Genomic DNA, 57,671 nt, shown 5'->3' with positions numbered 1-57,671 from the left:
CTCCCCGGGTCACGATCGCTACCACACGCTCCGGCGAATGGACATGGTACCGATGCTCTACGGCGCCCGATACCGCCTCTGTGACCCGCTCGTACAGGTCGCCGAAGTAGAGCGTCTCCTTTTCCGGGGTGGTCTTGCGGATCCGCTGCTGGTCGCCGTCGTAGCCGAACGTGATGGTGCTCGCGCCCTGCGTGATGCGCTCCGGCAGATCGAACGGCGTATAGCGCACCGTCGTGCCACCGGGCCGCGCGGTCTGATTGCCGACAGCGTCATGCGCGAAGGTGTCCGTACCCGCGCCGGTGACCGCGTGCGGGTGCAGCGGGTCGTCATACAAGAGGTCACCGACGTCCGACTTGAAGGTGAGATTGCCGTTCGGGCGGTAGTCGTAGCGGAGCGCGCAGGGCGCCGCCGAGCTCTCGATATCGCTGAAGTACGCGCACGTCAGCCGATGGAGCGAATCGTACCGGAAGCGCTCCGTCGTGTTCTCGGGCTGGAGCGCATCGGTGCGGCGCGTGAGATCCAGGAGATCGTCGAACCCGTAGTCCAGGTCCTGCACCTCCCCAGCGCCGCTCTGCGTCGCCATGTGCCTCAGGCGCTGCTTGTCGGCGAAGTAGGTCCGCTCCGTGACGGCTCCGTTGCCGAACACCTCCTCCCGGAAGCGCCCCGCGTTGTCCACGTCGGCCAAGCGCCAGTAGACGAGGTTCGTTCCGCTGTCGCGCACAGCAAGCACATGGCCGTGCGCGTCGCGATCGTGGGCCACGACGAACGGCGCCGCGCCGGCCGGCGCCGGGTACGTGACCGTCTCGACGCGGCCGAGCTCGTCGTAACCCAGCCTGGCCTCCAGGGGAGAGCGCTCGCCGTCAATGCGGAGCGCGATCGTGTCGAGCTGGCCACGGCCCGTGTACCCGTACGTCTTCTCCCCGTCCGGGCTCGCGAGCGTATGGAGCTTGCCGACGCCATGCGCCGCGGTGTCCCAGGTCCACGTGGTCGTCAGGCTCTCGGCACCGTCCTGGTCCACGCGCGAGCGGGGTCGACCGAGCGCGTCGTACGTCCAGGTGGCCTTTCGCTCGAGCGCATCGGTCGACCAAATCAGCTCGCCGAAGCCGTCATGGATCGAGACCGTCGTGCCCCGATCGGGATCGTCGAGCTGACGGACGCGGCCGAATGCGTCGCGCGTCGCGCGCGTCACTGCCTCGCCCGGATCGGTGACCGTATGCAGCAGTCCGAAGGGGCCGTACGCGTAACGGGTGATCCCGTCGGCCGCGTCGGTGATGGTCTTGATGCGCCCCAGCGGGTCCTGCTCGGTCACCGTCACATGATCGAGCGGGTCGGTGACGCGCACCTGCAGGCCATCGTATGCCGTCGTCGTGGTCGCGTTCCAAGGCGTCGTATGCCGCACTTCGCGGCCTACGGCATCGTACTCATAGCGATCGTACAGGATCCCGCTCTCGGGCGTGTCCTCCCTGACCGGCACCGAGCGCCGCGCGATGTGCTCGCCCAGCGCGTCGTACACGACTTCCTGCATGATGCGCTTCGCATCGCCCGAGCCCTCCGACGGCTCCGGTTCGGGCCCATACCCTAGCCATCGGATCGGGCGGCCGAGGCTGTCGAACTCCACCGTATCGTCGGCACCGCCGGTCGTGATCCTCCGCTGCCTCACCCGCCACGCATCCTGCGCCGGGCCGCCGTCATTGATGCGGGAGAGCGCGACCGTCGTCGTCGTGCCATCCGGGCGCGTCTCGCGGCCGGGCCGTCCGAAACCGTCATGCGCCCACGTCGTCACGAGCTGATTCGGATCGACCCGCTTGAGGAGCACGCCGAGCGCGTCGTCGAACTCCACGAGGGTGGTGTGCCCGGCCGCGTTCACGTACTTCTCGGGGAGCATGCCCTCCTCGTCGAAGTCCGTGCTGGATGTGCGCTTGTGCCCGAAGGCGTCCTCCGCCGTGACGCCGGTGATGTTCCCGAAGTCGTCGCGCGCATAGCTGAGGGTCAGCTTCGTGTCCGGAAGGCCGTCGTCGCTCTCGGTGGACTCGGTCTCCACCTCGCCGTAGATCGTGGTCGTTCGCGAGAGGGTCCGGCACTGCGACATCCCGGCCGCCGCGCTGCACTCCTTCTGCGTTTCGAGCTGGCCGAGGACCCAGCGCTCGGTGTCGTTCTTGAACGTCCGCGTGACCTTGAGCGTCAGGTCGACGCCATCCGTCGAGACCTCCTCGGCGCGCACGTTGCCGAACCTGTCGAAGTCCGTCACCTTCGATACCGAGTCGCGCAGCAGGGTCGCGCCGTCGCCGCCTCGCCCGATCTCCCGCACGTACGCCTCGACGGAGGGCACCGCGCCGCCCGGGGGCGGATAGACCCCTTGCGCTCGCCTCACCCGGCGCTCGGTGGGCAGCGTGAAGTACGTCGCGCCGTCGTTCGTCGGTACGAGCGTCCGCGTCACGTCGCTGAACGAGAGCTCGATCTGCTCCGGTCTGGGCTGGCTGGGCAGCCCCGGAGCGCCGTGCCACGTCCGCTGGACGCTCCCCGCGAAGGGAAAGACCTGCAGCTCGTCGTCGAAGGTGACGTGGTCGTAGACGTCGATCGTCACGGCACCCGTATCCAGGTCGGTGACGATCCGCTCGCCGAACCCGAGAAATCCGCGGCCCAGCCGGTGGTAGCGCCCGTCGCGGTAGCCGACCTCGAAGCGCCTTGCTCGATCCCCGCCGTTGTTGAGCGCGTACGCGCTGACCACCCGGCGGGGGCCCACGACGCAGCGCCGCGGATAGCCGCAGTCGTCCGCCGCGCCGGAACGCGCGACGTAGAGCGCGCTCCTCCGGTCCGGATCCTCCTCCGCGCCTCCGCTCGTGACCGGCGCATCGGTCAGGTGGCCGTACGAGATGCTCACGTTGGGCACGAAGCCCGGCTCGGTCGGCTCGTGCGCGTTCATCCCGTCAGAGACCGCGACCAGGAGATCCTGGTCGGCCGAGAGGTTCTGGAAGACGTTGAACACACCGCCGAGCGGCAGGATCACATCCTGGGCCCCGTCCCCGTTGAGATCGCCGGTGCGCGGCCCGCGCGGATCGGCGAGCGTGATCGCGTCACCGAGTTTGGCCTCGAAAGGAACCCCTGCGTCGACGAGCTTGAACGGCGGCCCCGCCAGGTCGCCCGTCGCTTGCAGGACGGCCCAGGAGGGGAGGACATTGGAGCCACTCAGCAGCATGCCTGGCGGGACGGGCATGAGGAGATCCTGCCGTCCATCGCCGTTGAAGTCGAGCGGCACCGCGAGGCGGAAAAGCGCGTCCTGGTCCGGGACCCCCAGCAGATCGCCGAAGCTGAACGCGTCGACGGTCCGGAACGGCGATATCACGAACGTCGACCCCGTGTTGACGTAGGTGTAGAGCTGGCCGCTAAAGCCGGATTCGACGGCATCGGGCAGGCCGTCGCCGTTGACGTCGAGAAAGACAACGCGGCCCCCCCGCGGCACGACAGGGAGCTTGGTGTCGATGACCCCCCAGCGTCCCTCGCCCCGGCGCATGATCGCCTCGTAGCTTTCTCCGATGAGGGCCGTCCCGTCACCAAACAACCTCACGGAGGGCACGATGAGATCGATCGTGCTGTCGGCGTCGATGTCGAGCGTGTGGAGCTCCATCGGGCAGGGATAGCCGGTGAGCAGCTCGATCGACTCGCCCGTGCGGTCGAATCCCGCGGGCGTCGCACCACGCGCGGGCCTCCAGAGGTGGACGGACCACACCGCGGAGAGCGGGTTCGGTACCAGCTCCTCGGCGTGGTCCTGGCACTGGATCAGATCCGGCACCGAGTCGCCGTCGAGATCGGCGAGGTGCACCGAGGCGCCGGGGCTGATCAGGCTCGGGGGCGTAGGCGTGACCCCGAGCGGGAACGGCCGGCGGATGCCCGTGTCATGGAGCGCGAAGGTCCGGTCCGGCTGGGACAGGAGCACGTGCCATGTGGTCTTGGTGTCGAAGACGTCGTGGAGCAAGACGTCCATCTGCCCATCGTCGTTGTAATCGAGCACCGTCCCGAGCTCGGGCTGAAGAAGGGCCGGGTCGGACGGTCCATCCGGATCGGCGACGAACAGCCAATCCTGGAGGAAGGCGAGCTCCGGCGCCGCGAGAAAGGATGGCGAGGCGCGGGGCCCGAGGTTGCGCGCCACCCCCCACGCGGTGATCGGATGCGACGGCGTGCTAGACCCCGCGACGATGTCCGGAATCACGAGATCGTCGAGGCCGTCGGCGTCGATGTCGAACACCATCGGGCTCGCCTTCTCGGAGACCGGCTTGTCGATGTCCGTCGTGAGCCGCTCGAATCCGGGTTTTCCGCGGCTGTACTGAAACCGTGTCGGGGGCTTGCAGACCCCGTCGCTCGCGCACTCCTCGACCTGGGTGAGGAGCGTCCGGCTCGTCGTCGGGCTCAGCTCGTAGCGGAAACCGTAGCTCCGGACCAGCGCGTCGCCCGGACCGAGCATCTGGATCTCCTCCAGGCGAAGCGAGCGCTGGAGCGCCATGCCGCCCGAGTAGCCCGTGCGAACCGCGGCCGAGTCCTTGTTCCCGTAGACGAACCGCACCGCCCGGGAAGGCTCCAGCGACGGCGCGCCCTCGAAGCTCGTGTAGCGGATCTCGTCCACCGCATATTCGGCCGCATGGCCGTCCTCGGCCTCTGCGAGGCAGTACGCGTACGTCATGGCGTTGCCGCGGCCGTCACGGGCCTCGTTCGCGAGCCACGCGCGCGGGACGCTGCCACGCGCGAGCGGCTTGCTGCCCTCGGTGCGCCCGTACTCGACGACGCGGCCGGTGGGCAGATAGGCCTCGAAGAAGAGCGCCTCGGCGGGCGCACCGCCTTCCGGAGGGTAGTGACCGACCACCTTGACGAAGGTATCCGGGAACGTGCGGTACTCGATGGTTCCCGGGGCCTGTCCCACGGGGACGAGGCGCTGGCCGTCGAGGCAGAGCCCGTCGTCTCCGTCGTAGCGCACGCCGCGGATCTCACCGTCTTGCGCGAGGCTCTTCGGACATCGTGTGATCGCGGACAGCCCGGTGAGGGAGAAACCGTTGCCGAGCACGCCGTCGCCGCCGTCGCTGCGGTAGACGATCTGGAGCCCGGGCCCCATGCCCGCACGCGCGGGCGGGGTGGCCAGGTCCATGGTGTACACGGACTCGCCGGTGCTCGTGATGGAGAACGTCCCCGGGATGGTGCCGGCGGCGACGGTCTCGACCTCCGGCGCGGGGCGGGACGTGGCAGGGCTGTGCGCGCGCTGCGTCCGGCAGGCGACGAGGCCAGGCGGCTCCGGAGGCGGCTCACCGAAGACGCACTGGCACCCGCCCGACGCGAGCACGCAAGCGAGAAACATCCAGAGCGGCACCAACGCCCGGAGCGACCAACGCGGAACTGGCGACATCGCAGCCTCCCCGGCGAACAGCAGTGCCACGGCGCTGCATGGCGCGTCAAGCGCTGCGCTCATGCCGAACCGCGGCAACCATGCCGAGGTCGAGGCATTCGTGACTGCATCTATGCCTGTTCGACGTGCACGCGGCGGGCACCACAGCTGCCCTCGTCGAGGCGCGATTGGCCGTCCATGACGAAGCCGCAGCGAGGAGAGCGTAGTCCGAGCGTGAAAGCGTGCGTGACGGTGCGCACACTTCCTCCACGGCCAAGCACGCTGTTATCAGCGGCGCCTCGTACAGCCCGAGATTGAGTGGATTGACCCAGTAGGGGAGATCAGCGCGCACGACAGCGATCGCGACGCCCGACAGTAGCCCAGGCGCGCGGTGGGGGGACGAGGAGCTCGAGGACATCGTGCAGCGCGTCCGAGAGCGCACGCTCCGCTGGCTCCGAAAGCGCGGCCTGCTCGACGAGCGCCCGAACGAAGAGCGCTCGAACGAAGCGCCGGAACGGAGTGCGCTTGACGCTTGCGCTGAGGTCGCGCTCCGCAGGGGCGAGTTCGTGAGGATTGAGGACGAGACCGTCGTGCCGCCGGACGATGGAGGTGAAGCGCGGTTCGAGCCGAAGCGCCATGGGCCGCTCACGGTGGAGCTCGATGGTTTCAACGTCGAGGCGGCGGTGCGCATCGAGGGCTACGACGACCAGGGGCGCGAGCGGCTCGTCCTGTATCGCGCGCGTCCCTGCTTCGCTTTGGGGCAGCTCAGTATCCTCCGCAACGGTCGGGTGGCCTATCAGGTGAAGTACCCGCGGCGAAAAGGAACGCATCGGGTGATGATGCCGATTGTGTTTCTCGCGAGGCTCGCCGCGCTGGTGCCGCCGCCGCGCCATCCGCTGGTGCGCTACCACGGTGTGCTCGCGCCGCATGCGAAGCAACGCAGCGTCGTGGTACCGAAGGCGACGGGGAAGGCGTGTAAGGGCGACCAGCGCGCCGGAGCTGATAGCGCGGGCAGCGATGACAAGAAGACGACGATCACGCCCATGCCGACGAGTTAGGCGTCGAAGGGGCGGGCGAGAGGCATGGCGAAGCCGTTGCGCAAAGGAGACGAGCGAAGCGACGCGGCGCCGTCGGCAGTGTCGGAGCGAGGCGCTCGGGACGTGGTGGTTGGGGCGCTGCTGACGATGGTGCATGGCGAGGTCGAGCGCGAGCGGGTGTCGACTGCGCTGGGCGCTGTGCTGCCGTCGGCCGATGTTGGGTTCGTGTCGGAGGGGATCTCGGTCCGGCACCTTGATCGGCTGCTGCATGGCTCCTTCTGGCGACGTCGCCTCGCGTCGAATGGTCGAAGCTTTCGCGGCGGACTTACGCCGTAGATGTTCTCGCGTGCCCGCGATGCAGCGGACGGATGCGACTCATGGCCGCGATCACGGATAAGGCGACGGCGAGGAAGATTTTGAGCCACCTCGGTCTGCTCGCCGAGCCGCTGGAGTGCCGCGCGCGGTACCCGGCGGACCCCGCGTGACGAAACCGACAGGGCGGGACGCTGTGTTGCCGCCCAGGCTAGCTGATGGGTTTCCGTACGGACTGGATAATGGCCATCAGTTGTGCCAGGCCTCGGCAATCCGTTGCCGGACGCGGGCAGGCAGGATCGCGTTTTCGACGAGGAAGCCCAGCAGATCGTCGACGCGCCTCCAGAACGCAGCGTCGTCCCCTATCCGGGCCATCTGTCTCCGGGCGCGCCCCCGCGCGATACGGTCGACGTCCCTCTCGTGCCACGTCCTCTGGACGCGTTCCCCCCTGCTTTGCCGGTAGGAGACACCGAGGTTCGCGGCGTCGTCGCGTTTGAAGGACATCGAGCTGAAGCCGCCGTCGGGGGGCCCGAGCCCGAAGAGCACGTCCATGATCGTTTTGTCGCGAAGCCTGGTCTTGACCGTGTAGTCGTGGGTGTCCCCTTCAAGCGCCCGGATCCGCTCGGCTACCGCTTCGCAAAGAGGTACGTGGCGCGCCTCGTCGCCGATCCAGTCCACCGGATCGCAGCCGGTGATGGCCATCGCGTGCAGGTACGCGGCGTCCCGCGTGAGGAGCACGTCGAGGGCGGCAGAGAGCCGCGGCGCGAGCCGCGCGCGCACGTCCGGCAGCTCGACCAGCGCGGAGAGCGGCCTGCGGACCCCAAAGCGCACCAGGGTGACCACCGTGCGCAACACCCCCTCGGGGTCCGGCAACCCGCCGGCGAACGCCCTGAGGAAATCGTGTCCTGCGCTCATCCGCCCGTTCTCGACGTAAGTCGGCGTTCCCTCCTTGAAGATGCCGGTCGAGCGGTAGAGATCCGAGAGCGCGCCGGCCACGGCGTCGACGGCGGGATCGACCAGCTTGCCACGCGTGCCGAGCGGCGGCGCCGGGCGACCGAGAAAGCGCCGCGCGGGGTCCGAAAAGAACGTCACCTCCGCGGGAGAGCCGTCTCCGAAAGGGGCGAAGTGGGCGTCCGCTCGTTCGCTCTTGCCGAGCGAGGGGAAGAGGCTGGCGTCCAGGTAATCCCAGGCCAGGGAGGCTAAGGGGTCCACCTCCTTGGCCAGCGCGTAGTCGCCCAGCGCGAAGCGTGCCTGACCGAGCTTCTGGAAGGCCCGCGAGCGCGCAAGGAGCACATCCGCCGAGGTCATCAGGCCGAGCGCCGCAGTGTAGTCCTCGACGGCCTCGCGGAAGCGCCCGAGCTCGTAGCGGGCGTGCCCGCGCCCGACCAGCGAGGGGTAGTGCGCGCCGCCGGTGTCCATCACGGTCGTGTACGCCCGGATCGCGCCCTCGTGGTCGCCCAAGTTGTAGAGCGCGTCTCCCAGGTTGTACGCCGCGACGTAGGCCGCCGGCCTCAGCTCCAGTGCCCGCCGGAAGCACGCGGCTGCCGCCGCGACGTCGCCCCGCTGGGTGCCCGCGACCACCCCCTTGTAGAAGAGCCCGCGCGCGACCCGAGCCTGGAGCTCCGCATCGGGTTCGTCCGGACGCGCGTCCCAGTCGGCGAGCGCCAGGTCGATCGCCGTCATGGCGTCGTCGAAGCGCCGGCCCCAGTAGAGCAGCTCGCCGATCACGAGCAGGGCCCAGGTCCGGAGGTCGTCTCCCAGCCCTCTCAGGATGTACCGGCGGAAGCTCGCGTCGGCGTCGTCCCGGAGGACCTCGTCGAAGACCGGTACCGCCGACTCCAGGACCGCAGCGGGGTCGACGAGGAGCCGCGGCGCGAAGCCGATGGCGTCGTAGTGGCCCCAGATCAGGAGCCTGGCGTTGCACCTCGCGAGGATCCGCGCCGCGCCGGCCTCGTCGCCGTCGCCGATGGTGACGTCGCGCAGGCGCTCGATCCGGAATGGGACGCCCGGCAGGCGCTCCTTCGCGCGGGACAGCGCCCGGGAGATTCGCTCCTCGACGTGGATGCGGTCCGGCGTCGCGCTGGCAAACTGCGCGACGAGGACCAGGATCTCGTTGTCTGCGGCGCGCGGGAGCGCCGCGTCGCGCCCCGTCGCCAGCACGTCATCGAGAGGGCCGGGCGAGGACAGGGCGCCGGAGCACCGCGCGACCTCGGCGGCGATCCCCATCAGCGCCCGATCGCGGTCGTCTTCCTGGAGCGAGGCGATGGCGCGATCGCCGCCCGGCAGGGGCGAGAGGCCGCCGAGCCAGGGGTGCGCGTGCCAGAGGCAGCTCCGCAGGAGCACCGGGATCACCTTCAGCCCGCCCTCCTCTCTCCTCCGGAGCAGCTTCGGCATCTCGACGTCCTGCACCAAGTCCGACGCCAGGAAGTCGGCGCTCATCAGCAGGAGCGCGACGTCTGCGCGTTCTAGGGCCGCGTCGAACGCCTCGCGCCAGTCCTCGCCGGCGCCCACGCGGTCGGCTGTCCAGAGATCGATCCCGGCGAAGCGGACGAGGACGTGGAGGTGGCGGACGAGCTGCTCTTCGAGCGCGCGATCCGCGGGGCTAAAGCTGATCAGCACCCGGACGGGCCGGCCATCGGAGCGGGTCACGGCGTGAGAGCATCAACGGAGGCGCTCTCCGCGTCAACGACACCGCCCCCGCCCGCGCGGCGGCGCGACCAGGGCCCCACGCGGCTTGCGGTCGTAGTCGCTCCGGTGCAGCGGCTCGTCGCACACGGGGCAGCCCTCGGCCGCGCCCCGGCGCGTCACTGCCTCGTCCACCTTCACCAGCCCCCTGAAGAACTCGCGCCCAAGATGGGGGTCGTGCAGCATGGTCTACCTCCGGTCCTGACATCCGGAGGGGAGCCCCCTCGGGCGAACTTCACCAAGTTCTCTGAGGGGGCTTCTTTGTGCGCCCTCAAACAAGTTGATCAGGATGGGCCCCAGCCCCCTACATCTCCCTGACGGTGCTTATTCGCGCGCGGGCGGCTCGTCGGAGCGCGCCGTGGGGAAGGTCGCGGTCACGGCGCGCTGACGGCTGAACGCCTGGGGCTTCACACGATGCCGCCCGTGCAGCAGCGTCGCCCGCCAGCGGGCCCGCCGACCGCGCGTCTGGAGCCGCCGACCGCGCGAGGGTAGCTACTCCTGCCACATCCGAACCTCCGTTGTGTTGGCGTTTCGGGTTCGGGACAGAGCCTGAACGAGCGCGCGTGAGGAGGCACGAAATGGTAATTCTGACGACCCGGTATCTCGTCGCGAGTTACCGGGATCTAGTCAGGCGGGGAACCCGCTCTGATGACGCGCAGTTAGGCCGTTTCGAGGGAGCGCCCGAGGGGCCGATTCTGGGGGGCGCGAAGGGGTCGATTTGGTAATTTTGCGCGGGGTCGGCTGATGGGCTCCGACGAGCCGCCGACCTCCGTCTTGTCGCATACGTATGCACGGGCGGCGCGCGGCGGGCACGACCGCGGGGCGGCCCGAAGGGCGCGGCGTGAGCTCTTCCCGGCGGACGCCGGGCCGGCCTGGGCCTGGAGCCGAGCACGCAGCAGGGCGCGAACTCGCCGCACGGGGCCGCGGAGCTCGTCCAGGCGGGAGCCTGGCGCAGGGCGGAGCTCGCCCAGGTGGACGCCAGCGCGGCTCGCGGCCGCGCCGCCGGAGCTGGCCCCGCTCGACGGCCGGGCGGTGGGATCGCCGGAGGGGTCACCCCGCACACCGAGGTCACGTGATCGGGCCCCAGCGAATGCCAGTCAGGTCACGGTGCCACGTGAGAACCGGCGTCCTCTTGGTCGCACGTTACATCAGACTTTAATGCCGTCGCCCTCGCCAGGAGCCGACTCTTGTACTGTGCTTTAACGCTCTTTAAAGTTGAACGGAAAATGAAGGCTTCGCTCTGGCAGGTTTGTGGTTCGGTGCTTTTGTAGACGCATGAGCTCGCGGCGCTGGTACGAGCTCGCGTGCGGAGTTGTCCGCGCGCCGAGCCACGTCCTGGAAGAGTGTTTCCAGATGAACAAGCAGACCCGGTGCCACCTGCGCGCGATCGCACGGCTGCACCCCGAGATCGGCAACCTGTGTGATCAGCTTGAAGCGCCCTGGAACGCCGTGCGAAGGATCGCGCACGCGCCGGGGGCGGCGGAGCAGTGGGAGCGCGCGGCGCAGGTGCTCGGTGAGCTCGTGGAGAAGCGCCGGGCGACGGCGCCGCGCCGGTCGAAACTGGAGGCTGTGCGCCTGGAGGCGCTGAAGCGAATGGGACCGCCGATGGAGGGGGGAGGAAAACTTGCAAGCAGCATGCGAGCCGCGTGGGAGGCGGCGGAGCGCGGGACGCCCGCGGTCTCAAGCCCACATCCGAGCGATCGGCATGCTGGTCTGCGGTGCAGCGCTACCCGGCGGGAAGCGCGCGAGTCGAGCACATGAAGCGGCATCGCGTTGGACTTTCGCCGCGCACTTCTCCCGTGCGTGCCTATCGCGCCCGCTCGCCGATCCCAATTCAGGGAGCAGACGACGCTGGCGCATGCGCGACGTCGTGCAGCTCCAGGCGCGTCAAGGTGCAGCCGCGGTGCGGGTACGGCGCCGCGCTCGGCCCGATGGACGAGGCCGACGGCGCAACGTTCGCCGACGTCCGCCTCGATCTCTGCGACGGCGTCGCGCTCGCCCGGGGTGGACAAGGCCCGATGGGTGGCTCTACGTCGCCTCCACGCGCGGCGTCGCTGGAGCGCGCGAAATTACCAAATCGAGCCCTTCGCACCTCCCATTTCGGCCCCTCGGCAGGGCTTTCCAGAACACCCAACCCCGCGATGCGACAGGGTGTTTTCCCCAGGCAGGTCTCAGGGAAAGTCGTGTCGAATTACCGGCGACACAGAATTACCGCTTCGGGCTCCTTCCAGAAGCGGCGGTCACGGTTGCGCACGAACCCAACACGGATGGAGGTATGGCATGACACGAGCGGCTCTCGCGCGTGTATCGGCACCGCTTGCTCGTCGTCAGGCTGACGGCGGCGTGCGCGCCACCGACAGAGAGAACCCGGAGACTTCCGCGGGCGGATGGTCCAGCCCGAAGGTGATCGACCAGCCAGCGGCGGCGACGGCAACTGCAACGCTCGCGATCCCCTTGGATGGGCTGACGATCACGGCGCCGCCGCCGGAAATGCTCTCGCAGAAGAACGTCGAGTCGGTCACCGGCATCCCGGCGCGTGTCTTCCTCGACACGATCCGCGCGCCGGGCTTTCCCCTGCTGATCACGAAACTCGGCAAGCTTCGCCTCGTCCAGCGCGAGGCGTTCGTTGCCTACCTGCGGGCGCTGGCCAGTGAGCCGGCCTCGCGTCGTGCCTCGGACGCGGACGAGCGCACGCGGGTTGCCGCCGTGCTGGCTTCTGCTGGCCTCGAATCTGTCCCATGTCCGCGCACCGGCCGGGCGAGCGCTCCTCCTGCAGGAACACGCCGTGCTAAGCTGCCGCCGAAGTAGAGCGGGCTCGCTCGGCGGTGGAGCGCCGGACGAGCCCTTGATCGACCCCCGCATCACCGGAGACCGATCCATGACCGACATACCCCAGCGGCGGGCGCGTGCCAAGCGCTCGCCGGTCCTCCCTTCATCATCCCTTCCCGCATCCACATCGCCCGACCGGCGTCCGCGTTCGGGCCGCTCCGGCGGGCGCCCCTCGTTGCCGGGGAAGGCCGGTGCGCCCGACGCGGCCCCGCCTGGTACGGCCAGTTCGACGGAGAACCCGAAGCCGACCACCTGCACCACCGGCAGGTCCGCAGGAGAGAAGCGCGCCAATGGCTCCGGCTCCGTCCGGCTGCGCGGGAAGGCGTGGAGCGCACGACTCAGCCTCGGCGAGGCCGGTCGACCCACGTTCACCCTGCCGACGTGCCGTACGGAGCAAGAAGCCAATGCGCGGCTGCAGGTGCTGTCGGGACTTGCGGGGCGACTGCTCGCCGCCGGGCAAATCGTGCTCGGCGTGCCGCTGCTGGAGCAGGCTGCCGCACGCGAGGGAAGCGCTCTTCGGGATGTCCGGCTTGCCATCGACCAGCTGTGCAAGGGAGAAGCGCGCGCCCGCGCAACCGGAGAAACCACCTTTGCCGAGTTTGCTGAGCGGGTGCTTTCCGGAAAGCTGGCCGAGCAGTACCCGGATCATGTGAAGGCGATTCGCAGTGCGGATGATTACAGATCGAGGTTGGCGCACGTACTCGACGTGCTCGGTCCCGTTCCTCTCGTGCGCCTCACGATCGATCATGCCGATCGCGCGATGTCCTTGTTGCCGGGGCACCTGGAGCCTAGCACGCGCCGAAATGTTGCGATGGTCGTTCACCGCATATTGTCGTTGGCTGTGTATCCAGCGCGCCTCATAGGCGGCAATCCGTTGCCGCGCGGATGGGTTCCCAAGGCAGACCACGACAAGGCAAAAGGGTACCTGTACCCGGACGAGGATCAGCTCCTCATGGGGAGCAAGGTGATTCCCTTATGCTTCCGGATCTACTACGGCTTCCTCATTCGCGAGGGAATGCGAGCCGACGAGGCCGGACAGCTGGAGTGGTCGGATGTGGATCTCGACCGGGGAGCCGTTGTTCTCGATGAGAACAAGACGGACGAGCCCCGGGCATGGGCGCTTTCGTCCGACGTCGTGCGCGCGCTCCGGAAGTGGCGCGAGATCTGCCCGGACCAGGTACGCGTCTTCGTAGGAAAGTGGGGCTGCAACTCTTTACCGGGTCGCAACGGGGCGGAGCGCTTCAGAGACCACCTCCGACGCGCGGGCATAACTCGGCCTGAGCTGTTCGAGACCACGGATTCAAGGCTGAACATCCGCTTGCACGACACGCGCGCGACCTTCATCACGATCAAGCTCTCGAACGGCCGCACGGAGACGTGGATCTCCGATCGGACCGGGCACAAGTCGAGCGGCCAGATCCATCACTACAAGCGCGCCGCGCGCAAGGTCGCGGAACTCGGCCTAGGCGACTTCGCCCCCCTTGATGAGGCGATCCCCGAGTTGACGGGCAAGGAGCGTTCCGAGGGCACTCCCGCGCCGGCTGGCCCAGCTACGCGAGCGGCGAGCGCGGAGGCCGCCATCGCCCCCGCACAGACCGTCCAGGCGCCGGCGCGGGCCGACCTCTCCGCCCCCGTCGCGGCGGAGGCCGAGGCCCCCGAAGGGGCCCGGTTGGGCCCACGTTGGGCCAAGCCGACCGCGAGGGTGTCCGAGCCCCAAGCTGAACTCATTGAAATCATTGATCTTATCCCTGATCGCTCCTCCGTACCAGGGAAGTCCTTGGGCAACGAATTTGCGGTGGCGAACCGTTGCGATCCGTCGCGTTTGCCGCCGTTTTGTGGGGCGCCCACCGATCGCACCCCTTTTGAGGGCATAGCCCCCACCCGCGCCCATCCGCGAAACCCGAGCCCGGCGAGCTCGTGATGAGCGAGCCGTCGCCTCAGGCCGCCGTGGTCGCACCAGCGCCCGCGCTGGCCAGGCCCGACGCGCCGATTCGGCGCGTCTACTCGCCGACCCCGGCTGAATAGAGGCCAGCCGTCGTACCCGGGAGGTCCGTCGTGAAGGCGAGGCGGCGGCCGCCGTGGCTGCTGAAGTAGGTCAGGTTCGCCCCCGGCGCGATGACCCGAGGCTTCAGGGGCTTGCGCGACAGGTCGACGACCTTCAGGTCGGCCGTCGATCTCGCGAAGTCTTCCGCGTCGAAGTGGGTGTTGTCGTTGAACGACACGAGGCCACGAACGGCCGGCAGGTAGCTCCAGCCCCCGTCGTCGCTGAACTGCCGCACGCCGCCCTCGGCCGAGGCGAAGAGGGGGGCGGTGCCGGCCGTCAGGTCGACGATGCGGGCGAACAGAAAGTGCTTCGAGTCGGCGCTGAAGGGCGGGCCGCCGAGCACGTTCCGCGCCTGCGGGTCGACCGACAGGGGCGGGGTACCGTCGCGCGCGTCGGCGAGCGCCACGTCGGAGAGGCCGGTCGCCGGGTCGCGCTGGGTGAAGAAGGGCACCTTGCTCCCGTCCGGCGACGCCCACGCGTCGGTGATGACCTTCGACCCGGCCAGGACGGTGAGAATGCCCCCGACCTCGTCGGCGATGGTCTCGGTCGACGGACAGTCGCCCGGCTTGGCGCGGCGCAGCTCGAGGCCGGCCTCCGTTTGCGCGGTGTACACGACGAAGCTGCCTTTGGTGAAGAAGCCTATTCTCGAGCGCACCTCGTCGAGCGCGCTCACCTCGCCGTCGTCGGAGACGACGACGGGGTGCCCCGAGCCCGCCAGCGTCGTGAAGAACGACCCGCCGTCGGCGTCGGCGCTGAAGAAGGGGGGCGTCGCGACGCCGCTGAGCAGGTCGACCCTCTCGCCCCGCTCCCAGCTCGACAAGGTGGCAGAGCTCGTGGCGCCCTCGCAGTGCAGCGCGACCGGGTGCGAGCGGCCGTAGCGGCCCACGAACGCGGCGAAGGGCCGACAATACCCCAGGGGGAAGCCCATCGGCACGGCGCCGAGCAGCGTCGTGCGCTCGCTCATGTCGATCGAGGCGAGCTCGACGTCGCCGACGCTGCCGTCGGCATTGCCATGGGTGGGGAAGAGCACCGAGCGGCCGTCGGCGCTCGCCGAGGTCGCGAAGGTCCCGATGGGCGAGGCGGCGGACGCCTCGTGCGGGCCGGATGCCGCGCTCCACACGACAAGGGGGCTGACCCCGAAGCCGGGCAAGGTCCGGTCGGGGTTGGTCCAGCAGAACGCGACCTTGCCGACGGTGTAGACGAACGCCGTGTTCCCGAAGGGCACCTGGGCGACTCGCTGCCTCGTCGCGCCCGGCTTGAGCGCGGTCGCGTACACGAGCTCTCCCTCCTGGTAGAGAGCGTGATTGTCGCTGGTGACGCCGAGCAAGACCAGGCGCGCGCCCGGCTGCACCAGCCATTTCGTGGACGTCGTGAGCGATGCCTGGCTCTCCGATTCTTCCTCCGCGGGGGGCGGGTTCGGCGCCTCGGTCTGGGCGCAGCCGAGCAATGCCGCGCTGAATGTCATGCTGGCGAAGAAAGCTTTGACCATGTTCGGGTCTCCTATTCGGTCAGACCCTAGCCCACGCAGGCACCCTACGTTGGGGCCAGATCGTCGATGTCGAGTAGTCCAGTCGCCCGCGCGCCGCGGGGAGCGAGGCGCGCGTCAGGGGCGATCCCCCGCAGGCCTCGACCGGGCCTTCGGCAAGGTCTGCGCGAGCCGCCGCGCCGCGTCCGCGAGCTGGGCCTCGTCGCACGCGGCGAAGCCGAAGCGGGCGAAGTCGAGCGGCCAGCGACCGAGCGCGAAGTGACTCGCGGGCTGGAAGGAGACGCCCGCCGCGTGCGCGCGCCGGGCCCACGCGTCGATGTCGACGCCGGGGGCCCGCGCCCAGAGGGCCATGCCCCCGCTGGGGGGGTCGAACTCGAGCCCGGGCAGGTGGCGCGCGAGCGCCTCGCAGAGCGCGTCGCGGCGGGCGCGGTAGGCGCGCCGGACCCTCTGCGTGTGCCGATCGATCTCGCCGTCTTCGAGCAGCTCGGCGACGGCGCGCTCGATCGCGTGGTCGCCCTGGTGGTCGACGAAGGCCCGGTAGGCCGCGATGCGCTCGGCGACGTCGGGGGTGGAGACGACGAAGCCGAGCCGCAGCCCCGGCGCCAAGATCTTCGACAGGGTGCCCAGGTAGACGACCACCCCATGACGGTCGGCGGACGAAAGGGGCAGCACCGGCCGCCCCTCGTAGCGGAACTCGTGGTCGTAATCGTCTTCGAGCACGAGCAGGCGCCGGCGCCGCGCCAGCTCGAGCAGGCGCACGCGCCTCGGCGCGGTCAAGGTGACGGTCGTGGGTAGCTGGTGGTGGGGCGTCGTGTAGACCGCCTTGACCCGCCTGGCCGCGCAGAGGGCCTCGAGCGCGGCGACGTCGAGCCCCTCGCCGTCGAGCGGCACAGGCACGAGCTCCACGCCCGAGAGCTCGAGCGCGCCGCGGGCGGCGGGGTGGCTGTACGCCTCGATCGCCACGCAGTCGCCCGGATCGAGCAGCGCGCGCGCCGCGAGGTAGAGGCCCTGTTGGCTGCCGCGCACGATGTTGACCGACTCGACGCTCGCCCGCACGCCCCTTGCCCGGGTCAGCGACTCGACCACCGCCCGGCGCAGGCGCGGCTCGCCCCGGGGGTCGCCGTAGTCCATCAGCGCGCGCGCCCCGGCGCCGAGCAGCGCGCGGCGGTAGGCGCGGCACAGCTCCAGCCTCGGCACGAAGCCGAGCTCGGGCACCCCGCCGAGCAGGAGCAGGCCGGCGCGCGGGGTCGAGGACGGGGCCGGCAAGGGGCGTCCGGGCAGGTCGAACCCGGCCCGGTCGGCGAGGGCTCGTCGGCGGAAGGGGGGCAGCTTGGCGGGCAGGTCGCTCGAGACGTAGGTGCCGGAGGCGGGCGCGCTCGTTATCCAACCTTGGCGCGCGAGCTCGAGGAACGCGGCGATCACGGTCTTGCGGTGCACGCCGAGCTGGATGGCGAGCTTGCGGCTGGAGGGCAGCCGCTCGCCGGGGCGCAGGCGGCCCCGTTCGATGTCTTCGACGATGGCCCGCGCGATCTGCAGAAAGAGCGGCCCCTGACCCGCCGCGCCGAGCTGAAGAACGAGTTCTCGGGTCACCGCCACGCCGCCCGTGCCTGCGTCGGAGGGGCGGAGCGCCCTGGCGCCCGCCCCCGAGCTCTCGATGCCCCGCCGCCCCGAATCTGTCAACCGAGGCGCGCCGCGCGCGATATCCGCGACGCGCGCGTCGATGGGCCGGCGCGCGCCGATGGCCAGCCTCGGCAGGCCGGCCGCGTCCGGGAGGCTGTTGTCCTTGCGGTTGTTGCTCGGGTGCTCGAGCAGGGCGACAACGAAGCCCCGGCGCACGAGGTGCGCGGCGAGGCCGCGGTGGACCCGCGGCGTGGCGCCGTTGCCGTGCGAGATGACGACGAGCGGAGACCGGCCCTCCGAGATGCTCGCGTCGCGCGCGACCTCGAGCGGGTAGGGCCCGAAGCGCTCCGGTCGCGGGGCGCCGTGCGTGGGATAGAGCAGTTACGTGGGCACTGGGATCTGCCGGACCAGGTCGAACACGGCGACTGCACGGCATCCTACGTTCTCGTTCATGAGGCGATCCTCGCTGGCGAGGCGGCTTTGGATGGCGGCCGCGTGGCTGCCGGCGGCCGCGCACCGAGCTCCTCGACGCCGGCGAGCGCTCCGCCCCGAACCCGCACCCGTTCCCAGCGCTCCGCCGTCCTCAGGGGCGCCGAGTTCGCCGTGCGTGTCAGGCGCTTGAACGAAGCCGGACGGGGCGCTGCAGAACGGCACGGGAGGGCAGCGAGACCCGGTCCAGTACCGGCATGCGCCTTGCTCTTGAATACGGAGAAATTGCTGAAGCAGCGGGAGGGGGCAGAACCGGTGCAAGCTTCGGCCTGAGCCTCACTGCGATCGGGCAAACGACGAGCACCTAGGCCGCGGATCCATCATGCGCCGGTGAGCCATGTTGCATTCGTGACGCTTCGTCTGGCATCTCGTCACGCTTTCGCGAGCTGCCCGGTCTTCAGGTCATGACCATGCGATTGTTCGTGCTCGGCGCGACCGGCAGCACCGGAACGCAGATCGTGGATCTCGCCCTGGCGCGAGGTCACCAGGTGACGGCGTTCGTCCGCTCGCCCCGGAAGATTGCCCGCCGGGACAAAGCGCTCACCGTCATCGAGGGCGACCCGCTGCGTGTCGAAAAGCTCGCTCCCGCGCTTCGGGGACACGACGCCGTTCTCTCGGCGCTCGGCCCGAGTGGGCGCGAGGCGTTCCGGCGGAGCACCCTGCTCGCCGAGTGCGCGGCCACCACGGTCGCGGCGATGAAGACGGCCGGCGTGGGGCGGCTCGGCAGCGTCTCCGCGGCGCTGCTGTTCCCCGAAAAAGCGCTGCGGTTCGTCGTCTTTCGCTGGCTGCTCCAGCACCACATCCGTGACCTCATCGCGATGGAGGCCGTGGTTCGGGCGACCAACTTCGACTGGACGATCGCCAGACCACCGCGGTTGATCAAGACGTCGGCGGAGACGTACCGGAGCGAGCGCGATGCGCTCCCCGCAGGCGCCTGGGAAATGTCCTTCCGTGCGGTAGCGACGTTCCTGCTCGATTGTGTGGAGCAAGGCACTCACTCGCGGGAGATCGTCGGGCTCGCCGGCGCGGCGCGATGACACGTGAGCCTGCACGTGCGACAATCTCGCTCCCTCCGATGGTGATCGTTTTGCTCGTGGAGGCCAGACCCTTCCAATGACTGCTCCTTCTTCAGCGCGCCGCGTGGCTGCCTTCGAGTCGTGCCGGCAGGACCTCATCGCTCTGGCGTATCGCATGCTCGGTGATCTCGGGCGGGCCGAGGACATGGTGCAAGAGGCGTGGCTGCGCTGGGAAAGTCACGCGGGGGACGCGGACTCCCCGAAAGCGTATCTGGTGACGATCGTCACGCGCCTTTGCCTCAACGAGCTCGACTCCGCCAGGGCGCGCCGCGAGGAGAGCCGCGCCGATCGCCTGCCGGAGCCGGTGGATCTCGACGAAGGGGGGATGCCCAGCCTCGAGAAGCTCGAGCAAGTCTCGATGGCGTTCCTCGTCGTGCTCCAGCGGTTGACGCCCGCGGAGCGAGCGGTCCTCCTGCTCCACGACGTCTTCGACTTCGACCACCGGGAGATCGCCGAGCTCGTCGGCAACAACGCGCCTGCGTGTCGCAAGCTGCTCGAGCGCGCGCGCCAGCACCTCGCCGTCGAGCGGCGTATGCTCGTAGCACGAGCGGACGACCATCACCGCCTGCTCCAGGCCTTCCTGAGCGCCACCCTGGCGGGCGACATTCGCGTGCTCGTGAATCTCCTCGCCGACGACGCGATCATGATCACCGACGGGGGGCCCCGAGGCCGCGTGGTCGAGCGCCAGCGCAACCTCCCTCAGCCGCTGCACGGCGCCGCGCGCATTGCCGCGTTCATCGTCGCGGCCACGGCGCGCAATGCCGGCCAGCTCCAGATCGAAGAGCACGAGCTCAACGGGCAACCCGCCATCGTGTTCTGGACCGGCGACCGACCGTTCGCGGCGCTGCTCCTCGCGGTGGCCGACGGGAAGATCCAGCGCGTGTTCTTCCACGCCGACCTCGATCGGCTCCGCTACCTCGGGCGGCGGTCGGCCACGTCGAGCCCTCGCCCGCCTGGGTGACCAGCTGCCGAGTCAGCCGACGGATCCGCCGGGTGCTCTCCAGGAAGCGCGCCGATGTCGGCGCTCATTTTTTAAAGAGATGATGGCCATGAAGAAAGACAGATACATTTACTGGGCGACGACGGGGCTCATCGCAGCTCTCATGCTGTGGAGCTCGTACAACTTTGCTTTCAACGAAGAGCAGAGAGACGCTTTCCGGCACCTCGGCCTCCCGGACTGGTTCAGGGTGGAGCTGACCGTCGCAAAGGGGCTGGGCGCGCTGGCCCTCTTGATCCCTGTGGTACCGAGCAAGGTCAAAGACTTTGCCTACTTCGGCTTCGGCCTCACCTTCGTCTCCGCGGATATCGCCCATCTCTCCAGCGGCGACAGTCGCTGGCTCATCCTGCCGCACTGGACGTTCTTCGGTATCCTTGTCGTTTCCTACCTTTATCATCACAAGCTGGAGCGCACGCGGGCGGGCGGCGGAGTTGCTCCTCGGAGTGTGCTGGGTTGAACGTCGAAGAAGCGTGACGACGGCACGTGCCGGTACGCTCACGCGCAACCGTCCTGCATCGCCGAAGCGCTGGGCGAGAAGCTCACGGGGAGCGCGAAGATGATCCGGAGCGTGCTTGTCTTCGACAAGAAGGTTGCTGCGAGAGCGCTGCTCGCACTGCTCCCGCCGGGCTGACATCCCACGATGTGCACGTGCGCTGGCAGCCTCAATGGCAGGCCCGCTTGAGCCCGCTGTACGTGACGTCTTGCTGGCAGAGGATATTGCATCTCCCGAACGGGCCTGGCTCGCCGCACCCGACGTCGAGCAGGTACACGTTCGACGCGTTCGGGCAGGGCCCGCCAGACTCGCAATGGACCGCGGAGATCTGCGGCTCGTCATGGCCGCTGCAGTCGTAATCGAAGCTGCCTCCGGGGCGGATGGGCGTGTCATGGAACGTATTGGGCTGGTCGGGGTGGACCTCTGCCTGGCCGTCGTCGCAATCGGTGCCGCCCTCGCAGGCGGTCGACAGATACCCGTCGCCATCCGCGTCGCAGTCGAGGATCCCGCCGCCGCTGCCGCCCGAGCCCGAGGTCACCTCGCCGCCGCCGCCCGAGCTGGACGTCGCCCCGCCGCTGCCGCCGCCCGAGCGCGACGTCGCCTCGCCGCCGCCTGACGAGGTCGCGCCCTTGTCGCCGCCCGCCGCGTCCGACGACGTGGTGGCGCCCGCACCTCCGCCGCCAGAGCTCGTCTGGCCGGTGAAGACGGCGTCGGGGAAGCTGCACCCCACGCTCAGCCCGGCCGTCGCGGCGGGCAGAGCGACGAGCGCGAGACAGCGATGACACCAGGGCCTCCCTTCATGAGATGGCACGGTCCCCTCGCGCGTCAACCGTCCGCTGAGATGTGCAGCGCTGCGGTCCGGCGATGCCGCTCAGGCATCGTGTGGAAGTGTCGCCGCGGCTCTGCTTGGCGCGCTGGACGCCCCAGGACGGATCCTCGAACAGAACGGGCGAGCGCTGGGCCGTTCGCGGGGAGCCGTGGAAGAGCCTCGGTCCGGCTCGAGGAGAGCCTCGCGCTGGAGCGCCCCTCCGATCACTCCCGCTGCTGCTGCCCGCGACCGGTCTTCGCCTGCAGCTCGTCGATGCGCTTCGACGCCTCCGCCTTCGTCACGTTCGGGTCGAACTCCACGCCCGCCTCCCGAAAGAGCGTCTGGAGATACGAGGCCTGCGCGCCGGTCATCGGCTCGTCGCCCGTCTTCCAGTCTCGCGGATCCTTCTGGGCGTTCGACGGCCGCTGCTCGCCCGACTGGCCCGCGCCGCTGGGCTCGGCAGTCTGCTGTTGTTGCTTTGCGCTCCCTCGCGCGAGGAGACGCCCACGTCCACGCGGCCGCCGTGCACGACGGGAGACTGCGTGATGATCGCCGCCGGGTGCGGGTCGAGCTGCGTCTTCCACAGGAGGGCGCCGGTGCGGCTGTCCACGGCGAGCATGTACGCCCCGGCCTGGGTGCCAACGTACAGCATGTGACCGTGGAGCGCGGGGCTCGTGCGCGAGACGGCGTCGGCCGTGCCCGTGAGGGCGGCGATGCTGCGCGTCCAGAGCGGGGCCCCGGTCTCGGCGTCGAGCTTGTACAGGGTGCCGCCCCCGTCCGGGAAGTAGACCGCGCTGTTGTCGACCGCCGGCGTCGCGGGGACGATGCCGCTCGTGGTGAAGGTCCACTTGACGTCGAGGGACCCGACGTTCGCGGGCCCGATGTCCTTCTCGCCGGCCGCGTTGTGGGTGTTGGCGAGGTCCCTGCCGTAGAGGGTCCAGCGACCGCCGCCCCCGCCGGTGGCCGCGCGGCCCTGGACGACATGGAACACGGCGAGACATGCGGCGAGATGGCGACACCGAGATGGCGTTCCTCACGACCCTGCCCAAGAAAGCAGCTGACGCCGTGTTGGTGATGGAACTGTACCGAAATAGATGGACACTGGAGACGATGTTCCAATCGCTCACGGCGATGCTCCAGGGCGAGGTTGCCACCCTCGGCTATCCTCGCGCCGCGCTATTCGGGTTCGGTATCGCCCTTGCCACATACAACGCTCTGTCCACGGTGCAGGCCGCTCTCCGGGCAGAGTTCGGAGCCGAGAAGATCCAGGACGAAGTTTCTGGCTACTACATCGCGAACGAAGTACGCGCGACGGCATCAGGGATGGCGATCGCCGTCGAGCCTATCGCCTGGAAGGCGTTTCAGACGATGACCCCGACCGCGCTCGCCAAGGAGATGCTCCGCTGGGCACCTCACGTGCAGCTCCGAAAGCTCAAGCGCCATCCGCGCGGCGTGAAAAGCCCGTGCCGAAGAGGACCCGATACGCGAAAGAAACTCACGTGTCGACTGCTCGATTGCTCGCAGAATCCAGGGGAAAGTCACCTTGAAAGGGCTGGCCTCCCCGGCCCAGCGGCGACCTCGATGCGATCCGGCCCGCCCTGGAAAAGCGACGACCCTGCTGGTGCTCCCCGTCGCCGTTGCCTGTTGGGCTGCCTCGAGACTCAGAAGAACGCCAGCACCGAACCGAGCTCTTCGAGGCGCAAAAGCGGGGTCGCCGCGAGCGTGTCCGGGTCGACGCGCACGAGCCAGGCGGGCGGGGAGCTGTCCATCTCGTCGAAGTAGGCGTCGAGCGGGGCGCGCCGCGACTGGACGGCCTCTCCGCTGTAGGTGCGCACCGCGGGCGAGAGCGCCTCGAGCGCGCCCTGGCTGACGTCGGCGATGATGCGGATGGTGCCTGGCTCTGCCTGGAAGCCTTGCTCGATGTCGAGCGCGACCGTGCCGCCCGTGTAGATGAGCAGGCTCTTGAAGCTCGCATCCGCGGGGACGTGCACCTGGAAGCTCTCGTTCAGCGAGGTGACGGAGAGCCAGGCGTCCGGGTTGTGCACGTCGACGCTGAGGGAGGTGGGCTCGGGAATCCCGCTGTCCTGGAAGTCGCCATGACTGTCGTACGCGAGGACCTCGCTGCCGCTCTGCTTGGAGGACGCGAGCGTGACGGGCAGGGTCGGATCGGCCCAATACCGGTGCTCGAGCACGACCGGTGCGTCGTCCGGGATGCTCGGCATACCGAGCCGCACCGCGACGGCCTGCAGCATCTCCCGCACCATCTGCTCCTGGGAGCGCAGGAGGGTCGTGCTCAGGTAGATGAACCCTTCCTCGTCGACCACGAGGCGCGGGTTGGTGAGGTTCGAGTCAAGCACGGGCTCGCCGATCTCGGTCAAGATGCCGGTTTCTGGATCGATCTCCACCAACATCAGGCCCATGTTCCAGCCCGTGCCCACCAGGCGGTCCTTCTTGGCGTCATAGGCCAAGAAGTCACCGGAGCGGACCGGAATCTCGCTACCCACCGGGGCCTCGACCCCGGTGTCGACGTCGAGCCGCATGAGCTGCCCGCTCTGATACGTGGCGGTGTTGGGCACCACCCAGAACACGGCACGCCGCGACGGGTCGAAGACCGTGCTCGCGTTGAAGGGGCTGCTCGGGCTGAGCGCCTCGACCTCTCCCGTCGAGAGGGTGTAGCGGCCGAAGCGGACGCCGTCTGAGCCTTCATGGATGCCGCCCCAGAGCTCGCGCGCTTCACGATCCACCGAGAGCAGGTACGGCACCTGGCTGCTCAGTGGGGTGTAGGTCTTCGATGCGAGGTCGAGCTCGTTGAGCACGCTCCAGTTCATGTCCTTCCGGGTCACGAGGAAGCTGCCCGGCTTCGGCGCCCGCACGCAGGTCCCGCCCTCCATCGAGGAGCCCGCGGCGCAGGCGTCGCATGCCCCCCCGGTGAACCCCAGGGGACAGCTGCAAGCCGCGTCGATCCCTTCGACCTCCTTGCAGGTCTGGGGCTCCTCGCATTCGATGCGGTAGCTACACGCCGCGACGCAGGGCCCGTCGGCCAGGCGGTAGTAGCCGGATTCGCACTCGTCGCAGTGTCGGCCGGTGGTGTGGGCAGCGCAGCCGCAGGTGATGATCCCGCTCGAGTCGTCGCAGGCCTCCCAGGGCGCGCAACCTGCGGCCGCGCTGCACGCGGGCGTGCACGTGCCGTCGAGATCGTTGTCCTGCAGCGTCTCGTCCTTGCACTGCGCGCAGGTCGGCCCCGTATGACCGGCATCGCACTCGCAGCGGTCCCCGTTTGGGCCTTCCACGCAGGTGCCCGAGACGCCGCACGGGTTCTGGCTGCATTCGATGGGCATGGGCACACAGCGCTCGCCCTCGGGCACGTAGCCCGGCGCGCACTCGTCGCACTCCACGCCCACGTAACCCTCGTTGCAGATGCAGACCGCGGGCGCCTGACTGTCATCGCAGGACTGGTGGAGACCGCAGACCGCCTCGCCGCACATTTCGGGGCCCTTGTCGCCGCCGTCGCCGCATCCTGCCGAGCTCGGCGACAGGCCCGAGAACAGGCCCAGCGAGACGATCCTCCAGGTCCAACGCCCCATCCTTGCGCGCATGCGATCTCCTTCCCTCAAGTCGAGGTCACGAGTATCTCACGCACACGCGACGATCGAGGGCTTTCCTCATTCCTGCGTGCATCAGGGCGCTGAAATTCAGCCGACTCGCGGCGGCGTTGTGCGGAGTCTGCGTACAGGAGGAGGCGCTGGGTGCCTCGGGGTCGAGCGCGCCTGGCGTGGGCTCTGGCTCGTCGTCGAGAGGACGAGCTTCGACGAGAACATCCGGCTCGAGCTGCTCAATTGCTCGAAGGACGACCTGCGGGACGACTTCGCATCCGCAGGTGCGACCGACAAGAGCGGGCTCCACGCCGTCGTCTATGCGCGCGCGGTCGGGCGCGGGCACGAGCCGTACGGCGCCATCCTCGCGAACCTGGAGTTCGGCCCAGAGCCGGAGGACGTCACCCTGCTCCAGCGATGCGCGACGGTGGCGCTCCTGGCCCAGGCGCCCTTCGTGGCGGGGGCCTCGCCGCGCCTCCTCGGGGTGGGGAACCACCACGCGCTCGGCGCTGCGGACCGAGCCCAGGGCTCCGACGCACTGAAACTGCTGCGCGCGGAGGAGTGCTCACGCGCGCTCGGGCTGGTCCTGCCGCGTTTTCTGCTGCGCGCGCCGTTCGGTCGCGGCGAGCGCGCCGAGGCGAGCTTCGCCTGCGAGGAGAGCACCGAAGATCACGAGAGCTACTGCTGGGGCAACGCGAGCTTCGCCTTCGCGACCCGGCTCACCGACAGCTTCGCGCGTTACCGGTGGTGTCCCAACATCATCGGTCCCGGCGGCGGCGGGGTGATCGAGGGGCTGCCGCGGCCCGAGGGAGAGGGCATGATCGAGGCCCCCACCGAGGTGGCGCTGTCCTTGCCCCAAGAAGCCGGGATCGCGGAGCGTGGGCTGATCCCGCTCCTCGCTGTCGCTCCCGGGCAGGCGTGCTTTTTCTCGGCGAACTCCCTGCAAGCGCCGCGATCCTTCGGCGACACGGACGAGGGCAGGGCCGAAGAGATGAATTACAGGCTTGGGACCAGCTTCCTTGGACCTTCGTCCTCGCCCGTATCGTTCATTATTTCAAGGTCATCTACCGCTCTTATCAGCACGCCTTAGACGCCGCAGGAAGCCGAGAAAGCGCTGAACGACTGGGTGTCTCAGCTCGCCGAGGCCCCCTCTGCGACGGGCTCGGGGTCGGCATCGAGGGCGACACGCCCCGCCGGGAAGAATGCGTGCAACTGCGCGCCTGGACGCGTACTCTCGGCGCATGGCACGTCCGCACCTGCTCCCGTTCACCCTGCTGTCGATCGCTGCGCTCGCAGCCTGTGACCGCTCCGAATCCGCGAGCGCGCCTGCGTCCGCGGGCGCGACCGCGCCGGCTGCGCCTGTCCCGAGCGGCGCGTCCGCCGCGGCGCCGGCGGCGAGCTGCCCGGCAGGCAAGTGGGAATACGACTATGCCGATATGTTCCTCGAGACGCTGGCGCGCAATTCGTCGGGCGCGCGCGTCGTCAGCGAGCGCGGGAAGTACATCTGCACGTTCAACGGCAACGAGCGTGGCAGCTATGTGTGCGAGACGACCGAGGGCGGCGTCGAGAACGTGTTCGAGGCGCCCACGGCGGGGATGGCCCTGAGGATCACGCTCAAGATGAACGGCCGCTCGAGCGCGGAATACGAGCCCGCGGGCCCTGGCCGCTGGAAGACGACGCGCGCCGACATGAGCGGACTGCGCGTCGAGACCAAGGCCACGCTCGGCGGCCGCGACATGCCCGTTCCCGCGACCAACGCCTTTTCTGGCATGGACCGCCCCGGAACCGTCTTCGAGTACCGCTGTGAAGGCGACGTGTTCAAGCTCAAGCCCATCGTCGAGGGCATGGCGACCGACTTCATCACGATGAAGCGGGTGCCTTGAGAGCTTGACTGTTCGGAGTACGCTTGGATTCGCTGGCCGCGCCCCGGCTCCGGGCAGGGGCCCCGGAGCCGCGCTCGCCTTCGCTTCAGATCGCCGACTTCACGAGGCGCAGCCGCTTCTCGGCCTGTCCCCGCTCGCTGAGCCGCAGCTCCGAGGCGGCGGGCGCGCGGCGCCGCACCGGCTGGTGCAGCCTGGCGCTCGCCAGGATGGCCTCGCAGAGGTCGCCGAACTCGTAGCCTGCGGCCTCCGCGATCTTCGGAAGGAGGCTTGTCTGAGTCATGCCAGGCAGGGTGTTCACCTCGAGCACGTACTCGTCTCTCCGCCGGTCACGAGCAGATCCACCCGCACCGCGCCCGTGCACCCGAGCGCCTGGGCCGCCCGCTCCGCCAGGTTCAGGACGCCGCGGTAGCGGGTCGGCGGGAGGCGCGCCGGCATGTGGTACTCGGTCATGCCCGGCGTGTACTTGGCCTCGTAGTCATAGAGCCCCTTCTTCGGGACGATCTCGATCGCGCCAAGGACCTTCCCGTCCAGGATCCCCACGTTGACCTCGGTCCCTGCCACGAACCGCTCCACGATGGCGGCGTCGTCGAACTCGAACGCCAGCGCGAGCGCCGACTTCAGCTCCTCGAGCGACCCGGCCTTGGTCAAGCCCAGGCTCGACCCCTCGCCGCGCGGCTTGACGATGACGGGGAACCCGAACGAGCCATGGATCCCATCGAGCTCCTCGAGGTCCTGATTCGCACCCACAGTGTAGTAGGGAGGCGTCGGCACGTTGTGCAGCCGGAACATCTCCTTGGCCTTCAGCTTGTCCATCGCGAGGGCGCTCGCGAGCACGCTCGACCCCGTGTACGGAACCTGGGCGAGCTCCAGGACGCCTTGCACGCACCCGTCCTCACCGAGACGTCCGTGCAGTGCCAGGAAGGCTGCGTCGAGCCGCGCGCGCTGCAGCGTCGCGCAGAGCTCCGCGCCGAACCTGTCCCCGAGCGTGATCCGCACGACATCGTACCCGCGCGCCTCGAGCGCCTCGGCGACGGCCGCGCCCGAGCGCAGGGACACGTCGCGCTCACCCGACGAGCCGCCCATCACGACGCCCACCCGCTTCCGGACTTGCCGCTCCACCATCGAAGAACCTCCGTCGCCTTCCCGTGCGGACACCAACACCACGTCAGCTCCTTCCAGTACAGTCCAGCTGCCGGAGAGGTGCTGCGCAAAAACCAAGCCAGCTGCTCCCAAGGCCAAAACCGGCGGCCTTGTCAGCGGAGGGCGCTATTCCTGAGCTGTGGTTGAGGAAAACCGCGCCCGCCCGCCGTGTTCACCTGCCCACGGCGTGCCGACCGCCAATCCGGTATCAAGGCCCGCGTCGGAGGTCAACTAAACGGAGCGATCTCGCCGTCGAGGGAGACCGGCGCGGCTCGGGCCATCTCGCGGCGTGTTCGGGAGTCCGCGGCCACGGCGGGGCAGCTCCGCGCGCTCTCCCCCCGCGCGGCGGCGCAGGCGCGTCATGCGCTTCGCACCTGGTGAATCGATGGCGAGCAGCACACGAGATCGTCTGATGGGCGATCGCGCTCTTGCCTGCTCGCGGCGCCGGCGGAGGCCGAGCGAGGAATTCGACTGCAGATGACGTGATAATTCTTCGCTCCCCCCCGCAAGTGGTTGCAATCGCGAATGGCCACGATCCCGGCGCGGGAGAGCGCTTTTCTGCTCCGCCGCCGTACACCCTTTGGTAGGCTCTCTTGGCCCATGCGGAGAACACTTGGCGCCCGTGGGCCAGGTCCGATCCTGCGGAGTTCCCCGGCTCGGTTGCGGAGGACACCCTGCAGCGGCCTGATCACGAGACCCGTCGAGCGTGAGCTCTCGAGGTGCCAGGGTAGGGTTGTCCGCGTGCTCGTTTCCGACTTCGTCGCCACCTCCGGGCGTGTCGCCGCGCTCTCTCGCCGTGTCGAGAAGATCGCCGCGCTCGCCGCGATACTGCGCCGCCTCTCGCCCGCGGAGGTGCAGATCGGCGTCGACTGGCTCGCCGGTCGGCTGCGCCAGGGACGGCTCGGCCTCGGGCCTGGGGTGGTCGCCGAGGCCCGCCGGGCCTCTCCTTCCGTCGCCCAGCCTGCGCTCACCCTGGGGGACGCCGACGCGGTCTTCACGGAGATCGCGCGCGCCTCGGGGCCGGGGGCGGCAGGGGCGCGCCGCGCGGCGCTGGGGGGATTGTTCGCGCGCGCCACCGATCGCGAGCGCGACTTCTTCGCGCGGCTCCTCGCCGGCGAGCTCCGCCAGGAGCGGATCGAGCCGGTCATGATCGACGCGGTGGCGCGCGCGGCGCGGGTGCCGCCAACCTCGCTGCGGCGCGCGGTGATGCTCGCCGGCGACGCGGCGGAGGTGGCCAAGGCCGCGCTCCTCGAGGGGGCGCTCGGCCTCCAGCGCTTCTCGCTGCAGCTGCTCCGCCCGGTGCAGCCGATGCTGGCGCAGTCGGCCGACGACGTCGCGACGGCGCTGAGCGAGCTCCGCGCGATGGCGCTGGAGTGGAAGCTCGACGGCGTGCGCGTGCAGGCGCACAAGGCCGGCGACGAGGTGCGCGTCTTCAGCCGCGGCCTCGGCCCGGTCACGAAGGCGGTCCCCGAGATTGTCGAGATCGTCCGGGCGCTCCCGGTCCGCTCGGTCGTGCTCGACGGCGAGGCGCTCACCTTTCGCGCGGAGGGCCCGCCGCACCCGTTCCAGGTCACGATGCGCCGCTTCGGCCGCGCGCACGACGCTGCCGCGCTGCGCGCCGAGCTGCCGCTGCGCGCCCTGTTCTTCGACGTGCTGCACCTCGACGGCGAGGATCTGCTCGACCGGCCCGGCAGCGAGCGCACCGCCGCGCTCCGGCAGGTGCTCGACCGGTCGCTGCGCGTCCCGCGCATCGAGCTGCCGACGGCGGCCGAGGCCGAGGCGTTCTTCGCCGACGCGCTCGCCCGCGGCCATGAGGGCGTGATCGCCAAGTCGCTCGCCGCGCCCTACGAGGCGGGGCGGCGCCGCGGCTCGTGGCTCAAGGTGAAGCGGGCGCGCACCCTCGACCTGGTGGTGCTCGCGGCCGAGTGGGGGACCGGCCGGCGCCGGGGGCTGCTCAGCAACCTGCACCTCGGGGCGCGCGATCCCTCGGCCGGGGGCTTCGTCCTGCTCGGCAAGACGTTCAAGGGCATGAGCGACGAGGTGCTCGCGTGGCAGACCCAGCGGCTGCTGGAGCTCGAGATCGGCCGCGACGCCGGCACGGTGTACGTGCGGCCGGAGATCGTCGTCGAGGTCGCCTTTGAAGACGTGCAGGCGAGTCCGCGGTACCCTGGGGGGGTAGTGCTGCGGTCTGCGCGGGTGAGGAGATACAGGCCTGACAAGGCTGTAGAGGGCGTCAGCACGATGGTTGAGGTGCGGGCGATCCATGCGGGTGCGCTCGCGCGCGAGGCGGCCGAGAAGGGGCAGGCGGAGGGCGGAGGAGAGGAGTTGGAGGAGGACGGGTAACGCTCTGGACGGCGGCCGGCCGCCGGGCGAGGGTGCGCGATACCGGACGGCTTCGCATGTCGCGCGGGCGGCGCGGCAACGGATCCACAACCAGCGTGCGAACGCGGATCGCCCCCCATCCGACGGCCAGACCGGCGCCTCGTCGCACGACATCCACCCCTTGATCCTGCGGCCTTCGGCCACGAAGACGCGCAGTTTGGGAACGACAGCGCAACCAGGACGGGCCCCGTGGCAGGGCTGCCGTGGGATGCGTCTCACGCGACTTCAGCGACGCTCTGCTTCGTGCATCCCGGGGTGCGATGCGTCACCAAAAGGACCGACAGTCCGTGATGATTTCCGCTCCCCGCGCCAGGAGCGCAGCGATGTTGCTCGCCTGAACGGCGCAGTCGATCGGGTTTCTTACCATCGTCACGGCCCTTCCTTCGCCGAAATCCGGGTTGGCGACGAGGGGCGTCAGATCGGACACCAAGTTGCCGGTGAGATTGAGGAGGAGGGGGAATGAACCGCTCGCGAGCGGAGAGAGGTCGGAGATGCGGTTGATTCCGAGGTCCACATACCTCAGCGCGGTCATGGTCGACAGGGGCGAGAGGTCGGTGATCCCGGTGGCTCTCGCCGACAGTTCGTACAGCTCCTGGAGGCCTGACAGCGGCGCGAGCGTCGAAATGGGGGAATCGCTGAGATGGAGCTGACGGAGCCGGATCAGCGAGCCGAGCGGGCCGATGTCGCTGACCGAGGTGTGGCTGAGCGCCACGTACGACAGGTTCGTCAGCGAGCCGAGGGCAGTGACGTCCGAGATGGGGTTGTTGTGCAAGCCAAGCCTCTCCAGCCGGAGGAGCGAGGACAGCGGCGCGGCGTTCTCGATCCGGTTGCCCGACGCGTCCAGGATGCGCAGCTCCGTGAGCGAGGACAGCGGCGCGAGATCTGCCACGTGATTGTTCGCGATGACCAGGCTCGTGAGGGAGCGGACGCACTCGATGCCGGCGAGGGAATCGATCCCGCGGCGGTCCGCGCGGAGGGCGTCGAGCGACGCGACGTCAGCCGGGAGGATCGGGCCCTCCGGCTTCGCCACGGCCTCGCGCACCGCCGCCTCGAGCGCCGGGTCGGCGAACTCGAGGGGTCCAGCGCACGCCGCGGTGGCGCTGCCGCCTGTTCCACCGCCTCCGGCGCCACCGATGCCGCTGCCACCGCTGCCGCCGCTGCCGCCAGTGCCACCGCCGCCGCTGCCGCCAGTGCCACCGCCGCCGCTGCCGCCAGTGCCACCGCCGCCGCTGCCACCGCTACCTGTGCTGCCGGCACCGCCGCCGCCGCCGGCCTGCGGATCCTCTCCGGGGTCCCGCCACCCGCCCACGCCGTCCCCTGATGTGGAGCCAGAGGGGTCCACCGCACCTGAGGCTCCGGTCGAACCGACGACGCGCTCCGTCTCACGGCTCTCACCGCATCCGGCGAGGAGGATGGCAGGGGCAAGGATCAACAGAACAGAAGCGAGAATGCGCATGGCGTGACCTCCGCGCAGCAGGCTACGTCCCCACCCAAGGATCGCCCCTTAATCCCATCTTAAAGCGATTCGCGCGCTCCTTCCCGCGGCGCCATCGCCCTTACCCTCCCATCCATTCCGCAGGCCCGCAGAGAGGGTGTTCGCGGGGCGAGGTGGGGGATGGGCCGATGTCTCCGTCGCGTTCGGAAATGTTGCCTCCTTGTCGGGATATGCGCCCCTCCGGACGGAAGGGCGGATGATCGACAAGCGTATCGGTCCACCCTGCGCTCTCTGGCCAGAGGGGAGAGCGCGGCGCTCCCGTCGCGAGGCGCACCATGGATCCCACGGAGGCATGCGCAGGAGGGGGAAACGTTGCGTAGCTCACGTTGATGCGTGCGCAGGAGGGCACGTCGGACGCGCGGGAGGGCGCTGAGGCGGCGCAGGAGGGGCAGCGGGCCGCGCAGGACCCGCGCGATCGTAACGTAGGACACACAACAGGGCGCGCAGGATGGGTGCGGAGGCCGCGCAGGACCCGCGCGATCGTAACGTAGGACACACAACAGGGCGCGCAGGATGGGTGCGGAGGCCGCGCAGGACCCGCGCGATCGTAACGTAGGACACACAACAGGGCGCGCAGGTGTACGAGCGGAGCCCTGGTAACACTTCTGACCGGGAGCTGCGGTGACACTTCCTTGAGCTACAGGCCCATGCTCCGGGAGGACTGGAAACAGGGACCGGATCCTCGTCGGCGCGACACGCTCGCCGCGCTTTCTCGGACCGCCTGGATCTATACACGAACCGCTCCCCGTGGTCGCGGTACACACGAGCCTCTTCTCACGATCCGGCGTGAGTTCGCGCAGGTCACCGCGCCCTGGCCAGCTTCAGCTCCTTGTTCTTCAGGGTGACCTGCGCGAGCAGAACCGGGCCGTAGTACAGCTCCCAGACGTCATCGGCGCTCGGAATCAGCCCCACGGGCTCGCCGGCGAGCAGTGAGGAGACGGTGGTCTGCGCGCCCCCGAACAGCATCCGTCCTTGGTCGTCAAGGCGTCGAATGGCCATCGTGTCCGGGTACTCCGGCGACGAGGGCTTGCTCGGCATCGAGCGGCGCGAGGGCGTGTAGCGCGAAGCCGGCGTCCTCTGGCCGAGCGCCTCGTGCGGACGCTGATCATTGTACTCGTGCCGAAACCGATCGAAGACGCGCTGCTGCGCTGCCAAGTTGGCTTCTGGCGGCGATGTCGCCTCCGCCTTCAACGTCTTGTGCATTCGCTCGTGGCGGCCGTTCTGCTGCGGCTTACCGGGCTCGATCCGCTCGGGATGAATGCCGAGCTTGATCCAGCTGACCGAGAGCGCCGAGAGCCCACCGATGCCAATCGTGGCGAACGGCGGCCCGTTATCGGAGCGGATGCGGTGCGGCAGCCCGAACTCGCGGAACGCGCGCTCGAAGTGCGGCCGCACCGAGGCCTCGTCCGGCTTCGCCACGCCCTCGCACTTGAGCAGGTACCGCGACGCCTGGTCCGTCAACGTCAGCGGGTGGCAGCGCGTCCTGTCGCCGAGCGCGAAGTGCCCTTTGAAATCGGCGCACCACGTGTCATTCGGCTGCTCGGCTGGAGCCAGCGGCGACGGCATCGCGGTCGTCGGCGTCACTACGCGGCGCCGACGGGGCCGGATCAGCCCGTGCTTCTTGAGCAACTCGCCGATGGTGCTCGTTGCTGGCAGCCCCTCGACGCCCAGGCTCTCCAGCCGCGCACGCAGCTTCTTCGGCCCCCACGTGGGGCGCTCCTTCCGCAGCTCGATCAGCGCGTCGATGAGCGCCGCTGGCGTCGCATGCGGGAACGAGCGCGCCACGGGCCGCCGCTCCTCCAGCCCGCTCGGTCCGGCCTGCTCGTAGCGCTCCACCCACTTGTACCCCGTCTTCCGGCTGATGCCGAACAGCCGGCACAGCTCCGCGAACGTCTCGTCCGACTCGTTGACCTGCGCGATGAATCGAAGCCTCTCGTCCACTGAACATGTCTCTTTCCAGGGCACCGGCGCTCCTCCGTCGCCGGTCCTCTACGACATGTGTCACCTAAGCTCCCGGTCCGTCCGGGTGCTACCCAGGCTCCCGGTCTGAACCGTTACCCAGGCCACCGGTCCGTACCAGGATGGGTGCGGAGGCCGCGCAGGAAAGCGCCGGGCACGCGCAGCGGGGGCGCCTGGCCCGCGCAGCAGAGCGCCGGGGCCGCGCAGCAGGACACGTCGTCTCAGAGCGGCATGTGCGCGAGGAGGATGTCGGTCGCCCAGCCCTCGCTCTCGAGGACGCCGAAGCCGGTCGGCACGGAGAAACTGAAGTTCGTTACGAACGACAGGTGTCCTTTCGCGTCGAGCACGGAGGCGGCGAGGCTGATGTTCCCGATCGCCTCGCCGAGCTCGACGATCCGCCGCTGCGAGACGAACGCCCCGGTGCCTGGTTCGTAGGTGGCGATGTAGGTTCCCGGCGTGTCCACCGAGCCACCGCCGAGGTCGAAGAAGTCGAAGGGTGGCGCAAGCGAGATGATGAGCGCGACCCTGCCGTCGGGCGCGAACGAGAGGCTGGTCGAGCCGAAGTACTGTGCGCCCGGGAGCGCGTTCGCCCATCGGATCGCGCCGTCCTCGCCGGCGAGCTTCATGAGGAAATTGCCCCGTATACCGTCGATTCGCCCCTCCCCGAGGTCAGCGCCCGGCGCGAACTGACCGGCGATCAGCACGTCGCCGTGCTCGTCCACGATCAGCGCCTTCGCCACGTCGCCGCTGATTTCACCACTGTCTTCGGGGGTGCCGAAGTGCCTCGACCAGAGGTGGGCGCCGTCCTCCCCCGAGTACTTCGCCACCCAGGCCTGAGCGCCTCTCAGCCCGGTGGTGGAGCCCCCGCCGAGGTCGGCGTTGTCCGAGAAGGCCCCTGCGACGAGGATGTCGCCGTGGAGATCCACGGCCATCCCGCTGATCGCGTACGTGACGGATCCGCTCAGGTTTCCCACGTCCGTCGCGAAGCGGGTCGTCCCGTCGGCGGCGAACCTGGCGAGGGTAAGGCGGCCCCCGGCTTGAGCGGCGACAACGACGTCGTTTCCGGGACCGACGGCCACGCGGCCTCCGTAGTCGAAGCCGCCGCCGCCCAGGCGGTGCATCCAGCGCGGGGCGCCGTCCCGATCGAGCGCGAGCACGAAGATGTCGCTCGAGGAGGTCCGCGGGTCGTCTCGTTCCAGCTCTTCCAGGACGAGGTCGCCGGCCTGGAGCGGACCGTTCGCGTAATGGCCGATGACGGCGATGCCGTCGTTTCCGTCGACCGCGACCCCCGTGGCCATCACGTCGCTGCCGCCGCCGAAGCGCCGGGCCCAGCGCAAGGCGCCGTCGTCTGCATACGTGGCGACGAAGATGTCCGCGGAGCCGACGCGCGGCGTGGCGCCGGCGCCGAAGTCGGCTGCTCCCCCCGACCAGCCGGCCAGGACGACGTTTGCCTCGCCATCGATCGCGAGGGCCACGGCCTCCTCCGTCTCGGGTCCCGAAATCTGCTGGTGCCAGGCCTCCGCTAGCGGCGATCCCCCGCCGCCCCCCGCGCCTCCGCCGCCACCCGCGCCTCCGCGCCCACCCGCGCCTCCGCCGCCACCGGCGCCCCAACCGCCACCGGCGCCTCCGCCGCCACCAGCGCCCCCGCCGCCACCGGCGCCCCCGCCGCCACCCGCGCCTGCGCCCCCCACGCCATCGCCGCTGGATCCTCCCGATCCCGCGCTTGGGGCGCTGCTCGAACTGACCTCCGGCTCGGGCACACGGATCTCACCGCATGCGGCGAGGGTGATGGCAGGGGCGAGGAGCAGCAGAGCAGAAGCGATGATACGCATGGCGCGACCTCCGCCGAACAGGCTACGTCCCCGCCACAGGACCGCTCCTTAATCCCGTCTTAAAGCGATTCGCGCGCTCGCTCCCGGGCGCCATCGCGCTTGCTCCCCCATCCATTCCGCAGGCTCCCGGCAGCAGCCCCCTACCGCCGCTTCCCCCCGCCCTCGCCCGTCTCCCCCCCGCGCGAATCCTCCCCTCCCCGCGCGGCCGGCTCCACCGCGACGTAGTGGACCGGCAGCGCCGGATCCAGCGAGTACCCCTCTGCGTCTCTCCGGAGCCACGGCTTCATCCCGAGCTTCCGCAGCTGGTTCATCGCCACGTAGATCCGGTTCGCCGCCGCCTCCGGCAAGATCCGCTCGCCGGGCCACCCCACCTCCTTCAGCGCGGCCAGGGAGAGCCCTCGGCCGGGCGCAGACCGCTGCTGCTCGGCCAGCGCGTGCAGCAGGCGCCGCGCCGCGTGGCGCTCGCGCAGGTCGTGCCAGCCGCCGCCCGGCGGGCGGACGAAGCGCGCCCCCTCGGTCAGGAGGAGCTCGCCCTCCGCCCGCGCCTCGGGCAGGCCGCCCAGCGCCGCCAGGCTGCGCTCCAGGATCCGGAGCAGCAGCCGCACATCGTCGGATCGGCTCGCGCTCGACGGCGATCCCTCCCTGGCGCGCGCGCTCCTGCGCCGCGCCGCGCCCACGTGCGCCGCCGCCTCCTCGCCCCGCCCCGCGCGGCGCGCCGCCTGGGCGAGCGCCAGGTCGACGAAGCCGGACGCCACCCGCGCGAGCTCCACGTCGGGCTCGTCCCCGAGCTGCGCGAGCAGCCGCTCCGCGGGCTCGATCGCGCGCCGCGCCTCGTCCACCGCGCCGACCGACGCGAGCGCCGCCCCGAGGCGGCAGAGGGCGATCCCCTCGGAGCGGCGGTCCCCGACCTCGCGGAGCAGCCCCACCGCGCGGCCGTGGCACGCGCGCGCATCGGCGAGGCGCCCCTCCTCGTGGTGGAGCGCGCCGAGGTTGCCGAGCGTGATCGCGAGCAGCCGGAGATCGCCCACCTCGCCGAGGATCGCGGCGGCGCGCTCGTAGCGCCGGCGCGCCTGCGCGGGCGCCCCGCGCTCCTGCTCGAGCAGGCCGGCGTTCGTCGAGAAGATGCCCTCCATCCGGCCGTCGCCGATCTCCGCCGCGATCCCGATCGCCTGCTCGTAGTAGGCGGCGGCCTCGGCCTCCCGGCGCTCGTCGTGGTGGAGCGCCCCGAGGTTGCCGAGCACCCGCCCCTCGGCGCGGCGGTCGCCGAGGGCGCGGTGGAGCGCGAGCGCCTGCGCGTAGTGGTCGCGCGCGCGCTGCATGTCGCGCCGGCCGTGGTGGAGCACGCCGAGGTCCGCGAGGATCCCCGAGAGGAGCGCCTCTGCGCCGAGCGCCGCCGCCTGCGCGCGGGCGCGCTCGAGGTCCTCGAGCGCGGCCTCCGCCAGCCCTCGTAGCCGCCGCGCGCGCCCCCGCGCCGCGAGCGCGCGGGCCACCACGCGCGGCTCTGCCGCGAGCGCCTCGGCGGCCGCGAGCGCGCGGTCGAGCAGCTCGAGCTGCGCCCCGAACGGCCCGCGGGTGCTGAGCACGGGCTCGATGGCGCAGAGCGCTCGCAGCGCGCGCTCGGCCGCCGCCTCGGCGCCGGCGCGAGGCGCCGTCGCCGGGGCGAGCGCGCCCTCGGCGACGGCGAGCAGCTCCTCCAGATCGCCGGCGATGCGGTTGAGCGCGTCGAGCGCGCCCCGCCGCTCGAAGTCCGCGGCCGCCGCCTCGCCGGCGCCCAGGTAGAACGCCGCGTGCCGCTCGATCGCGGCCTCGCGCTCCCCGCGCTCGGCGAGCTTCTCGGCGGCGAGCTCTCGCACCACCTCGTAGAGCGCGAAGCGCGTCGCCCCGTCGCTCCTCGGGGGCGCCGCGCGGAGCAGCGACTTGTCGCGCAGCGCCTCGATCCGATCGATCGCGGCGGCGTCGGGCTCCGCGAGCACGGCGGCGGCCGCCGCGAGCGTGAACGGCCCGTGGAAGGCGGAGCAGCAGGCGAGCGCCCGTCGCTCGCGGTCGTCGAGCAGGTCCCACGACCACTCGATCGCGCTGCGCAGCGTCGCCTGCCGCGCCTCCCTCCCGCGCGCCGCGCCCGCGAGCAGGTCGAGCCGGCTCCCGAGCCGCGCGAGCAGGCCGCGCACGCCGAGCACGCCCTCGCGCGCCGCCGCGAGCTCGATCGCGAGCGGGATGCCCTCGAGCCGCCGCACCAGCGCGGCGACGTCGGCGAGGTGCTCGTCGCCGGGCGGCGGCGGCGGCGCGGAAGCGCGGTGGGCCGCGGCGCGGTCGAGGAAGAGCGCCACGGCCGCGCTGCGCTCGGTCGAGCCCTCCGCGGGGAGGCCGAGGGGGCCGAGCTCGTAGCTGATCTCGCCTGCCAGGCGGGTGCGCTCGCGCGACGTCGCGAGGAAGCGGAGCTCGGGCGCCGCGCGCACCCACGCATCGAGGGCCGGCGCGGTCTGCTCGAGCACGTGCTCCAGGTTGTCGAGCACGAGCAGCGCCGGCCCCTCGGTCGCGAGGGCGCGGCCGATCCGCTCGACGAGCGTCGCTTCCCGGCGCCCTGCCGCGACCTGCGCCCCGATCGCGCGCGCGACCGCGCCGCAGACGGCGCGCAGGTCGCGGCAGGCGGTGAGCTCGCAGAGCCACACGGCCTCGCCGGCCTGCGCCTCGGCCCAGCGGCTGGCGAGCTCCAGGGCGAGCCGCGTCTTGCCCATGCCGGCCGGGCCCCAGAGGGTGACGAGCCGCTCACCGCCCCGGAGCAGCCCGGCGATCGCGACGAGCTCGCCCTCCCGGCCGATGAAGCGCGACGCGGGCAGGGCAAGGTGCCGCCTCCGCGGCCGAGCTGCGTCCGCCATGCGCCGACCTTCGATCGGACGGGAGCTGGATTCAACGCCAGAGCGGGCGGACGACGGGGCTGCGTCGGGACGGGCGCGGTGGGACGACGGCAGAGGCGCGGTGGGGCGGCGGGGATGCGGCGCGACGGCGGAGATGCGGCGGGGGCTCAGGGCCGCACGAGCGGGGTCACGAGCAGCTTCTTCCGTGCGCCGCTGAGCTCGACCTGCACCTCGATCCCGCGCCGATCGAGCACCGACAGCGGGCGTATCGGCGTCACCTGGGCATAGAGATCGCCGGCACCGCACCAGGTGCCCTGGAGCGCGGGCGTGTCGGTGTCATCGGGCGTGAAGACGACGGCGCCGGTGCGGCAGCCGCCGTCGACCGCCGCGTAGAGGCCCTCGATGCGGTCGAGCGCCGCCGGGCGCGCGCGAAAGGCGAGCTCCGCGCCCTCGGGCGTGCGCAGCCGTCCGGATTCGCCGCCCGCATCGGCGGTCGCCGTCCACCCGTCGCTCTCGAGCGAGAACGCGCCGCTCGGTTCCTCGGGTCCCTCGAACCACCGGGTCATGGTCGCGTAGCTGCTCACGCCGCCGCGGACGTAGAGCGTGACCGAGCCCTCGCCGCGCACGAGGGCGAGCACGGCGTCCGTGCCGTCGACCGTGCCGACCGAGATCTCGGGCGGCGGGGCTTCGGGGTCTGCAGCGCACGCGGCGCAGAGCACGGCGCCGAGCACCCCGGCGGCGCGCGCAAGCGCGCGAGCGCTCTTCATGGAGAAAACGATCCCACCGGAGCGACGAAAGAAGCGCATGGGGACTTATTTTAGTCGAGACCCGGGGCGGAGGGAGCGGCAGTTCCGTGCCAAAGGCAAATGGAAGCCCGTGAGCGCTACGCCCCGCCGTCCGGCGGAACATCGCCGGACAGCCCCTTTCGTCGCGCGGCGCGGACCGCCGCGAGCCAGTGCACCTTGGCCGGGTCGCTGTCCCACGGCGGGGCCTCCCGGTAGAGCGAGTCCCAGAATTCGCGCGCTGCCGCCTCGGCGGTCGCGAGCTCGCTCTCGCCTTCGGGCGCGTCCTCGACCGCATCCACAAGAGCACGCCATGGGTCCGAGTCGTAGCCTCTCAGGTTCGGCCACGGCCTTGCGGGCTCTCCGTCGAAGAGCCCATCGCTGCTCTGGAGATAGCCCTCGTAAGCGCTCTGGGCCACGGCGTCTCGCCGGCGACGGTTGACCTCGTTCATGCAGGAGTGGCGGTAGGACTCGGCCCATTCGCGGTCCTCCTCCGGCACGTCGTCTCGCCAGGCGCTCGCGTAGAGGTCGCGCAGTTCCTGCAGGAGCGCCCGGTACTCCTTGGTATCCGTGCAGTGACTCGACGCGTCCCAGAGGGCTCGGTTGCGCGCCGCGCTCGGCCCAGGGAGATGGAGCAGCGTATTCACCGGCCAGAACCGCGCAGGCTCCAGCCTCGGGGCGATGGGCCTCGTCATGGAGCTCGGGAGCCCGCGGCGCCCGCGCCGAAACCCCCTCCGAAAGGCGCGGAGCGCCGAGGGCCGGTCCACCTCGGGGGCGTCGTCGACCGCCAGCGCCCGCCAGACGGACGTCCGGTGGAGGCGCGCTGTCGGATCGCCCGTCGCGCCCTCGCCCTCGCCCTCGACCGTCTGCCCGAAGTCGACGACGAACGCAAAAAACGCGCTCTTGACGGCTTCGAGCAGCATCGGCCACGGCGGAGCGGGCTCCTTGTCGAACCTGCCCGTGAGGCTCTCGGGAGAGCCCGCGTCCACCCTCGGGCGGATGGCCTCGGGCCGCGAATCGTCGACCCACCTCCCGAATTTCTCACGATGCGCCTCGGCCCATGCGCGGTCCGCCTCGGGCAGGTCGTCGTGCCATGCTTCGGCGCACAGCCTGCCCAGGGTCTCGAGGTCCATGTTCCGACCCAAGGCATCCTGGGGCGAAAATAGGTGACTCGCCGTGCCCGCCTCGACCTCGTTGCGCCGCATAAGGAACCACACGCGCGACGTTTTCAGCTTCATGGATGATCCCCTGGCTCACCGCCCGTCGGGTCGGTGGGTTGCTCGCCCGGAAGGTCCGTCGGCCGAGGTGGGCACCCCCAGCCTGGTCCAGCGCCGAGCGGGCAGAGGAGCGGGACGAGCTGAGGGGCAGCAAATCCCGGAGGCGGCGCCGGGAGCGAGATCAGCCAGTCGATCAGCTCGTCGACTGTGATCGATCTGGGGTTCGTCAGGTTGGACGGCACTTTCTCCGGCTCGTAGCGGGAATCCCAAACGAACCTGCACTCGACATTCGTCACCCCCGGCACCTGTTCCTCACGCAAGATCTTGCTCTCCCTGTTTTTGCCGTCCACGGCTTGAAGTTTGTCGGCACACATCGTGTAGGTTACGGCGATATCTCCTGATTCGAGGAGGCAGTCGAGCAAGTCGGCGACGGTATACGTCGGCTCCTGGTCGTTCCAGCCGCTCCAGGTGCCGCCGGCCTTCAACCGGCACTGGAGCTTGCCCACCTGATCATTCGGGTCCTTGTATAGCTTGAGCCACTTCACCGCGTTAACATTCATGTTCCACTTATCCCAGGACGACAGCGTCTCGGGCGGCAGCATCGCGATCTGTTGTCTCAGCTCCTCACGGTCGCTGGGGTCCACGATCGAGCAGCCAAGGGCGATCACGGTGACCGCAGCGGCCACCATGGCCTTCAGGAGCAGCTTCATGCACGTAGGATTCCATGGAGAGGCGGTGAGCATCAAGCCATCCGCGCGCCCAGTCCCCGCGCCGCGCCTCCCGATGCGCACCTGCGGGCGTCGCTGTTCCTGAGCGAGCTCGCACGGGCAAGAGAGGACCGCGCTTCACGCCTGCGCCAGAGCATCGCCATCGCCCCAAACCCGACGCTTACGCCTGGGACGATATCGCCAGAGGCCGGAGCGATAAAAAATGCCCACGGGGTCATATTTCGGTCGAGACCCGGGGCGGATGGAGCCGGAGTTCCGCGGTGGACGGCGCCGAGCGCGTGGTGCCCTCTCAACCCAGGTCGAGCGGCGCGAGCGTTCGCGGAGCCGCGCTCGAAGGAGCGGCGCAACTCTGCGCTGCTGGTGAAAGGCGGTTCGGGCGGGCTTCCTCGACCCGGCGATGTTGGGCAGATGGTTCGGCACCGTCACTGCCACTTCTTCAAAGGCGAGGCCCCGGCCAGTGGCCGCGCTTGGGCGCCGGTCACCGTCCTCCAGGTGGCCCGTCACGGCTTGACCGGCGGTGGCGACCGCTGGTAAGGTCGGCCACCGTCTACGGGTACGTGGATCGGCGAACCAGGGGAGGGGAAACCGATGAATCATCGGCGCGGCGTTCTGCTCGTCGTGTTTGCCTGCGGCTGCTCCATCGTGGATCCCAGCGATCGCGATGAGCTGAGACACCAGATCGCGGCAATGCCACTCGAAGAAATATCGAGGCTCACGAGGTTAGCCATGAACGCCGCGGCCCTCGACTGGCTTCAGGGCAGGCCACCGGGAGATCAAATGGGCAAACTCCAGTGCCGCTACCAAGCTGGCGGTCAGTGGACCGAGTGGGCCGACCAGGAGCCGTCCTATATTGTCCAAGACATGCGCGCCTGTCTCATCGAGGAACCTTTCTTGGTGACCTACCTGATGTGCAAGGACGAATGGGAAGCGCTGCAGCGTCAAATCAGAAAAACCGACCTCATGAATAGCCTGCCGATCCCGGGCGGAGCGACCGTCGAGTGCCGGTTCGTATGGGACTTCCGCTACGAACCGGACAAGGTACCGGCCAAGCTGACGGACCCCGACGCGGTCGACACAGACGACATCATCAATACCCTGATCGCACTACCCGCTCCGCCTCCTGGATGGGCCTTTCCTCGGCTCGTCCCTCTCCTCTGCCCGCTCGGCGCTGGACCAGGCTGGGGATGCCCGCCCACGCCCACGGACCCGACAGGCGGACAGCCCACGGACCCGACGGGCGGACAGCCGGGAGATCGGCCGTGAGGTGGCTGGCGAAGCGCCCTGGAATGCTTGCAGTGCAGGAGGCAGGCTACGGATACGGCCTGTTTACCACCAAGAGCCCCGATCTCTGGAAATGGCACCTCGAGAATCTCGGCCAGCTGTGCGCAGAGGCATGGGACGATGGCCTGCCCGAGGAAGACAGCGAATGGGCAGATCCGTACCGCAAGAAATTCAGCAGGTGGATTGACGATTCCGGACACGCTGACACCGACTACAAGGCGAATGCGGCGGATCTCCAGAGCCGCCATGGCCGCTTCGGCGGAGAGCCCGCGCCACCCTGGCCCATGCTGCTGGAGGCCGTCAAAAGCGCTTATTTTGCCATGATCGAGGCCGCCAAACAGGTGCGCCCCGGCGCGAGCGAGCGTGCGGCGGAGGATCCAACGTCGCGACTCCACAGGAGCTATCTCTGGCAAACGCTGACATCCGACGACACGCCCCAGGAACACCGAGTCGACGCGCTACGCGCCTTCCGAAGGGGTTTTCGGATCGGACGCCGCGGGAGACCGAGGACGCTGACGAGGCCCATCCACCCGATGCTGGAGCCTCCCGCGATCTGGGAGATTGCGGCGCCTGCGCTTCCCGGTCCGAGCGCCACGCGCGAGCGGGCCCTCAGGGCGCTGCCGGTTCCGGACGATGCGAAGGAGCTTGCGGCACGCGAGCATGAGCTGCGAGCGCTGTATGCGAGCGCATGGCGAGATGACGTGCCTAAGGAGGACCGCCTCTGGGCAGCGCTGTACCGTGACACGTGCATTCTGTGGGTCAACAACCGCCGGCGAACTGCCCTGGCGCAGAGCGCCTATGAAGGCTATCTCCAGAGCAGCGATGGGCGCTTCGGCGGCGAGCCTGCTGGACCGTGGCGTAGCGTGGGCACCTTCGCCAAGGAACCCTGGTATTCTCTCGTGGACCGCATCGAGGACGCCCCCGAGGGCGAGAGCGAGCCGGCGACGGCCGAAGCAGCAGTATGGGAATACTGGGATGCGCTCTACCGGGATGCCCCGCCGTGGGACAGCGACCCCGACCAGGCGCACTGGCTTGCGGCGGTCCGCGCCGCTCGAAGGAAGGCGCAGGCCGACGATGGTCCACGGGCGATGGGCAGGTAGCGCTCGGACGGGGTCGCGCGCCGGGCTCGTCGCGCTGTCGCTCCTGCCCGCGGTCGCGCGGGCAGAAGAGGGCGCGCCGCCGCGCTGGGAGATCGACGTCAAGGCGACCTATGTCGTGCTGGGGTCGCGTGCCACGCGCGCGACGGGCGGCATCATGCCGTCGGTCACCGGCTTGCGCCGATGGCCCGTCCGCAACGCCGTGGACATCGGCATCGGCGCCGACGTGGGCCTCTTCGGTCTGGGCGGCGACGCGCGCTGGCTCGGCGTGCTGACCGGCCCCACGGCGGCCGTCCGGGGCATGCCGTTCCGTGCACCCCTGTCGTTCGAGCTCGCGGCGCGGCTCGACTTCGGGCGCATCCCTGTATGCAACGCATGGGGGTTGTGCCTGCGTTATCTTGGGTTCTTCCCGGCCATGGAGGCCGGCGCGGCCTATCTATCGACGCAGCATGTGGCGATCGTGGCGACGTGCGGTGTCCGCTTCATCACGACGCTCGCGTGGTCGGGTGTCAGCGTCGAGCCCGCAGCGGCGGGCCGAATCTTCTGGTAGGTATGACCTTGACGGGCGTAGAGCCCACCGACCCCACGTGCGGTCAACCCGGAGATTGCTCATGAACCCTTCGCTGGGGGAGACGAAGCCCTTCGTACCTCGCGTCGTGCGCGAAGCGGCGCTCGGACACGCGCTGTTCTCGACCAAGGATCCCGAACAATGGAGGTCGCGCTCGGAGGATCTGGGCAAGCTGTGCGCCGAAGTGTGGTACGACGATTTGCCGGAGAGGGACCGCGCATGGGCGGCGGCCCACCGCGAGAGCTTCAGGAAGTGGGTCGACGATCAGGGACCGAACGGCATAGAGCCTGGAGCCAGCGAAAGCGCTCTCCGGGGCAGCCAGGGGCACATTCCCCGGGCGTTCACCCCGCCGTGGCCAATGCTGCTCGCCGCCCTCGAGAGCGCGTTCATCGCCTTCGTTGACGCGTTCGAGGAAGCGCACGCCAGCGACAGTGAACAGGCCGCGGCCGCGGCAGCCTCGCGCCTCCACCGTACCTACCTCTGGCGGACCCTTGCTTCCGACGACACGGCCGAGCAGCACCGGCCCGGGATGCTCCGCGCTTTCCAGCGGGGTTTTCGGCTCGCTCTCCGCGGAACCCCGAGTTCGATGAAGAGGGCCATCCCTCCGATGCTGGAACCGCCGTGGTACTGGGGCGCCGGGCTGCCGGAGTACCCCGGACCGAGCGCCGCGCGCGAGCGAGCCCTCCGCGCCGCGCGCGACCAGGCCCTCCGAGCACCGCCGGTCCCCGACGATCGACATGGGTGGCTGACACGCCAGCAGGAGATGCGCGATCTTTATGCGAGCGCATGGCGAGACGACGTGCCGGAGGAGGACCGCGAATGGGCCCAAGCGGTTCGTGATTGTTGCACGAGGCATGTCAACCGCCGCCGGCGCGATGCCATCGCTCAGAGCGCCTACGAGAGCTATCTCCAGAGCAGCGGTGAGGTTTTCGACGGGGCGCCCGGCCGGCCGTGGCCGAATCTGAGCCACCACGCCTCTGAACCCTGGCGTGCCTTCGCGGACCGCGTCGAGGACGCACCCGACGGCGAGAGCGAGATCGAGACGGCCGAGGCGGCAGCGCGCGAGTACTGGGACACGCTCTACCGGGAGGCCCCGCCGTGGAACAGCGACCCCGACCAGGCGCACTGGCTCGCAGCGGTCCGCGCTGCTCGAGCCAAGGCGCAGGCCGACGACGGTCCGCCGGAGAGGGCGCGATAGCCCCAGGAGAGGCCGCCCGGCTAATCGGCTCCGCTGCAGTCCGAGACGTGAAATACCGCCGTCTCGAGGCGCACCGTTGCACCGTCGAAGAGCCGGACGAGGTCACACGGCCCCGCCGACACGTCGGCCTCGTACGGGTCACCTTGCAGATCCTCGACGATGATCTCGCACGCGCCCTGGTAACGCTCTCCGTCGATCGTCACGGACGCATAAGGCGAGTCGGACTCGTCCATCATATCAAAGAACGAGAAGGCAGCGCCCTCCTTCTGCACCGCTACCCCGAGTTTCCCCTGATTGGGTACGATGCACCCCCCTGCGACCTCGCCGCTTGCATCCACGAGCCTCGTTCCGTTGCCACCGGTGTCGATCACCAGTTCTTCGCCATCCCGCGTGACGACCGCCTTGCCCGAGATCTCGGGATGGGCGATGCATCCGCCGGACGAGACGCACACGGCAGCCAAGAGCAGGGATGAGAATGCAACTGCGAGGGCATTTGTCATCGGATCGCTCATGTCGTGCATGCGCCGTAGCTCTGCGGGATCACCATCGGCGGGTTGCCCGCGGGGGTGCAGCACATCACGTGCTCTTCGCCATCTTCTTCCACGTAAATGGAACGGTCCTCGTACCCCTCCCAGCAAATCTCCGGCACCTCGGTTGGGATCACGCAGAGTGTATACCCGTCCGGGATGTCGTCTCGAACGACGCCGGCGCAGGCGCGTGCGAACGTCGGCGACTCCGGGGCGGTAGAGGAGCCTTTCAACCACCCGTCCCAGAGAACATCCCTGTCTTCCGCGCAGCCCGGCGCCTCGTTCTGCGTGCCATCCCAGAGCCATACCGCAGGGTCTCCCTCGTGGGGGCCTGGGGCAGGACAGCCGCGATCGGAGACACAACCTAGCCCAGCGCTCGCGCCCATGAGCAGAAGAACGCATCGCATCGACAGAAGCCCTCCTAGTACATCGCAGGACCACAGCTAAAATCGCCGGCCTCGCAGTACGGCCGGCGCAGCTCGGCCTTCGCCGTCACGCCCGTTCGTTGCGTGTACGCAGCACGCGGGCGGCTGTCCGCTTCCTTCGAGTCGGCCCTCGCCGCCCCTTCCGGCGACGGCAAACGCCGCTGCCCAGACCGCGGCGATGCTCGCTCCACCAGCATCGTCCCAAGCTTCTCCGCGCGGGACGCGATCCCCGCCGGGGGCGTCAGGCAGAGAGCGCCGGCGCACAGCGCAGCCGTCGCGGCGAGCGGAATAGCAAGGCGCCTCACCAGCTTGTGGGGCGGCGCCGCGACAGGGTCGCTCCGGACCATCATTGGCTCTCCTCCAGGTTCTCGGCGGAGGGAGGGCGGCGGTGGCGTCACCGGCTCTTTCGAAGCGGGAGCGGTCGGCGATGGTCCGTCAAGAGGGGGGATCTGCGGCAGCTGATGCTCATCGTCGCTCGAAGGCGCTGCCACCGGCGCCACCTCGGACGTCCGGGTGTCCGGAGCTTCCGTCACCGGCGCTGACAAGCGACGACTCTGGAGATGGGAGCTGCGCAAGGTCGACGGCGCCGCGCCGGCGACGGGCGCGTGGTTATCGCGCCGGCTCGGTGCCCGGTCCAGCGTGGGCCAGGCGTCCACAAGGCCCTCGAGCACCGCGATGAAGTGGCCCACGTTTCTGTACCTGCGGCGCGGATCCTCTTCCAAGGCCATCTCGATGGCGGCAGCCACAGCGGGCGGTGTGTCGACGGGGATCGCGGGCCTACCGCGCCGCACCCCCAACATACCTGGCTGGCCGACGTCGAGCGACCGACGGCAAACGAGCTCGTACAGCAGCGTCCCGAGGCCATAGACGTCCGTCTGTGGCCTCACTCGGTCGCCGCGCAGCAGCTCAGGAGACGCCACCAGCGGCTCCCGCGCGGCCTCGTGCGGCTCGATACGGAATAGCCCGACCAGACCGAACTGGCTGATGCTGTAGTCCCGCTTCGATGTGATGAACACGCGGTCGGACCCGAGCGCCCCATGGCACCCGCCCAGCGTGTGGCACCGCTGGATGGCGTGGGCGACCTCGATTACCGTGTGCAGCGCGGTAACCCCGAGATCCACCCCGCGGATCGCGTCCATGAGGCCAATCTTGTCGCTCCGCCGGTAGGCGACCCAGGCAGAGAGGCCTCCTGCGTCACCGTAGAGAACGGGTTCTACCTGAGGAACCGCTCGCGCGATGTCCTGCAGACGCTGGAGCTCGGATGCGAAGGCCGTCCGGTCCATCGGTTGCCCCTCGCGCAGGTGCAACCAGACGATCGCGGCCTCATCGCCGACCTGCTGGGCGAGGAACGTGCGGACCATGCCGTCGTGAACCTCGTTGAGGATCCGGTGACCTTCCCAGACGGTACCAGGCTCTACCACGAGAACCGCACCTCTGCTCCAGCCGCGCTCGCGCGGATCTGGGCGCCGCGCGGCAGCACCGCAATTGCGACCGTCGCGGCCCCCAGGGCGGTACCTGCAACGAGGGCTGCCGTGCTGATGTGCTGCTGCACCTCCACGGCGTGCAAGTCCTCGACCAACTTCGGATCCTCCGCCGAGCCGGGCTTGCACATCTCCTCCCTCAAGGCGCTGTCCTCGGTCGATGCCAAGATGTGCAGCACGATCCCCGACACGAGGAATACGCCCGACGCCGCGGACCCCGTATAAAGCAGCCACGGGGCCGGGGGGCTCGCTGGCCGTACCGGCGCGCCCGCCGGCGTCGCCTTCAACGGAGCGACCGAGCGCACGCTCGCCGGTTCGGCGCTCAAAAGGACAACGCGCGATTCTCTCGCGGTGACGTGCACCATGGAGCGTGCCTTGCGGCCATCCGGCAACATCGTCGTGATCTCATGCTGCCCGGGCGCCACGTAGATCTGACCGCTCTCGTCCACGAGGCGCCCGTCCACGAGCACGGGCGCCGCCCCGGCGGGCGCGAACACGTGGAGTCTCGCCACCTCGAGCCGCGCCGCCGCCAGGTCCGCATGCCGCGTCTCGTGGAGCCGCCGCTCCCTGGGCGTGGCCGGCGGGCGCATCTCCTGCACACAGCGCGTGAGCTCCACCACGGCGTCCACCCAGCGCCCGAGTCGGCGGTCGAGCTGCCCGAGCTGGCAGATCCCCACCGTAGAACGCTCGATATCGTAGATCTGCGCCCACAGGTCGCGTGCGCGCGCGACGTCGAGCCGCTCCAGGGCGGCCTCAGCCTCCTTGATCAAGGCTGTCACGCGCGGCGACCGCGGCGGCGGCTGCGCGGCGAACGCTGGCTCGATCGCGAGGAGGAACATCGCGACGGCCGCCACGTGCGACCAACAGATGACCAGCGCAGAACGCAGCAAAGCGCACCTCGGCCCTACGAAGGAGACCGGATGCCGCGCCGGCCCAATCCGGCGCGGTACCGCCTTTTCAGCTCAGCCTCGGCCGGAGCGGCGTCCATCCCTCGGGCAGACGTGCACTAACATAGGTCTGCCTGCGCTTTGAATCCCCCACAGACCGAATTTGCCCCCACGAACGCATTGCAAATTGCGCCGCCAAATTCTCACCAAATCGCCCTCCTGGGCGGTCGAAGTGCACCGGCACGGAGCGCGCCTCTGGTGAGACGGAGCGCGCCTCTGGTGAGGAACAGGGCCTCTCCTGGAAGGAGAGGGCCTCTCTCAGGAGATGAGCACATGCCGTTGCCGCCCATCCGGGCTCCCCAAGGCGGGGCGAGCGCAACTAGAAAGCGGGCCGAGCGCAACCAGCGGTCCTCCGGCCACGGAGCAAGATCGCGACGGCTGCCTGAGCGCGCGGGACGTTGCATCCAGCCAACCCGGACCGAGATTCGGGACGCCCCTGACCAAGGAGGGATTTCATGGGTTATCGCAATCTCACCCCGCAAGCGATGGTCAACATCTCGGGCCCCTGGCTCGACCCGGAGCAGGATCGGAGGGTCTTCACGTCGCTGCCGCTGCTCGCGCCGCTCCTGCCCGCGGTCGAGGAGGCGCACGGCCGGATCCTCACCACGCAGCGGCTCGGCTCCAGCCTTCAGCAGCAGGCGAAGGCGCTCATGGAGAAGGCCATCGCGCTCGACGCCACGCACGATCGCAAGCTCCGCGGGGCGTACAATTACCTCGGCGCGCTCGCCGAGATGACCGACGATCCCGCGTTCGCGGCGGCGGTCCTCGATCTGCGCGACCGGCTCGCGCCGGCGGGGCTCAAGGCCGTCTCGCGCAGCTACGGCGACCAGGCGGGTGACGCCAAGCTGCTCCGGTCGCGGCTCGACGACGCGTCGGAGAAGCTGCTCAGGAAGCTGAAGACGCCCGAGGGGCCGCTCGCGCAGGTGGTGGACGCCTGGGTCGCGGCCGCGCTCGAGATCGAGAAGGTGGAGGCGCAGCGTGAGCAGCTCGCGCTGAACGCCCCGTCGAACACCGACGGCGCCACGCCGCGGGAGGTAGTGAACGCTCGCAACGCCTGGATCCGCATGGTCCGGGCCGTCGAGACGAACCTCGCCCTCGAGAAGGCGGCGACCGGGGAGATCGCCGAGCGCCTCCTCGGCCGGCTCCGCCGCGAGTCCGCCCGGGCCGACCGGCGCGGTCGCAAGGGCGGCGCCGAGGGCGGGGCCGAGCCCGCGCCTACCGACGACGACGCCGCGCCGGCCGCTGCCGGCGACGATGACGAGTCCTTCGACGGCGCCTGAGCCGGGCACTCCTGACCTTGCGGCGCGACGGATCCCCTCACCGGGGCGCGCGAGACAAGACATCTTGCTCGAACCCGCCGCTCTCCGCCCATCAAAGTAAGGCGTCTTTCATTTTTCGCCGCCTTCCGGCGGGTGGACGGCTGCCAACTTGCGCGGAACGGTCGGCAGGCGGCAATCTATGCAAGATGCCTTACATCGATCCGCTGGCGACCGGCGATCTCAGGTAAGAAGACTTACGTCGATGCGCCGCCGAGCGGCGACTGCATGCAAGATAACTTACTTCGATGCGCCGCCGAGCGGCGATCGCCGGCAGTGAACTTGCCCGGAACGCCGCCGGGCGGCGATCTCACGTAAGACATCTTACTTCAATGCGCCGCTGAGCGGCGATCACCGGCAGCGGACTTTGCCCCGAAGCGCCACCGCGCAGCGATCACCGGCGGCGGACTCGCCCCCAAACGCCGCCGCGCGGCGATGGCCGGCAGTCGCTTTGCCCCGAGGCGCCGCGACCCCCGCTCAGCCGAACCGGTAGTGCTTCCGCACCGGCGAGCGCACCTCCCAGGTGCAGCTCAGCCCCGCGGGGAACGTCACCAGATCCCCCGCCTGGATCCGCACCGGCGCGCCGCCGCCCTCCGCGGGCGTCACGATGACGTCGCCCTCGAGCAGGTAGCAGATCTCCCGCTCGTCGTAGTGCCACGGGAAGGTCGACACCTCCTTCGTCCAGATGGGCCAGCCGCGCGCCCCGAGCTTCGCCAGCTGCTCCTCCGACGGACCGTGCTCCAGCTTGATCGACTCCATGGCTCCTCGTCCTCGCTCGACGCGCCGCCGCCGGGCCCGCCCCCGCGGCGCCCTCCGCGATCGTCGCGGCCGATGCTAGCAGCTCGGCCCGTCGCGGCGGCACAGGTCGCGCACCTCGAGCGCGATCGCCTCCATGCGCCCGAGGCTCGCGAGCAGCGCCTCCGCGCCCTCCCCGGGCGCGGCGAGCGTCGCCTCCACCCTGTCGGCGAAGCCCTGGGGGCACCGCGAGAGCGACCGCGTCCTCGGCAGGGCTCCCTTCTCGTTCGAGAGGTAGCGCTCGTTCAGCGCGAACAGCGCCTGCACCAGGCAGGCCGCTGCGCGGAAAAGGCAGCCGCTCACGTAGAACACGTCGCCGCGCCGCCCGGCCTTCCTCGCGGTGTCGATGGCGAAGCCGGCCTCCCACAGGAACCTCTCGAGGAGCGCCCTCCGCAGGGCCGGCGGATAGGGCGTCACGAGCGCCTTCAGCGGAGCCAGCGCGCCCTCCGGATCGAAGAGCGGCCGGCAGTCGTGGATATCGGCCACGTAGTTGGCGCTGAGGAAGCCGTGCGGGTGCCCGGGCTGGTAGTCGCACGTCACCTGCCCCGCCCGGCACTCCGCGATCACGCGCCGCACGCGCGCGAGATCCCGGTAGAGCCAGTCGACCCGGTGCCCCCCGATCTCGAGCCACGCGCCGCCGTTGATCCAGGGCCCCCACGCGCCGGGCGGCGTGACGACGTCCTCGGCGGCGCTCGTGTGGAGCTCCCGCGCGAGCGGCGCCACGTCGCCCTCGGCGCCGCCCGCGCAGAGCTCCCGCGCGAGCGCGCGCAGCGCCGCGAGGTCGGGCGGGCTCTCGGGCTCGTAATAGATGCCCAGATCGACGTCCGAGTCCGGGTGGCCCGCGCCGCGAGCGCGCGATCCGCCCAGCACGACCGCCACCACGCCCGGGATCGCCCCGAGCCGAACCGCCACGCGCGCCGCCACGTCCACTGCCTCGTCCATGCCGCCTCCTGTCGACCCGCCGCGACGCGCCGACCCTAGCATCGGGGCGCCCGCCCCGTCCCACCGCGCCCGCGCCGTCCCGCCGCACGCGCAGCGCCCCCGGCGCCCCGCCGCACGCGCAGCGCCCACGCCGTCCCGCCGCGCCCACGCCGTCCCGCCGCACGCGCTGCGCCCTCGGCGCCCCGCCCGCTGTGCCTGCGCCCGCCGTTCTGCTACACGGCAACCCGTGCCCGACCTCATCGTCCACCCGGCGGAGCGGCCGCTCATCGGGAGCGTTCCGGTCCCTGCGGACAAGAGCATCGCCCACCGGGCGCTCCTCCTCGCCGGGCTCGCCACCGGGCAGAGCCGCATCCGGGGCGGGACGCTCGGCGGCGACGTCCTCTCGACCGTGGGCGCGCTGCGCGCCATGGGGGTCCGCGTCGAGGAGCCGTCGCCGGGCGACCTCGTCGTCCACGGCGCCGGGCTCTCCGGCCTCCGCGCCCCCGGCGGCCCCATCGACTGCGGCAACTCCGGCACCACGATGCGGCTCCTCGCGGGCATCCTCGTCGCCCAGCGCTTCGCCGCGCGGCTCGTCGGCGACCCGTCGCTCTCGCGCCGCCCCATGGAGCGCGTCGCGAAGCCGCTCCGGCTCCGCGGCGGGCACATCGAGGGGCAGCTCGATCCGCGCAAGATCGGCGAGATCACGGCGCCGCTCGACGTCGGGCCGCTCCCCGAGCCGCACGTGCTCTCGTCGATCGAGCACGAGATCCCCATCCCGTGCGACCAGGTGAAGAGCGCCCTCCTCCTCTCCGGCCTCTACGCCGACGGCCCCACGTTCGTGCGCGAGCCGATCGTCTCGCGCGATCACACCGAGCGCATGCTCACCGCGCTCGGCGTGCCGATCGACTCGGTCGGCGCGATGGTCTGCCTCGACGCCACCCGCTTCTCCGGCGCGCTCCCGGCGTTCGAGCTCGACGTGCCCGGCGACCTCTCCGCGGCCGCGTTCCTCGTCGCCGCCGCGCAGATCGTCCCGGGGAGCCGCGTGACAGCGCGGCGCGTGGGCCTCAACCCGACGCGCACCGGGCTGCTCGAGGTGCTGCGCGACATGGATGGCGGCGTCGCCGTCGAGATCAAGGGAGAGGCCCTCGGCGAGCCCACCGGCGATATCCACGTCGCGCCCGCCTCCTCCGGCGCCGGCCTGCGCGCCGGGCGCGCGGGCGGCGAGCTCGCGGCGCGCGCCATCGACGAGCTGCCGATCCTGCTCGGCCTCGGCGCGCGGGCGCGCGGCCTCACCGAGGTGTTCGACGCGCGGGAGCTGCGCGCGCAGGAGACGGACCGCATCGCGGCGATGGCGTCGGTGCTCGGCGCCTTCGGCCTGCGCTGCGAGGAGCGCACCGACGGGCTCCTCGTCGAGGGCAGGCCCGACCGGCCGCTCGACGCGGCCGACGTCGACAGCCGCGGCGATCACCGCATCGCGATGACGGCGGCCGTGCTCGGGCTCGCCGCGGGCGGGCCCACGCGCGTCCGCGACGCGGGCTGCATCGCGACCAGCTTTCCCCTCTTCGTCGGGACGCTGCGCGCCCTGGGCGCGCGCATCGAGGTCGAGGGCACCCGCGCCGCGTGAGCGCGCGATCGGTGAGCGAGAGAGGAGGAGGAGCGCAGGTGACCGAACGACAACGACAGGACGACGCGCACCACCTCCCGGCCCGGGACGAGCCCCGGCGGCTGCGCGTCGCGATCGACGGACCGGCCGGCGCCGGCAAGGGCACGGTCGCGCGGGGGCTCGCCGAGCGGCTCGGCTACCTCCTCGTCGACACCGGCGCGATCTACCGCGCCGTCGCGCTCGCGGCCCGCCGCGCGAGCCTCCAGTGGGAAGAGGAGGGCGCGATCGGCGCGCTCGCCGAGGATCTCGCGCGCGGCGGGCGCATCGCGCTGGAGCGGAGCCCGCACGGCGTGCCGCCCGACTCCTCCGCCCCCCCGCCCGCGAACGCCCCGGCCCAGTCGAGCCTGGGGGGCAGCGGCATGCGCGTGCTGCTCGACGGCGAGGACATCTCCAGCGCGATCCGCGCGCCCGAGATCAGCCTCGGGGCGAGCCGGGTCTCGGCCGTCCCCGCCGTGCGCAAGGCGCTGCTCGCGATGCAGCGGCAGGCCGGCGCGGGCGGCGGCGTGGTGCTCGAGGGGCGCGACATCGGCACCGTGGTGTTCCCGGACGCCGAGGTGAAGTTCTTCCTGACGGCGCCGGCCGAGATCCGCGCGAAGCGGCGGTACGACGAGCTCGTCGCGCGCGGCATGAACGTCAGCTTCGAGGCGACGCTCTCCGACGTGCTCCGCCGCGACAAGGCGGACAGCGAGCGCGCCGTCGCGCCGCTCCGCAAGGCCGACGACGCGATCCTCGTCGACTCGGGGCACAGGAGCCCGCAGGAGATCATCGACGAGATGGCGACCCTCGTGGAGATCCGTGCGCGCGGCGGCTGAGGTCCGCGCCGCCGCCGTCGCCGCCGCCTCCGCCCTGATGGCGCTCGGGCTCCCGGCCTGCGGGGACGCCGCGCCGCAGGTCGCAGGTCCCCCCGCCCGCGACGCGGCGAGCCCGCTCGGCCCGCGCGTCGTCCGGCGCATCGAGCCGGCCGATCTGCTCCCGGCCGATCTCGATCTCGTCGTGCGCGTCGACGTCGCCCGCATGCGCGACGGCCTGGGCCAGGCGGCCTCGGACGAGCTCGCCCGCCGCGCGCTCGACGAGGTGCCCGACGAGGCGCTGGAGAGCGCCCTCCAGCGCGCCGACGTCGTCTGGCTCGGCCTGCGGCTCGCCGATCTCGAGGAGGGCGATCGCGTGGTCGTCCTCGAGGGCCGGATGGCCGGGCTCACGCCCGATCCCGGCCGCTGGGAGCCGGCGCGGGCGGCGCAGGACGGCGGCGCGGTCGACCGCATCGCCGTCTTCGACCGCCGCGGCGGCGTCGCGGGATCGCGCGCCGACACGGCGCGGATCATCGCGCTCGGCGATCGCGCCGTCGCGCTCGTGTCGGCGGTCGAGGTGAGCAGCGTCGCGCGCGTCCTCCGCGACGGCCCCGACGCGCGCCGGGGCGACCCGGCCGCCGAGGGGCTCGTGAGCCTCGACCTGCGCGCGCGCCGGCTGCCCCCCTACCTCGCGCGGCGCTTCCCGTCGATCGGCGCGCTCGTCGCGGGCGTCGCGCGCGTCCGCGCCGTGGCGTCCCTCCACGACGAAGGGGTGCGCCTCGACGTGGAGCTCGTCGGCGTCGACGCGGCCGGCGCGGGGCGCGCCCGCCGGTTCCTCGAGGTGCTCCGCGACAACGTCGAGGATGTACGTTACGCAGATCTCATGAAGGAGCTCTCGATCGAGCAGGTGGAGAGCACCGTGCGGCTCCGCTGGCTCTTCCCAGCGCCCCTCGTGCTCGCCCTGCTGTCCGCGCGCTCCCCCGGCTAAGCCGATGCCTGACACCCTGATCGAAGAACCGATCCGACCGACCGTGACCGACGACCTCGCCGCGCCCGAGGGCGACCCCGCGGAGGCGCCGGGGGCCGCTCCCGCAGAGGCGCGCCCCGCGCCGCCCGGCGAAGGCGCCCCCGCCGCCCCGCAGCGCCCGGGCCGCCCCCGCGGAGCCGCGTGCCTCGTGCTCGCGATCGCGATCGCCGCGTTGCTCGCCGGCGCGGCGCTCTGCGTCTACCTCTTCTTCTGGCGCTATGTGCCGACGGCCCGGCAGCACATCCCGGGCGACGCGAACATCGTGGTCCGCCTCGAGACCGCCGACCTCGCGCTCTTCGGCCCCGTGCGCCGGCACTTCCTCCCGCTGCTCGACGACGCGCCCCAGACCGCATCGCGGAAGGCGCGCATCGAGGCGGCCACCGGGCTCGATTTTCCGTCGGATCTGCGCGAGATCGTCGTCGCGTCGACCGACGCCACGAGCTGGGTCGCGCTCGCGGGCGGGCGCATCCCGAAGGGCCGCTTCGTCGCCGGCATGGAGAAGGTCGCCCGCGACGAGGGCTGGGCCGGCGTCCGCCGCGAGGGCGAGCTCCTCCTCATCGGGCCGCGCGCCGTGCTCGGCCAGGCCGACGACGGAACGCTCGTCCTCGGCACGGACGCCGAGATCGTGAGGGCCGCGCTGCCGGCGTCCGACGAGTGGCGGCGCCTCGATCTGCCCGAGCAGGGCGCCGTCACCTTCGCGCTCACCAGCGCCGCGTGGTCCGGCGCCGCCACCGCCGCCTCCCGCGTGCTGCCGCGGGCCGGAGCGCTGTTCCGCCGCATCAACCACGCCTCGGGCACCCTCGCCCTCGGCGCGGAGCCCGCGCTCTCGATGCGCCTCGCGCCCGCGTCGGGCGAGGCCGCCGCGGCGCTCGCCCCGGACACGCAGGCGCTCCTCGGGAGCCTCAAGCTCGCCCTCGCCGTGCTCCCCGGCGCCGTCGACGTCGTCGGCGCGGGCGCCGCGCTCGAGGGAGCCCAGGCCCTCGCGCAGGGAGAGCTCGTCGAGATCCGGACGAAATGGCCCTACGAGGGCCTCGATCGCGCCTGCGCAGAGCTCGCACACCGCGCCCGCGCCGCGCGCGACGCCGCCGGCGCCGCGCCGGGCGCCGCGGCGGGCGCCACGCCCTGAGATCGCGCCGCTTTGAGCGGGCGGGCACATCCTTCCCACCAAAACGGACCGGACCTACAAAAACCTCCAGTGGCTCGGTCGTTGCATTGACAGAGGCCCCTCCTCAGACTACAGGCTCGCCTCTCCCGAGGGGCCCGGGTGCATCGGTACGCGTGTGCCTGCCCCTCCGCCGCTCGTGCGTGGCACCTAGGGTCCACGACTGCGCCCGCGCGGCGAATCCCAGGGAAGGAAAGGAAACAAGAACGAACAACATGACTAGTAACATCCATATGGAGGCTGGCTCGTCCGGGGCGAGCATGGAGAGCTTTGCCGCGCTCTTCGAACAGAGCGTGGAGGGGGGCGATTTCGCGCGTGAAGGAGAGATCATCTCCGGCACCGTGGTCGCAGTGAACCGCGACTCCGTCGTGGTCGACATCGGCGGCAAGAGCGAGGGCGTGATCGCGCTCCGCGAGTTCGCGGACGCCGCGGGCCAGAGCGCCGTCAAGGCGGGCGACAAGGTCGACGTCTACATCGAGAGCCGGGAGAACGACGACGGCCTCGTGACCTTGTCGAAGGAGAAGGCCGACAAGATGAAGGTCTGGGATGAGATCTCGAACGCCTGCGAGGCGGACGAGCTCATCGAGGGCACGATCAGCCAGCGCGTGAAGGGCGGCCTCTCGGTCACCATCCGCGGCGGCGTGAAGGCCTTCCTCCCGGGCTCTCAGGTCGATCTCCGCCCGATCCGCAACTTGGACAAGCTGATCGGCCAGACCTACAAGTTCAAGGTCATCAAGTTCAACAAGAAGCGCGGCAACATCGTGCTCTCGCGGCGCGTGCTCCTGGAGCGCGAGCGCGACGAGATGAAGGCCAAGACGCTCGAGACGTTGACGGAAGGGATGACCGTCAAGGGGACCATCAAGAACATCACCGAGTACGGCGCGTTCGTCGACCTCGGTGGGATCGATGGCCTCCTGCACATCACGGACATGTCGTGGGGCCGCGTGAACCACCCGAGCGAGGTGTTCCAGGTCGGCGACGAGGTCCTCGTGAAGGTCCTCAAGTACAACGCCGACACCGAGCGCGTCTCCCTGGGCCTCAAGCAGACCCAGGAGGACCCCTGGAACCACGCCGAAGAGGCGTACCCGGCGGGCAAGAAGGTCCGCGGCAAGGTCATGTCGATCACCGACTACGGCGCGTTCGTCGAGCTGGAGCCGGGCGTCGAGGGCCTCATCCACGTCAGCGAGATGAGCTGGACCAAGAAGGTCAAGCACCCGTCGAAGCTGCTCGAGGTGGGCCAGGAGCTCGAGTGCCAGGTGCTCGAGGTGGACGCGCGCGCGAAGCGCATCAGCCTCGGTCTCAAGCAGCTGGAGCCCGATCCGTGGATGCTGTTCACGGACAAGTACCACCCCGGCGACAAGATCG

The 57,671-nt window shown here is 70.5% G+C and carries 46 protein-coding genes (2 of these 46 only partly in view); 21 read left to right on the top strand and 25 right to left on the bottom strand.

Annotated elements, in window-relative coordinates; genetic code table 11:
- On the bottom strand, positions 1-5,389 hold the 5' portion of the coding sequence (locus POL72_RS50070) for an RHS repeat-associated core domain-containing protein (RefSeq protein ID WP_272104535.1). It extends 1,340 nt beyond the left edge of the window; only the first 5,389 of its 6,729 coding nucleotides appear in the window; the start codon lies at positions 5,387-5,389; the stop codon falls past the left edge of the window.
- 569 nt (positions 5,390-5,958) lie between these two features.
- Between POL72_RS50070 and POL72_RS50065 the strand changes: the two genes are divergently transcribed.
- Both POL72_RS50065 and POL72_RS50060 read left to right on the top strand, forming a co-directional pair.
- Entirely contained in the window at positions 5,959-6,426 is a 468-nt protein-coding gene (locus POL72_RS50065; protein ID WP_373372178.1) for a transposase, read from the top strand.
- Between the two features lie 24 nt (positions 6,427-6,450).
- Positions 6,451-6,741, top strand: a complete 291-nt coding sequence (locus POL72_RS50060) for a hypothetical protein (protein WP_272095885.1) — start codon at positions 6,451-6,453, stop codon at positions 6,739-6,741.
- Positions 6,742-6,966: 225 nt separating this feature from the next.
- On the opposite strand, the gene POL72_RS50055 is transcribed toward POL72_RS50060, so the two are convergent.
- Positions 6,967-9,366, bottom strand: coding sequence for a TIR domain-containing protein (locus tag POL72_RS50055; RefSeq protein WP_272104534.1), 2,400 nt, complete (start codon positions 9,364-9,366; stop codon positions 6,967-6,969).
- Positions 9,367-9,399: 33 nt separating this feature from the next.
- Positions 9,400-9,588, bottom strand: a complete 189-nt coding sequence (locus POL72_RS50050) for a hypothetical protein (protein ID WP_272104532.1) — start codon at positions 9,586-9,588, stop codon at positions 9,400-9,402.
- A 1,167-nt stretch (positions 9,589-10,755) separates the two neighbouring features.
- Between POL72_RS50050 and POL72_RS50045 the strand changes: the two genes are divergently transcribed.
- The 3 genes from POL72_RS50045 to POL72_RS50035 all read left to right on the top strand — a co-directional run bounded on the left by POL72_RS50045 (position 10,756) and on the right by POL72_RS50035 (position 14,152).
- Positions 10,756-11,163: a hypothetical protein gene (locus tag POL72_RS50045; protein WP_272104531.1), complete on the top strand. Its 408-nt coding sequence runs from the start codon at positions 10,756-10,758 to the stop codon at positions 11,161-11,163.
- A gap of 519 nt (positions 11,164-11,682) precedes the next feature.
- Positions 11,683-12,210: a hypothetical protein gene (locus POL72_RS50040; RefSeq protein ID WP_272104530.1), complete on the top strand. Its 528-nt coding sequence runs from the start codon at positions 11,683-11,685 to the stop codon at positions 12,208-12,210.
- Between the two features lie 70 nt (positions 12,211-12,280).
- On the top strand, positions 12,281-14,152 hold the full coding sequence (locus tag POL72_RS50035; RefSeq protein WP_272104529.1) for a tyrosine-type recombinase/integrase: 1,872 nt from the start codon (positions 12,281-12,283) through the stop codon (positions 14,150-14,152).
- Positions 14,153-14,231: 79 nt separating this feature from the next.
- Here POL72_RS50035 and POL72_RS50030 read toward each other — a convergent pair whose 3' ends face one another.
- Both POL72_RS50030 and pdxR read right to left on the bottom strand, forming a co-directional pair.
- Positions 14,232-15,764 (bottom strand): hypothetical protein, encoded by a 1,533-nt coding sequence (locus POL72_RS50030; RefSeq protein WP_272104527.1) that lies wholly within the window; start codon positions 15,762-15,764, stop codon positions 14,232-14,234.
- 114 nt (positions 15,765-15,878) lie between these two features.
- Positions 15,879-17,597, bottom strand: coding sequence for a MocR-like pyridoxine biosynthesis transcription factor PdxR (gene pdxR, locus POL72_RS50025; protein WP_272104525.1), 1,719 nt, complete (start codon positions 17,595-17,597; stop codon positions 15,879-15,881).
- A 683-nt stretch (positions 17,598-18,280) separates the two neighbouring features.
- On the opposite strand from pdxR, the gene POL72_RS50020 reads away from it, so the two are divergent.
- The 3 genes from POL72_RS50020 (at position 18,281) to POL72_RS50010 (ending at position 20,400) form a co-directional block, all read left to right on the top strand.
- The gene (locus POL72_RS50020) at positions 18,281-18,907 is read left to right on the top strand and encodes an NAD(P)-dependent oxidoreductase (RefSeq protein ID WP_272104523.1); all 627 of its coding nucleotides are present in this window, start codon (positions 18,281-18,283) and stop codon (positions 18,905-18,907) included.
- A gap of 76 nt (positions 18,908-18,983) precedes the next feature.
- Positions 18,984-19,907, top strand: a complete 924-nt coding sequence (locus POL72_RS50015) for a sigma-70 family RNA polymerase sigma factor (protein WP_272104521.1) — start codon at positions 18,984-18,986, stop codon at positions 19,905-19,907.
- An 88-nt stretch (positions 19,908-19,995) separates the two neighbouring features.
- Positions 19,996-20,400: a DoxX family protein gene (locus POL72_RS50010; protein WP_272104520.1), complete on the top strand. Its 405-nt coding sequence runs from the start codon at positions 19,996-19,998 to the stop codon at positions 20,398-20,400.
- 205 nt (positions 20,401-20,605) lie between these two features.
- On the opposite strand, the gene POL72_RS50005 is transcribed toward POL72_RS50010, so the two are convergent.
- The 4 genes from POL72_RS50005 to POL72_RS49990 all read right to left on the bottom strand — a co-directional run bounded on the left by POL72_RS50005 (position 20,606) and on the right by POL72_RS49990 (position 24,840).
- Complete coding sequence (locus POL72_RS50005; RefSeq protein WP_272104518.1) at positions 20,606-21,247, bottom strand: hypothetical protein; 642 nt, start codon at positions 21,245-21,247, stop codon at positions 20,606-20,608.
- A gap of 221 nt (positions 21,248-21,468) precedes the next feature.
- Positions 21,469-21,615: a DUF3072 domain-containing protein gene (locus POL72_RS50000; RefSeq protein WP_272104516.1), complete on the bottom strand. Its 147-nt coding sequence runs from the start codon at positions 21,613-21,615 to the stop codon at positions 21,469-21,471.
- A complete protein-coding gene (locus POL72_RS49995) occupies positions 21,612-22,235 on the bottom strand; it encodes an outer membrane protein assembly factor BamB family protein (RefSeq protein ID WP_272104515.1) in 624 nt (207 codons plus the stop codon). Before POL72_RS49995 ends, POL72_RS50000 begins: the two co-directional genes overlap by 4 nt.
- Positions 22,236-22,905: 670 nt before the next feature.
- Positions 22,906-24,840, bottom strand: coding sequence for a calcium-binding EGF-like domain-containing protein (locus POL72_RS49990; protein ID WP_272104513.1), 1,935 nt, complete (start codon positions 24,838-24,840; stop codon positions 22,906-22,908).
- Positions 24,841-24,958: 118 nt separating this feature from the next.
- On the opposite strand from POL72_RS49990, the gene POL72_RS49985 reads away from it, so the two are divergent.
- Together POL72_RS49985 and POL72_RS49980 are read left to right on the top strand one after the other, a co-directional pair.
- A complete protein-coding gene (locus tag POL72_RS49985; protein WP_272104511.1) occupies positions 24,959-25,927 on the top strand; it encodes a type VI secretion system contractile sheath domain-containing protein in 969 nt (322 codons plus the stop codon).
- Positions 25,928-26,078: 151 nt separating this feature from the next.
- Entirely contained in the window at positions 26,079-26,720 is a 642-nt protein-coding gene (locus POL72_RS49980; protein WP_272104509.1) for a hypothetical protein, read from the top strand.
- Between the two features lie 85 nt (positions 26,721-26,805).
- Here POL72_RS49980 and POL72_RS52430 read toward each other — a convergent pair whose 3' ends face one another.
- Positions 26,806-27,000, bottom strand: a complete 195-nt coding sequence (locus POL72_RS52430) for a hypothetical protein (protein ID WP_276598224.1) — start codon at positions 26,998-27,000, stop codon at positions 26,806-26,808.
- Positions 27,001-27,014: 14 nt separating this feature from the next.
- Positions 27,015-27,842 carry a D-alanine--D-alanine ligase gene (locus tag POL72_RS49975; RefSeq protein WP_276598222.1) on the bottom strand — a complete coding sequence of 276 codons (828 nt, stop codon included), beginning with the start codon at positions 27,840-27,842 and terminating at the stop codon, positions 27,015-27,017.
- A gap of 759 nt (positions 27,843-28,601) precedes the next feature.
- Here POL72_RS49975 and POL72_RS49970 point away from each other — a divergent pair.
- Entirely contained in the window at positions 28,602-30,203 is a 1,602-nt protein-coding gene (locus POL72_RS49970; RefSeq protein ID WP_272104508.1) for an ATP-dependent DNA ligase, read from the top strand.
- 304 nt (positions 30,204-30,507) lie between these two features.
- On the opposite strand, the gene POL72_RS49965 is transcribed toward POL72_RS49970, so the two are convergent.
- The 8 genes from POL72_RS49965 to POL72_RS49930 all read right to left on the bottom strand — a co-directional run bounded on the left by POL72_RS49965 (position 30,508) and on the right by POL72_RS49930 (position 41,092).
- Positions 30,508-31,551 (bottom strand): leucine-rich repeat domain-containing protein, encoded by a 1,044-nt coding sequence (locus tag POL72_RS49965; RefSeq protein ID WP_272104507.1) that lies wholly within the window; start codon positions 31,549-31,551, stop codon positions 30,508-30,510.
- Positions 31,552-32,538: 987 nt separating this feature from the next.
- The gene (locus POL72_RS49960; protein WP_373372341.1) at positions 32,539-33,702 is read right to left on the bottom strand and encodes an integrase core domain-containing protein; all 1,164 of its coding nucleotides are present in this window, start codon (positions 33,700-33,702) and stop codon (positions 32,539-32,541) included.
- A gap of 215 nt (positions 33,703-33,917) precedes the next feature.
- On the bottom strand, positions 33,918-35,171 hold the full coding sequence (locus POL72_RS49955; protein ID WP_272104505.1) for a hypothetical protein: 1,254 nt from the start codon (positions 35,169-35,171) through the stop codon (positions 33,918-33,920).
- A 47-nt stretch (positions 35,172-35,218) separates the two neighbouring features.
- Positions 35,219-35,392: a hypothetical protein gene (locus POL72_RS49950; RefSeq protein ID WP_272104504.1), complete on the bottom strand. Its 174-nt coding sequence runs from the start codon at positions 35,390-35,392 to the stop codon at positions 35,219-35,221.
- Between the two features lie 276 nt (positions 35,393-35,668).
- The gene (locus tag POL72_RS49945) at positions 35,669-38,404 is read right to left on the bottom strand and encodes an ATP-binding protein (protein WP_272104503.1); all 2,736 of its coding nucleotides are present in this window, start codon (positions 38,402-38,404) and stop codon (positions 35,669-35,671) included.
- 146 nt (positions 38,405-38,550) lie between these two features.
- Positions 38,551-39,150 (bottom strand): hypothetical protein, encoded by a 600-nt coding sequence (locus POL72_RS49940; RefSeq protein WP_272104501.1) that lies wholly within the window; start codon positions 39,148-39,150, stop codon positions 38,551-38,553.
- Positions 39,151-39,266: 116 nt separating this feature from the next.
- Complete coding sequence (locus POL72_RS49935) at positions 39,267-40,298, bottom strand: hypothetical protein (RefSeq protein WP_272104499.1); 1,032 nt, start codon at positions 40,296-40,298, stop codon at positions 39,267-39,269.
- A gap of 101 nt (positions 40,299-40,399) precedes the next feature.
- A complete protein-coding gene (locus POL72_RS49930; protein ID WP_272104497.1) occupies positions 40,400-41,092 on the bottom strand; it encodes a hypothetical protein in 693 nt (230 codons plus the stop codon).
- 606 nt (positions 41,093-41,698) lie between these two features.
- On the opposite strand from POL72_RS49930, the gene POL72_RS49925 reads away from it, so the two are divergent.
- From POL72_RS49925 to POL72_RS49910, 4 genes are all read left to right on the top strand, one after another.
- Positions 41,699-42,373 (top strand): hypothetical protein, encoded by a 675-nt coding sequence (locus POL72_RS49925; RefSeq protein ID WP_272104495.1) that lies wholly within the window; start codon positions 41,699-41,701, stop codon positions 42,371-42,373.
- A 23-nt stretch (positions 42,374-42,396) separates the two neighbouring features.
- Complete coding sequence (locus tag POL72_RS49920; protein WP_272104494.1) at positions 42,397-43,491, top strand: hypothetical protein; 1,095 nt, start codon at positions 42,397-42,399, stop codon at positions 43,489-43,491.
- Positions 43,466-44,038 carry a hypothetical protein gene (locus tag POL72_RS49915; RefSeq protein WP_272104492.1) on the top strand — a complete coding sequence of 191 codons (573 nt, stop codon included), beginning with the start codon at positions 43,466-43,468 and terminating at the stop codon, positions 44,036-44,038. Before POL72_RS49920 ends, POL72_RS49915 begins: the two co-directional genes overlap by 26 nt.
- A 61-nt stretch (positions 44,039-44,099) precedes the next feature.
- The gene (locus POL72_RS49910) at positions 44,100-45,254 is read left to right on the top strand and encodes a hypothetical protein (protein ID WP_272104490.1); all 1,155 of its coding nucleotides are present in this window, start codon (positions 44,100-44,102) and stop codon (positions 45,252-45,254) included.
- Between the two features lie 20 nt (positions 45,255-45,274).
- Here the strand turns inward: POL72_RS49910 and POL72_RS49905 are convergent, their stop codons facing one another.
- From POL72_RS49905 to POL72_RS49890, 4 genes are read right to left on the bottom strand one after another with little or no spacing between them, the layout of a single operon-like run.
- The gene (locus POL72_RS49905; RefSeq protein ID WP_272104489.1) at positions 45,275-45,775 is read right to left on the bottom strand and encodes a hypothetical protein; all 501 of its coding nucleotides are present in this window, start codon (positions 45,773-45,775) and stop codon (positions 45,275-45,277) included.
- Positions 45,763-46,188, bottom strand: coding sequence for a hypothetical protein (locus POL72_RS49900; RefSeq protein WP_272104487.1), 426 nt, complete (start codon positions 46,186-46,188; stop codon positions 45,763-45,765). The genes POL72_RS49905 and POL72_RS49900 overlap by 13 nt, the downstream gene beginning before the upstream one ends.
- A gap of 14 nt (positions 46,189-46,202) precedes the next feature.
- Positions 46,203-47,627 (bottom strand): protein kinase, encoded by a 1,425-nt coding sequence (locus POL72_RS49895; RefSeq protein WP_272104485.1) that lies wholly within the window; start codon positions 47,625-47,627, stop codon positions 46,203-46,205.
- Positions 47,621-48,577, bottom strand: coding sequence for a hypothetical protein (locus POL72_RS49890; protein WP_272104483.1), 957 nt, complete (start codon positions 48,575-48,577; stop codon positions 47,621-47,623). Before POL72_RS49890 ends, POL72_RS49895 begins: the two co-directional genes overlap by 7 nt.
- 512 nt (positions 48,578-49,089) lie before the next feature.
- On the opposite strand from POL72_RS49890, the gene POL72_RS49885 reads away from it, so the two are divergent.
- Positions 49,090-49,914, top strand: coding sequence for a hypothetical protein (locus POL72_RS49885; RefSeq protein ID WP_272104482.1), 825 nt, complete (start codon positions 49,090-49,092; stop codon positions 49,912-49,914).
- Between the two features lie 513 nt (positions 49,915-50,427).
- Here the strand turns inward: POL72_RS49885 and POL72_RS49880 are convergent.
- Both POL72_RS49880 and POL72_RS49875 read right to left on the bottom strand, forming a co-directional pair.
- Positions 50,428-50,709 (bottom strand): cupin domain-containing protein, encoded by a 282-nt coding sequence (locus POL72_RS49880; protein WP_272104480.1) that lies wholly within the window; start codon positions 50,707-50,709, stop codon positions 50,428-50,430.
- 75 nt (positions 50,710-50,784) lie between these two features.
- The gene (locus POL72_RS49875) at positions 50,785-51,687 is read right to left on the bottom strand and encodes a nucleotidyltransferase domain-containing protein (RefSeq protein ID WP_272104479.1); all 903 of its coding nucleotides are present in this window, start codon (positions 51,685-51,687) and stop codon (positions 50,785-50,787) included.
- Between the two features lie 226 nt (positions 51,688-51,913).
- On the opposite strand from POL72_RS49875, the gene aroA reads away from it, so the two are divergent.
- The 5 genes in view from aroA to POL72_RS49850 are tightly spaced (at most 38 nt apart) and all read left to right on the top strand, a layout consistent with a single transcriptional unit that may run on beyond the window.
- The gene (aroA, locus tag POL72_RS49870; RefSeq protein WP_272104477.1) at positions 51,914-53,290 is read left to right on the top strand and encodes a 3-phosphoshikimate 1-carboxyvinyltransferase; all 1,377 of its coding nucleotides are present in this window, start codon (positions 51,914-51,916) and stop codon (positions 53,288-53,290) included.
- A gap of 38 nt (positions 53,291-53,328) precedes the next feature.
- Positions 53,329-54,141 (top strand): (d)CMP kinase, encoded by an 813-nt coding sequence (gene cmk, locus POL72_RS49865; RefSeq protein WP_272104475.1) that lies wholly within the window; start codon positions 53,329-53,331, stop codon positions 54,139-54,141.
- A complete protein-coding gene (locus POL72_RS49860; RefSeq protein ID WP_272104474.1) occupies positions 54,125-55,105 on the top strand; it encodes a hypothetical protein in 981 nt (326 codons plus the stop codon). The genes cmk and POL72_RS49860 overlap by 17 nt, the downstream gene beginning before the upstream one ends.
- A gap of 4 nt (positions 55,106-55,109) precedes the next feature.
- Positions 55,110-56,270, top strand: a complete 1,161-nt coding sequence (locus tag POL72_RS49855; RefSeq protein WP_272104472.1) for a hypothetical protein — start codon at positions 55,110-55,112, stop codon at positions 56,268-56,270.
- Positions 56,159-57,671, top strand: partial view of a 30S ribosomal protein S1 gene (locus tag POL72_RS49850; protein WP_272104470.1) — the 5' portion only. The gene runs 584 nt beyond the window's last position; 1,513 of the gene's 2,097 nt are visible here — the first part of the coding sequence; it begins with the start codon at positions 56,159-56,161; the stop codon falls past the right edge of the window. Before POL72_RS49855 ends, POL72_RS49850 begins: the two co-directional genes overlap by 112 nt.

Origin of the sequence: Sorangium aterium, assembly GCF_028368935.1 — a bacterium.
Taxonomy (GTDB): Bacteria; Myxococcota_A; Polyangia; order Polyangiales; family Polyangiaceae; genus Sorangium; species Sorangium atrum.
The sequence above is the reverse complement of the archived record's forward strand: the minus strand, read 5'-3'. Positions and strand labels throughout refer to the sequence as shown.

Bases quoted from the DNA above. Each gene is read 5' to 3' on its own strand.
- POL72_RS52430 (WP_276598224.1), bottom strand. From the start codon at position 27,000: ATGACTCAGACAAGCCTCCTTCCGAAGATCGCGGAGGCCGCAGGCTAC.
- POL72_RS49900 (WP_272104487.1), bottom strand. From the start codon at position 46,188: ATGCGATGCGTTCTTCTGCTCATGGGCGCGAGCGCTGGGCTAGGTTGT.
- POL72_RS49950 (WP_272104504.1), bottom strand. From the start codon at position 35,392: ATGGCGTGGGGGGCGCAGGCGCGGGTGGCGGCGGGGGCGCCGGTGGCG.
- POL72_RS49925 (WP_272104495.1), top strand. From the start codon at position 41,699: ATGAATCATCGGCGCGGCGTTCTGCTCGTCGTGTTTGCCTGCGGCTGC.
- POL72_RS49980 (WP_272104509.1), top strand. From the start codon at position 26,079: ATGGCACGTCCGCACCTGCTCCCGTTCACCCTGCTGTCGATCGCTGCG.
- POL72_RS49855 (WP_272104472.1), top strand. From the start codon at position 55,110: ATGCCTGACACCCTGATCGAAGAACCGATCCGACCGACCGTGACCGAC.
- POL72_RS50000 (WP_272104516.1), bottom strand. From the start codon at position 21,615: ATGACCGGCGCGCAGGCCTCGTATCTCCAGACGCTCTTTCGGGAGGCG.
- POL72_RS49920 (WP_272104494.1), top strand. From the start codon at position 42,397: ATGCTTGCAGTGCAGGAGGCAGGCTACGGATACGGCCTGTTTACCACC.
- POL72_RS50045 (WP_272104531.1), top strand. From the start codon at position 10,756: ATGAACAAGCAGACCCGGTGCCACCTGCGCGCGATCGCACGGCTGCAC.
- POL72_RS50015 (WP_272104521.1), top strand. From the start codon at position 18,984: ATGACTGCTCCTTCTTCAGCGCGCCGCGTGGCTGCCTTCGAGTCGTGC.
- POL72_RS50035 (WP_272104529.1), top strand. From the start codon at position 12,281: ATGACCGACATACCCCAGCGGCGGGCGCGTGCCAAGCGCTCGCCGGTC.
- POL72_RS50040 (WP_272104530.1), top strand. From the start codon at position 11,683: ATGACACGAGCGGCTCTCGCGCGTGTATCGGCACCGCTTGCTCGTCGT.
- POL72_RS49915 (WP_272104492.1), top strand. From the start codon at position 43,466: ATGGTCCACGGGCGATGGGCAGGTAGCGCTCGGACGGGGTCGCGCGCC.
- POL72_RS49945 (WP_272104503.1), bottom strand. From the start codon at position 38,404: ATGGCGGACGCAGCTCGGCCGCGGAGGCGGCACCTTGCCCTGCCCGCG.
- POL72_RS50010 (WP_272104520.1), top strand. From the start codon at position 19,996: ATGAAGAAAGACAGATACATTTACTGGGCGACGACGGGGCTCATCGCA.
- POL72_RS49910 (WP_272104490.1), top strand. From the start codon at position 44,100: ATGAACCCTTCGCTGGGGGAGACGAAGCCCTTCGTACCTCGCGTCGTG.
- POL72_RS49930 (WP_272104497.1), bottom strand. From the start codon at position 41,092: ATGAAGCTGCTCCTGAAGGCCATGGTGGCCGCTGCGGTCACCGTGATC.
- POL72_RS49975 (WP_276598222.1), bottom strand. From the start codon at position 27,842: ATGGTGGAGCGGCAAGTCCGGAAGCGGGTGGGCGTCGTGATGGGCGGC.
- POL72_RS50050 (WP_272104532.1), bottom strand. From the start codon at position 9,588: ATGCTGCACGACCCCCATCTTGGGCGCGAGTTCTTCAGGGGGCTGGTG.
- POL72_RS49875 (WP_272104479.1), bottom strand. From the start codon at position 51,687: ATGGACGAGGCAGTGGACGTGGCGGCGCGCGTGGCGGTTCGGCTCGGG.
- POL72_RS50020 (WP_272104523.1), top strand. From the start codon at position 18,281: ATGCGATTGTTCGTGCTCGGCGCGACCGGCAGCACCGGAACGCAGATC.
- POL72_RS49905 (WP_272104489.1), bottom strand. From the start codon at position 45,775: ATGCACGACATGAGCGATCCGATGACAAATGCCCTCGCAGTTGCATTC.
- POL72_RS49940 (WP_272104501.1), bottom strand. From the start codon at position 39,150: ATGAAGAGCGCTCGCGCGCTTGCGCGCGCCGCCGGGGTGCTCGGCGCC.
- POL72_RS49935 (WP_272104499.1), bottom strand. From the start codon at position 40,298: ATGGACCTCGAGACCCTGGGCAGGCTGTGCGCCGAAGCATGGCACGAC.
- POL72_RS50030 (WP_272104527.1), bottom strand. From the start codon at position 15,764: ATGGTCAAAGCTTTCTTCGCCAGCATGACATTCAGCGCGGCATTGCTC.
- POL72_RS49990 (WP_272104513.1), bottom strand. From the start codon at position 24,840: ATGCGCGCAAGGATGGGGCGTTGGACCTGGAGGATCGTCTCGCTGGGC.
- POL72_RS49880 (WP_272104480.1), bottom strand. From the start codon at position 50,709: ATGGAGTCGATCAAGCTGGAGCACGGTCCGTCGGAGGAGCAGCTGGCG.
- POL72_RS49885 (WP_272104482.1), top strand. From the start codon at position 49,090: ATGGGTTATCGCAATCTCACCCCGCAAGCGATGGTCAACATCTCGGGC.
- POL72_RS50060 (WP_272095885.1), top strand. From the start codon at position 6,451: ATGGCGAAGCCGTTGCGCAAAGGAGACGAGCGAAGCGACGCGGCGCCG.